Origin of the sequence: Leptospira ainazelensis (assembly GCF_016918785.1) — a bacterium.
Classification (GTDB): domain Bacteria; phylum Spirochaetota; class Leptospiria; order Leptospirales; family Leptospiraceae; genus Leptospira; species Leptospira ainazelensis.
This window is the reverse complement of the sequence record NZ_JAFFPT010000079.1, coordinates 1-57,671: the sequence shown is the minus strand read 5'-3', so window position 1 is coordinate 57,671 and position 57,671 is coordinate 1. Positions and strand designations below refer to the sequence as shown.

44 protein-coding genes, 1 tRNA gene and 2 pseudogenes (1 of these 47 running past the window's edge) are annotated in these 57,671 nt (G+C 44.0%); 28 read left to right on the top strand and 19 right to left on the bottom strand.

The features are described from left to right. The 6 genes from JWG44_RS19175 to JWG44_RS19150 all read left to right on the top strand — a co-directional run. On the top strand, positions 1-1,145 hold the final stretch of the coding sequence (locus JWG44_RS19175) for a PAS domain S-box protein (RefSeq protein WP_205276675.1). Its footprint begins 1,540 nt before the window's first position; the window shows 1,145 of its 2,685 coding nt (coding positions 1,541-2,685); the start codon falls outside the window, past its left edge; its stop codon occupies positions 1,143-1,145. A gap of 5 nt (positions 1,146-1,150) precedes the next feature. Further along, positions 1,151-1,612 carry a response regulator gene (locus JWG44_RS19170; protein ID WP_205276674.1) on the top strand — a complete coding sequence of 154 codons (462 nt, stop codon included), beginning with the start codon at positions 1,151-1,153 and terminating at the stop codon, positions 1,610-1,612. After that, positions 1,602-3,146, top strand: coding sequence for an ATP-binding protein (locus tag JWG44_RS19165; protein ID WP_205276673.1), 1,545 nt, complete (start codon positions 1,602-1,604; stop codon positions 3,144-3,146). Before JWG44_RS19170 ends, JWG44_RS19165 begins: the two co-directional genes overlap by 11 nt. Positions 3,147-3,157: 11 nt before the next feature. Next, the gene (locus JWG44_RS19160) at positions 3,158-4,372 is read left to right on the top strand and encodes an EAL domain-containing response regulator (RefSeq protein WP_205276672.1); all 1,215 of its coding nucleotides are present in this window, start codon (positions 3,158-3,160) and stop codon (positions 4,370-4,372) included. Between the two features lie 49 nt (positions 4,373-4,421). Then, the gene (locus JWG44_RS19155) at positions 4,422-5,198 is read left to right on the top strand and encodes a hypothetical protein (RefSeq protein WP_205276671.1); all 777 of its coding nucleotides are present in this window, start codon (positions 4,422-4,424) and stop codon (positions 5,196-5,198) included. 311 nt (positions 5,199-5,509) lie between these two features. Then, positions 5,510-5,899, top strand: a complete 390-nt coding sequence (locus tag JWG44_RS19150; RefSeq protein ID WP_205276670.1) for a MauE/DoxX family redox-associated membrane protein — start codon at positions 5,510-5,512, stop codon at positions 5,897-5,899. Between the two features lie 840 nt (positions 5,900-6,739). Here JWG44_RS19150 and JWG44_RS19145 read toward each other — a convergent pair. Continuing rightward, a tRNA-Leu gene (locus JWG44_RS19145) sits at positions 6,740-6,823 on the bottom strand. A gap of 21 nt (positions 6,824-6,844) precedes the next feature. After that, positions 6,845-7,249 (bottom strand): PaaI family thioesterase, encoded by a 405-nt coding sequence (locus tag JWG44_RS19140; protein ID WP_000648186.1) that lies wholly within the window; start codon positions 7,247-7,249, stop codon positions 6,845-6,847. Positions 7,250-7,378: 129 nt separating this feature from the next. Between JWG44_RS19140 and JWG44_RS19135 the strand changes: the two genes are divergently transcribed. Beyond that, entirely contained in the window at positions 7,379-9,547 is a 2,169-nt protein-coding gene (locus tag JWG44_RS19135) for a hypothetical protein (RefSeq protein WP_205277065.1), read from the top strand. Between the two features lie 12 nt (positions 9,548-9,559). On the opposite strand, the gene JWG44_RS19130 is transcribed toward JWG44_RS19135, so the two are convergent. The 3 genes from JWG44_RS19130 to JWG44_RS19120 are packed head-to-tail and all read right to left on the bottom strand — an operon-like array spanning position 9,560 to position 11,618. Next, complete coding sequence (locus JWG44_RS19130) at positions 9,560-10,585, bottom strand: DUF5777 family beta-barrel protein (RefSeq protein ID WP_408612027.1); 1,026 nt, start codon at positions 10,583-10,585, stop codon at positions 9,560-9,562. 41 nt (positions 10,586-10,626) lie between these two features. Then, entirely contained in the window at positions 10,627-11,166 is a 540-nt protein-coding gene (locus JWG44_RS19125; RefSeq protein ID WP_332460814.1) for a YceI family protein, read from the bottom strand. A 23-nt stretch (positions 11,167-11,189) separates the two neighbouring features. Further along, entirely contained in the window at positions 11,190-11,618 is a 429-nt protein-coding gene (locus JWG44_RS19120) for an LIC11213 family lipoprotein (RefSeq protein WP_205276667.1), read from the bottom strand. Between the two features lie 440 nt (positions 11,619-12,058). Between JWG44_RS19120 and JWG44_RS19115 the strand changes: the two genes are divergently transcribed. The 3 genes from JWG44_RS19115 (at position 12,059) to JWG44_RS19105 (ending at position 15,789) form a co-directional block, all read left to right on the top strand. Next, entirely contained in the window at positions 12,059-12,718 is a 660-nt protein-coding gene (locus tag JWG44_RS19115; protein ID WP_205276666.1) for a transglutaminase-like domain-containing protein, read from the top strand. A 319-nt stretch (positions 12,719-13,037) separates the two neighbouring features. Then, the gene (locus JWG44_RS19110) at positions 13,038-14,762 is read left to right on the top strand and encodes a methyl-accepting chemotaxis protein (protein ID WP_205276665.1); all 1,725 of its coding nucleotides are present in this window, start codon (positions 13,038-13,040) and stop codon (positions 14,760-14,762) included. A 151-nt stretch (positions 14,763-14,913) separates the two neighbouring features. Next, positions 14,914-15,789, top strand: a complete 876-nt coding sequence (locus tag JWG44_RS19105; protein ID WP_205276664.1) for a heparin lyase I family protein — start codon at positions 14,914-14,916, stop codon at positions 15,787-15,789. Positions 15,790-16,211: 422 nt separating this feature from the next. Here the strand turns inward: JWG44_RS19105 and JWG44_RS19100 are convergent, their stop codons facing one another. Continuing rightward, a complete protein-coding gene (locus tag JWG44_RS19100) occupies positions 16,212-16,637 on the bottom strand; it encodes a DUF1499 domain-containing protein (protein ID WP_205276663.1) in 426 nt (141 codons plus the stop codon). Positions 16,638-17,298: 661 nt separating this feature from the next. Here JWG44_RS19100 and JWG44_RS19095 point away from each other — a divergent pair. The 4 genes from JWG44_RS19095 to JWG44_RS19080 all read left to right on the top strand — a co-directional run bounded on the left by JWG44_RS19095 (position 17,299) and on the right by JWG44_RS19080 (position 25,499). Beyond that, on the top strand, positions 17,299-17,880 hold the full coding sequence (locus JWG44_RS19095; RefSeq protein ID WP_010574111.1) for a peroxiredoxin: 582 nt from the start codon (positions 17,299-17,301) through the stop codon (positions 17,878-17,880). A gap of 601 nt (positions 17,881-18,481) precedes the next feature. After that, positions 18,482-19,897, top strand: a complete 1,416-nt coding sequence (sufB, locus tag JWG44_RS19090) for a Fe-S cluster assembly protein SufB (RefSeq protein ID WP_205276662.1) — start codon at positions 18,482-18,484, stop codon at positions 19,895-19,897. Positions 19,898-20,264: 367 nt separating this feature from the next. Further along, positions 20,265-21,401, top strand: a complete 1,137-nt coding sequence (locus JWG44_RS19085) for an Lcl C-terminal domain-containing protein (RefSeq protein ID WP_205276661.1) — start codon at positions 20,265-20,267, stop codon at positions 21,399-21,401. A 126-nt stretch (positions 21,402-21,527) separates the two neighbouring features. Beyond that, positions 21,528-25,499 carry a PAS domain-containing sensor histidine kinase gene (locus tag JWG44_RS19080; RefSeq protein WP_205276660.1) on the top strand — a complete coding sequence of 1,324 codons (3,972 nt, stop codon included), beginning with the start codon at positions 21,528-21,530 and terminating at the stop codon, positions 25,497-25,499. Here the strand turns inward: JWG44_RS19080 and JWG44_RS19075 are convergent. Further along, a complete protein-coding gene (locus JWG44_RS19075) occupies positions 25,480-25,626 on the bottom strand; it encodes a hypothetical protein (RefSeq protein WP_205276659.1) in 147 nt (48 codons plus the stop codon). The genes JWG44_RS19080 and JWG44_RS19075 overlap by 20 nt on opposite strands. Positions 25,627-25,757: 131 nt before the next feature. On the opposite strand from JWG44_RS19075, the gene JWG44_RS19070 reads away from it, so the two are divergent. After that, positions 25,758-25,895: a hypothetical protein gene (locus JWG44_RS19070; RefSeq protein ID WP_205276658.1), complete on the top strand. Its 138-nt coding sequence runs from the start codon at positions 25,758-25,760 to the stop codon at positions 25,893-25,895. 348 nt (positions 25,896-26,243) lie between these two features. Next, complete coding sequence (locus JWG44_RS19065) at positions 26,244-27,140, top strand: tetratricopeptide repeat protein (protein ID WP_205276657.1); 897 nt, start codon at positions 26,244-26,246, stop codon at positions 27,138-27,140. Positions 27,141-27,143: 3 nt separating this feature from the next. On the opposite strand, the gene JWG44_RS19060 is transcribed toward JWG44_RS19065, so the two are convergent. The 3 genes from JWG44_RS19060 to JWG44_RS19050 form a co-directional block, all read right to left on the bottom strand. Continuing rightward, the gene (locus JWG44_RS19060) at positions 27,144-28,706 is read right to left on the bottom strand and encodes a DUF2079 domain-containing protein (protein ID WP_205276656.1); all 1,563 of its coding nucleotides are present in this window, start codon (positions 28,704-28,706) and stop codon (positions 27,144-27,146) included. A gap of 90 nt (positions 28,707-28,796) precedes the next feature. After that, positions 28,797-30,545: an acyl-CoA dehydrogenase family protein gene (locus JWG44_RS19055; RefSeq protein ID WP_205276655.1), complete on the bottom strand. Its 1,749-nt coding sequence runs from the start codon at positions 30,543-30,545 to the stop codon at positions 28,797-28,799. A gap of 16 nt (positions 30,546-30,561) precedes the next feature. Next, on the bottom strand, positions 30,562-32,586 hold the full coding sequence (locus JWG44_RS19050) for an oxidoreductase (protein WP_205276654.1): 2,025 nt from the start codon (positions 32,584-32,586) through the stop codon (positions 30,562-30,564). A gap of 126 nt (positions 32,587-32,712) precedes the next feature. Here JWG44_RS19050 and JWG44_RS19045 point away from each other — a divergent pair, with 126 nt between their 5' ends. The 4 genes from JWG44_RS19045 to JWG44_RS19030 all read left to right on the top strand — a co-directional run bounded on the left by JWG44_RS19045 (position 32,713) and on the right by JWG44_RS19030 (position 41,682). Further along, positions 32,713-33,372, top strand: coding sequence for a TetR/AcrR family transcriptional regulator (locus tag JWG44_RS19045; protein ID WP_205276653.1), 660 nt, complete (start codon positions 32,713-32,715; stop codon positions 33,370-33,372). 421 nt (positions 33,373-33,793) lie between these two features. Continuing rightward, positions 33,794-34,900 (top strand): TMEM43 family protein, encoded by a 1,107-nt coding sequence (locus tag JWG44_RS19040; protein ID WP_205276652.1) that lies wholly within the window; start codon positions 33,794-33,796, stop codon positions 34,898-34,900. A 278-nt stretch (positions 34,901-35,178) separates the two neighbouring features. After that, positions 35,179-38,679 carry a hypothetical protein gene (locus JWG44_RS19035; RefSeq protein ID WP_232371750.1) on the top strand — a complete coding sequence of 1,167 codons (3,501 nt, stop codon included), beginning with the start codon at positions 35,179-35,181 and terminating at the stop codon, positions 38,677-38,679. A 24-nt stretch (positions 38,680-38,703) separates the two neighbouring features. After that, positions 38,704-41,682, top strand: coding sequence for an Ig-like domain-containing protein (locus tag JWG44_RS19030; RefSeq protein WP_205276651.1), 2,979 nt, complete (start codon positions 38,704-38,706; stop codon positions 41,680-41,682). Between the two features lie 665 nt (positions 41,683-42,347). Here JWG44_RS19030 and JWG44_RS22360 read toward each other — a convergent pair. Then, positions 42,348-42,699 (bottom strand): annotated as a pseudogene (locus tag JWG44_RS22360) (IS110 family transposase); the annotation flags it as partial. A 233-nt stretch (positions 42,700-42,932) separates the two neighbouring features. Here JWG44_RS22360 and JWG44_RS19025 point away from each other — a divergent pair. Next, the gene (locus JWG44_RS19025; RefSeq protein ID WP_205276650.1) at positions 42,933-43,478 is read left to right on the top strand and encodes a DUF1564 domain-containing protein; all 546 of its coding nucleotides are present in this window, start codon (positions 42,933-42,935) and stop codon (positions 43,476-43,478) included. 208 nt (positions 43,479-43,686) lie between these two features. On the opposite strand, the pseudogene JWG44_RS19020 reads toward JWG44_RS19025, so the two are convergent. Continuing rightward, positions 43,687-44,117: pseudogene (locus tag JWG44_RS19020) on the bottom strand (transposase); the annotation flags it as partial. 398 nt (positions 44,118-44,515) lie between these two features. On the opposite strand from JWG44_RS19020, the gene JWG44_RS19015 reads away from it, so the two are divergent. Together JWG44_RS19015 and JWG44_RS19010 are read left to right on the top strand one after the other, a co-directional pair. Beyond that, positions 44,516-45,973, top strand: coding sequence for an NAD(P)/FAD-dependent oxidoreductase (locus tag JWG44_RS19015; RefSeq protein ID WP_205276649.1), 1,458 nt, complete (start codon positions 44,516-44,518; stop codon positions 45,971-45,973). Positions 45,974-45,991: 18 nt separating this feature from the next. Beyond that, positions 45,992-46,186, top strand: coding sequence for a hypothetical protein (locus tag JWG44_RS19010; protein WP_205276648.1), 195 nt, complete (start codon positions 45,992-45,994; stop codon positions 46,184-46,186). 106 nt (positions 46,187-46,292) lie between these two features. Here JWG44_RS19010 and JWG44_RS19005 read toward each other — a convergent pair whose 3' ends face one another. The 3 genes from JWG44_RS19005 to JWG44_RS18995 form a co-directional block, all read right to left on the bottom strand. Further along, positions 46,293-46,736, bottom strand: a complete 444-nt coding sequence (locus JWG44_RS19005; RefSeq protein ID WP_205276647.1) for a DUF1761 domain-containing protein — start codon at positions 46,734-46,736, stop codon at positions 46,293-46,295. A gap of 213 nt (positions 46,737-46,949) precedes the next feature. Continuing rightward, positions 46,950-47,681: a FecR family protein gene (locus tag JWG44_RS19000; protein ID WP_205276646.1), complete on the bottom strand. Its 732-nt coding sequence runs from the start codon at positions 47,679-47,681 to the stop codon at positions 46,950-46,952. 14 nt (positions 47,682-47,695) lie between these two features. Beyond that, complete coding sequence (locus JWG44_RS18995; protein WP_205276645.1) at positions 47,696-49,183, bottom strand: hypothetical protein; 1,488 nt, start codon at positions 49,181-49,183, stop codon at positions 47,696-47,698. A 226-nt stretch (positions 49,184-49,409) separates the two neighbouring features. Between JWG44_RS18995 and JWG44_RS18990 the strand changes: the two genes are divergently transcribed. Both JWG44_RS18990 and JWG44_RS18985 read left to right on the top strand, forming a co-directional pair. Then, complete coding sequence (locus tag JWG44_RS18990) at positions 49,410-50,468, top strand: sensor histidine kinase (RefSeq protein ID WP_205276644.1); 1,059 nt, start codon at positions 49,410-49,412, stop codon at positions 50,466-50,468. Beyond that, positions 50,465-51,199, top strand: a complete 735-nt coding sequence (locus JWG44_RS18985; RefSeq protein WP_205276643.1) for a LytR/AlgR family response regulator transcription factor — start codon at positions 50,465-50,467, stop codon at positions 51,197-51,199. The genes JWG44_RS18990 and JWG44_RS18985 overlap by 4 nt, the downstream gene beginning before the upstream one ends. Positions 51,200-51,744: 545 nt before the next feature. Here JWG44_RS18985 and corA read toward each other — a convergent pair. The 4 genes from corA to JWG44_RS18965 all read right to left on the bottom strand — a co-directional run bounded on the left by corA (position 51,745) and on the right by JWG44_RS18965 (position 55,115). Further along, positions 51,745-52,764: a magnesium/cobalt transporter CorA gene (corA, locus tag JWG44_RS18980; RefSeq protein WP_205276642.1), complete on the bottom strand. Its 1,020-nt coding sequence runs from the start codon at positions 52,762-52,764 to the stop codon at positions 51,745-51,747. Positions 52,765-52,956: 192 nt separating this feature from the next. Then, positions 52,957-53,478 carry a DUF1564 domain-containing protein gene (locus JWG44_RS18975; protein WP_205277063.1) on the bottom strand — a complete coding sequence of 174 codons (522 nt, stop codon included), beginning with the start codon at positions 53,476-53,478 and terminating at the stop codon, positions 52,957-52,959. A gap of 279 nt (positions 53,479-53,757) precedes the next feature. Beyond that, the gene (locus tag JWG44_RS18970; protein ID WP_205276641.1) at positions 53,758-54,309 is read right to left on the bottom strand and encodes a TetR/AcrR family transcriptional regulator; all 552 of its coding nucleotides are present in this window, start codon (positions 54,307-54,309) and stop codon (positions 53,758-53,760) included. A gap of 2 nt (positions 54,310-54,311) precedes the next feature. Further along, the gene (locus JWG44_RS18965; RefSeq protein ID WP_205276640.1) at positions 54,312-55,115 is read right to left on the bottom strand and encodes an aldolase; all 804 of its coding nucleotides are present in this window, start codon (positions 55,113-55,115) and stop codon (positions 54,312-54,314) included. Between the two features lie 86 nt (positions 55,116-55,201). Here JWG44_RS18965 and lepB point away from each other — a divergent pair, with 86 nt between their 5' ends. The 3 genes from lepB to JWG44_RS18950 all read left to right on the top strand — a co-directional run bounded on the left by lepB (position 55,202) and on the right by JWG44_RS18950 (position 57,391). Further along, positions 55,202-56,203 (top strand): signal peptidase I, encoded by a 1,002-nt coding sequence (lepB, locus tag JWG44_RS18960; RefSeq protein WP_205276639.1) that lies wholly within the window; start codon positions 55,202-55,204, stop codon positions 56,201-56,203. 5 nt (positions 56,204-56,208) lie between these two features. Then, a complete protein-coding gene (locus tag JWG44_RS18955) occupies positions 56,209-56,478 on the top strand; it encodes an AtpZ/AtpI family protein (protein WP_205276638.1) in 270 nt (89 codons plus the stop codon). A 199-nt stretch (positions 56,479-56,677) separates the two neighbouring features. Continuing rightward, a complete protein-coding gene (locus JWG44_RS18950) occupies positions 56,678-57,391 on the top strand; it encodes a TPR end-of-group domain-containing protein (protein WP_232371748.1) in 714 nt (237 codons plus the stop codon). The last annotated feature ends 280 nt before the right edge of the window (positions 57,392-57,671 follow it).

Below are 57,671 nucleotides of genomic sequence, written 5' to 3'. Positions count from 1 at the left end.
CTTATATTCAAATGTTTGAATTGATTTCCGATCAGATCGAAGTTTTGTTCCGCAACAAGGAAGCGGAGGAGGATAAGGATCAATTTTTCAAACTTTCCGGCGATATGTTTCAGATTTCAACACTCGACGGAAAAGTGATCGAACGGAATCAGGCTTGGACGGATGTCCTCGGTTATACCTCGGAGGAATTGGCGTCCACGGATCTGTCGGAGCTCGTCTATCCCGACGATAGGAAAAGGATGTTTAAGGTCCGGGAAGAGTTTTATAAAAATAAGGAAAATATTTCCGAATCGATTCGATACGTTACAAAAGAAGGCCAGGTTAAAAGTATTCTCTGGCGCGAGACGTTTTCACCGGAACACGGACTGATCTATACAACCGGAAAAGACATTACGGAAATGCAAAAGACTCAGGTTCAACTCGAAGCTCTCACAAAGGAGTTAAAACGTTCGAACGCGGATCTGGAAGACTTCGCGTTTATAGCCTCGCATGATCTTCAAGAGCCGCTTCGTAAGATCATGGCTTTCGGCGATCGTCTGTTAAAGAAGAATACCAATACGAATCTTGACCCCGAGTCCGTGGATTATCTTCAGAGAATGGTTTCTTCCGCGTTTAGGCTTTCCAATCTGATAGAAGGACTTCTTTCGTATTCCAGAATCAAAACAAGAGCGAAGCCGTTTCAATATTGCGATCTGACGGCGATCTTAAAAGAAACGATCGGCGATCTTGAAATTTTTATCAAAGAGAAAAACGCAAAGGTGGTGGATTCCGATATTGGGTTTGCCTGGTGCGATCCGGCGCAGATCGGAACCGTTTTTCAGAACTTAGTCAAAAACGGGCTGAAGTTTAATAAGAGCAAGATTCCCGAAGTGATCATTCAGTGTGTTCCCCATCCTACGGAGCACAATTGGATTCAAATTACTTTTTTCGACAACGGAATCGGCTTTGACAAAAAACACGGAGAGAAGATCTTTACGCTCTTTCAAAGGCTTCATGCACGCGAAGATTTTGAAGGAAACGGGATCGGACTCGCGGTTTGTAAGAAGATCATCGAACTTCACGGGGGAAGAATTTACGCGCAGAGTAGATTGGGAGAGGGGTCCACCTTTTATGTGGATCTTCCCGGCGCTCTGAGTATGGAATAGATCGTATGAAACCGGAAACAAAAAAACATAGTTCCATTCACATTCTTGTCGCGGAAGACGATCCTGACGATCGACTTCTGATGACTGAAGGATTTCGCGAAAACAACCTAGCCAATCCGCTTCACTTCGTAAAGGACGGCGAGGAACTTTTTGATTTTTTAAAGAATCAAGGAGAATATTCTGATATTCGAAAGTATCCTCGTCCAGGATTTATTCTTCTGGATCTCAATATGCCTAAGATGGACGGAAGGGAAGTCTTAAAATCGATAAAATCGATTCCGGAATTTAAAAAAATTCCGGTGATAGTTCTTACCACTTCCAGGGAAGAAGAGGATATGTTGCAGACATACGATCTCGGAGCAAATTCGTTTATACGAAAACCCGTGGACTTCAACGCTTTCATGGAAACGATTCGAACCCTTGGTGAATATTGGTTGGAGATCGTGGAGCTTCCCATTGTCACTTGATCGGATTCCGGACGAGATCCCGATTTTTCTCGTGGACGACGACGAGGAAGACACGATCCTTTTTAAGGAATATCTGAGCGATATTCCATTCCCGAATTACGTATTAAAACGTTATAAAGACGGTCCGAGCGCGCTCGACGCGATTTGTTCCTCCGGCTCCGTAAAAAATCAAATTTTCGTTTTGGATCATTTTTTAGGCTCTCAAAACGGGATCGATTTGTTAAACGACATCCGTTCGGTTTTAGGCGGTCCGGTCTCCGCGATTTTGGTTTCGGGACTTTCCAAAGAGGAGCTCGAAACCCTGGCAAAAGAATCCGGATTTGAAGGTTATCTTGAAAAACGAAACCTTAGCGCCGGCTCTCTTTCCAAAGAATTTTTACGAATTCTACTCCGGAATCAAACAAAGGATTTCTCTCCTTCCAAAAGAATTTTGGAAGAAAACTCTCGTGTCGCAAGAATGGATACGATCGCCGAGTTCGGCGGAGGAATCGCACACGATTTTAATAATATTCTCAACATCATCATCGCCAATTTGGATCTTTTGGAAATGCAGTGTAAGGAACAACCCGAGATTATCAATCGGATTCGATCCGCACAAAACGCGGTGATGAGAGCCGCGGAAGTAAATAAGAAACTTCTAAATTTCTCAAGAAAACAATCCCTTCGTCAGGAACTTACGGATCCTAACGAATTGATCCGTGAGTTTCTAAAAAATTCTCAGGAATTGTTTCCGACTCAAATACGAGTCACGTTCGATCCGGAAGGACTCGGAGATCGTTGTTTGATCGATCATTCCGAATTTTTAAACAGCCTGACTCAACTTTTTCAGAACGCGATCGAAGCAAACGAGGGTAAGGACGGGGAAATTTTGGTGGAAACGATTCGGATCGTTTCCAATTTTCAAAAGGGAATTCCGGGATTGGAAGACGGAAATTATTTTTTGCTGAAGATTACCGATACCGGAAACGGAATCGAAGCCGAAGATTTGGAGAAAGTTTTTGATCCTTTTTATTCTACCAAACCGAAAGGGAAAAGTTCCGGTCTTGGACTTTCTATGGTTTACGGTTTTGTAAAAAGAAGTAGGGGGCGGATTTTTTTCCAATCCAATCCCGGTATCGGAACCGAATTCTATCTCTACTTCCCGGTCGTGGAGTTGAAGTCCGATCCGTTTGTTCCGGAAAATTCCAAAAAACAATCTCCTGAAATATATTATTTCCACACCGAAGGTCCGTTTGCGGATTGGATTTTTTATTTTCTAAGAAGTTTGGGATACGCGGTTCATAAGGTTTCCGATCTCAAGGACTTAGGCTCCGACCCAAACTTTTCTGAAAAAGAGTCGTGTTTGATTTCCGAGATATGGAAGGTTCGTTTTGCGGAATGGAAGGAGTTTGCCATAAAAACGAAGAAAAACAATTCTAAGATAGAAATTTATTATTTTTCAGCGTTTGGAAGTTCGGAAGACTCTGAAAATTCTTTTCCAATCCCCTGGCCGATCGCCAGAAAATCTCTTGAGAATCATTTCGCTAAATTGTAAATTAGGCATTCATGAATCAGCCCGCACAACCCAATCTACTGATTCTCGACGACGAGGAAGAAATCGCAGGGATTCTCGGAGATTTAGCGAAACAATGCGGCTTTGAGGTGACGATCACACACGAGGCCGGTCATTTTTTCGAGAAGTTGAACGATCACACTCAGTATATCATTTTAGATCTGATGATTCCGGGTGTCGACGGGGTCGACGTTTTGCGGATGCTTTCCGGAAAAAAATTATCTGTTTCAGTGATTTTGATCAGCGGCGCGGATAGGCGCGTTTTGCAGAGCGCGGAAGCTCTTGCGATTCAATACGGACTAAAAATTTCGGGCGTTTTAGAAAAGCCGATTCGTATTCAAGAATATCAAAGAGTTCTAACGGGATTGATTTCGGATAAGAAGAATGAAACGTCTCAACTTTCTTTTTCGGGTAAAAGAATCGCGACCGAACCTTCGTCGGCGATTTCCGCGGAAGAGATCGAAGAAGGAATTCGGGAAGAACAGTTTATTCTTTTTTATCAACCTAAGATCAATTTTAAAACCGGAAAGATCGCGGGTTTTGAATCCTTGGTTCGGTGGTATCATCCGGTAAGAGGTCTGATCTTTCCGGATTCTTTCATTCCAACTTTGGAATCCTTTCCAAGTCTGATGGACGCGATGACAGAGAAGTTGATCGTCCAAGCCTTGGGTCAGTGCGCGATTTGGAATCGGGACTTCCCGGGGATCGCGGTGGCCGTGAACATTTCTCCCGTAAGTTTGAACAAGTTGATTTTACCGGAAACGATTTCGAAGATGATCGAGAGTTTCGGATTAAAAAACAACCAGCTCATTGTGGAAGTCACCGAAACTCAACTTTTGGAAAACATAACATCAACGCTCGACATTCTCACGAGAATAAGAATCCGGGGAATCGGTCTTTCGGTCGATGATTTCGGAATCGGTTATTCTTCTTTGAAACAGATTCACCGTTATCCGTTTACGGAGCTGAAGATCGATCGTTCCTTTGTGAGCGTAGCCCCTTATGATAAGGAGGCTCTTTTTATCTGTCAGGCCGCGATCGATCTCGGACACAAACTCGGAATGACCGTGGTCGCGGAAGGAATCGAAACCGCCGAAGTGGGCGAGTTAATGAAGAAGGAAGGATGTGATAAAGGGCAGGGATATTTTTACAGTAAACCTATGCCTCCCGATGCAGCCCTTCAATATCTCGCCGCGTTCAAAGCTTAAAACGTTTTCTAGTTTACCGTAGAAGATAGAATCGGATTCTTCCGAAAATATGAAAAATCTTCTTCAGGATCCGGACTTCCCGATTTTGATCCGCGCGTATCGCGCCTCTCTTGTAAAAAGATATTCTCCGTCCAACCTAGAACGTTATTCCGATCTCGTAAAAATTCCAAGACCGGTCATAGATACTTTACTTCAATACTTTCTGCAATTGCTCTATCCTGAATATGAAGGAAGGGTATTGCTCGACGGAGCGTTTCATTCTCTTTCGGGATTTGTTCACAGTCCTTCGAAGGTTTTCGGTCTGATCGGTTCTTTAGGGGCCGCCGCCTTTCATTTCGGAAGACATCTTGGAGCCGCCTTTAAGACGGGTTTTGCGGCTTTGAATTCTTATCTGACCGCTAGACATTTTGAAGCTCTGATGTTTGAATTCACAAAAGAAGAATTAAAAAAAGGGAACGATCCGGAAGACCCGGCGGTGTTTGATAGGATCATCGCACAGGTTCCCAAAAAAGAAGCCGATCAATTTCGAGACGATATCGTAAGATTGTTTGAGACCCTTTCCAACAGGGAACTGTTGCAAAAAATCGTAACGATGATGAAGGCGATCGTTTCGAAGATGGAACAAAAAACTAAAACCTATACAAAGGAAGAAGTGGAAGGGATTCGTCTCGGTCTTTCGATCCTGGAAAAGGGAGAGGAACTTTTTTTGAGTCTTTCCGACGACGAGATGAAGATGATTCTAAGGGCGATCGAACGAATTGAAACCGATTTTTTTGAAGACGCGCTTCGGAGAAACGGAAAACTAAGCGGAATGGAAAAGTTATAATCTATTTAAAGAAAGAATTATAAAAATTGAATATACTTTCAGTTTTTGGACTGAGGTTTTTTCAGAATTGTTGTAGAGCCCGACTTCCATTTTTACCGATAGAATTTCCGATTCTTCTTATTCTCTTTTTTTTAACTTGCGTTTTGGAGGCTCCGTAATCCGAATTTTTTTTAGAAAAAGCGAAGTCAGGATTCGATTTTTATCGGTTTGGAGGAGCTTTCGCTCTCTTTGCTTTTTCCTTTTACGAAAATGCCTTGCGGGTTGTTTTCAAAACGGTTAGAATAGGGGATTGATAAAGGGAGCGAAGGTCTATGAAAAAGATATTGGATTGGACGGTAAGAATCATCGCCGTTGCGATTTTGATTCCCGCTTTTTATTTTAAACTTTCGGGTGCGGATCGGTCGATTGCGACGTTCTCTGCATTGGACGCCGAACCTTTCGGACGTTATGTGGTAGGTTTTGCGGAATTAGCGGTAGTATTGTTGCTCCTTGTTCCGCAGACGAGTTGGTTGGGAGCCATGATCGGAGCCGTGATTATGATCGGCGCCATAGGTTCTCATATTTCCGTGTTAGGTTTTCAAGACGGCGCGGGAGTTTCCTTTGTTTTGGCTTTGGTCGTTCTTGTCTGTAGTATCGTTGAAATTTACGCGAGCAAGGATCGAAATCCGATCTTTACCAAAATTTTCGCGAATCAAACTTGAAACTTTCGGATTGGATCGGAGCCTTTTTATTCTTTGTCGTTGCAGAGCACGACTGAGTAAAAAGTGTGAGTTCCTACTTTTGGCATTTTTCTGGCGTTCCTTTTTTTAGAATACAAAGGGCCTTTTTGGGGAGTTCCTACGAAACTTTGTAGGTAAAAAATATTTCTTAGCAAGAATTCGGTTTAGATTACTAACTTCTTGAAAATCGAAAAGGGGGAGTTCCTACTTTTCCAATTTAAAGGTGCGGTTTCTCTTTTCGTTTAGAACGCAAAACTTCTTCTGAGATTTTTCGAGGGAGTTCCAACAAAGTTTTGTCGGTGAAAGTAAACGTCTGAAAGAATTTGTTTTAGAACTTCGAGTTTTTCTTCGTTCGAAAAGTGTGAGTTCCTACTTCTTTCCCCACGAAATAGAAACTCACTTTGACTGTGGTAGGGATCGAATCTAGCTCAAGCGCAATCACTCTCCCACTGGATTGATCGTATGCGGGCGTTAAGAAATAGTCCTTATTCTCAAACTTCGATCTTCGATAAAATTCTCAATTTCTAAACGGGAGCTGAGACCCCGTTCCTGCATAGCAGCGAATCTATTTTATAGTGTCTAACTTGAGGAACCGGTCAAAGTTGATTCCGCTTTTTTAAGATAGGAAATGGAAAAGTAAATATCTGAAATTTGCCTGATGGCGCCCGACTGAAAGCGACACAGAGTAGCCCCCGGTGGATTTTGAAAAATCTAATATAAGAGTCGAACTTTTAAATTTGCCTGATGGGGCGACTGGAACCGACACAGAGTTGCCCCCGGTGGATTTTGAAAAATCTAAGATGAGAGTCGAACTTTTAAATATGCCGATGGTCGGACTCGAACCGACACAGAGTTGCCCCCGGTGGATTTTGAATCCACTGCGTCTACCAGTTTCACCACATCGGCGGTTTGATTGCAAAAGAAAGATCAGTCGTCTACTTCGATGTATTTGCCTTTTCCACGAGCTACGATCTTTCCGATTTCGTTTTCGATTTCAGCTCTATTCTCAATCACCTTTTTGTTCTTCTTTACAAACCATCCGCGAAGATGAAGTGGTTGATTGACAAATGCCGGTTGTAGAAAACGAATCGTGAGTTCGCCAGTGGTTGTTTTGAAATTCATGGCTTCGTTAATTTTCACCATGATTTCGTCTAAGATCGTAGATATAATTCCAGGATGGATTACATCAGGCTGACCTTGAAACTTTTCCGGACAAGTGAAGTCACCATAAGCAGACTGTGTATCTTCATCAAAGGTGATTTTCAATTGAAGTCCGTCCGGATTGTCTGGACTGGATCCAAAACTTAAGTTTGCCCGAACCGAAGCTTTCATAAGTCAGAAATATACTATACATCCATGGCGTCAATTACAAAAAGATGGCCGAATGGGTTCAAGATCGGTACCCAGTTTTGTCGATTTTAAGAACAGTAGCTTCTCCCAATGACAACACTCCTCTTATTCATGTTAGGTCTTTTATCCGCGGGGGCAGGCGCATATACTCTCTTTCGAGAAAAACCTCCTTCGAAAGAGGGGGATTCCAGTTCCGGAAAATCTTCTCCCGGCGCTCCTGGGGCAGGCGGTGGGACTAACGTTCGAGGAGATCGAGGAAAAGAAATTCCCGTTTCTCAACCGGGAGTTCCGACTTCTCCCCCTGCTTCTGGGATGTCCCCTGCCAGTTCGGGTGTGGGAGCTCCTTCTTCTACCGGGGGAGGGCTCGGTTCCGAAGAAGCAAAAAAGCACAAAGAGCAGTTCCCCGGTCTCCGCAAAAAACCTAAATTAGACCTAAAGAATAAAGTCGACGATATCATCCGCAATAATTCTAAATTTGCGAATCACCGCCGCCCCCTTATCAATGCGGAAGCCCTCGTTGATAAGGAGAGTTACAATGGTGCATTAGAAATTTATAAAAGAACAAAGGGTCGTGTTCCGGACGAGGCGATTCAAGGAAAGATCCAGGAGAATATCGATCAGATCGAAAATCACCTGGAAAGCGACGAAGAAGAAGTCTACCGTCCGGACGACTACGGCGGTCCTCCAATTCCTCTCGGAGATCTGGTTCGTGCTATCAAGGACATCAGTGAATCCTTAGGCGACACCATCTCTAAGGGTTTTGGAAATCCGATTTCTCTCCCCCTTTCTCCTTTGGATCCGGGCGCCATTCCCGGTCCTCCGACCCTCCCGGGGAATTTGCCACCGGGTCCGGTCTCGTATCATATTTTCAGTCCCGGACCTTCCCTTCCTCCGGGAAGCATTCCTCCTCCGAGTTCGGGCGGTTCTTCAGAATCCGGAGTTCCGACCGGCTTTCTTCCTTCCTTTCCTGGAGGCGGCGGTGGAGGAGGAGCGTCTGGCGGCGGCGGTGGAACAGGCGGTGCGCCAGGAAGTGGTGGTTTCGGAGAAGGGGGGCCCGGTTTTCCAGGTGGGGGAACCGGGGTCGGAAGTCCAAGCGGTGGAGTTCCCTCCGGTTTGGGCTCTCCCGGCGCAGGAGGTGGTCCGGGAGGTTTTCCCGGAAGTGGAGGAGGAGCCTCCCCCGGGGGAAGTGGAAGTCCGGGGCAAGGAGCTCCCGGTTTCGAAGAGCATCTTGACCCAAATGCGATGGATCTTCCCGAAGATACTTTTTTTTCGGAAGAATGGGAGAAGTTCAAAGACCTCCCTCTTGTCGATAGACGAACGGGAGAAAGTCGGAGGTCCGGGGGAGATCGAAGAGGCCAGGATCCGAATCGTAAAGACCGTCGGGACGGAGACGACCGGAGAAAAGAAGACCTCTTCAAACTGAGAGACGAATATCTCAAACAAAAAGAAGAACAGAAAAAAAGAGAAAGAGAAGAAACTCCGTTACCGCCGCAGAGTCAGCCGGAACCGGAGGATTTTGAATGGCCGGACGCTCCTAGTCGAGACGATCTTCCGCCTTTTTTAGCGCCCGTTATTCCAAAGATAGAGCTGGTACCGATCCGACTTCCGGATCCGACCGATAAAACCGTTCGTCCTGAAGAAGAACCTCCAAAAGCGCCGGCGCCTTCCCCGTTGGGAGAACTCAAATTCGATTCTCTTCCCGCACCTTCCGAAACTCCCGAAAAGGAAGTAAAACCATTAGAACTTCCTAAAATAGGTCTTCCCGATCCGGAATATCAAAAGACCGCGGAATCCACTCCTGAAATTCCTCATCTCGCGCCCGCGTCTCATCAAGGAGAAGAAGAACCTCCTGAGATCGAAGTTTTGGAAGGCGGACTCGAACCTTTTGGTGAAGAAGAGGATGAGAACGAAGAAGGCGGAGAAGAATCCGGAGGTTCTAAAGAAGAAGAGCCTCGTATGATCCACGGTATTCTGGAGCTAAAACCTCCGGAGGTGGACGACGCACCATTCTTAACTTTGACTTACGATTTCGGAAAAATCCCTCACGCTTTTAAACTTTCTAAAAATTACAGTATTATGGAATACTCATACTATAAATACAAACCTATGCTCGTCAAAGCTCAGGAATTCGCCAGAAGGAAAATGTTAAAAAACGCGCTCAACTACTATCGAGTCATCAAATCCCAAAACATTCCACCGGAACTCAGAAAGATGATCAATCGAAACATCAAAGACATCACCGAGTTTATGGAAAAATATCTTATGGCGAAGGGCGGTTAAACCCTTCTCGTTTTAATTGGTTTTTTCGGGAGTCGATTTTTCGGAACTTTCCAAAGAAAAATAACGATGGATGTTAAACCCGATCGTCCATTCTTTCTTATCGTAGTTGTAATCCGCGCCTCGAAGCAGTTGTGTGTGAGCGACCGCTCGGCTGTTCGTGACAAAAAATTGAAAGACGTGCCCGCCGGTTTCGAAGTCCACACCGAAACTCAAAGGAACCGTCGAGTATTCCACCGACTTCGATAGAAGAATGTTGTTCACATACGCGTCGATCGACTTTCCTCTCGCGATCAGATCGTTCACTTCCGTAGCCGAATATTCCACGCCGCCGATTTTGGTTTTTCTATCTTCGCTATTGTAAGAATCCCCGACGTAATCCCTTTTCGGAGTGAGAATTGTGGCAAACGTAAAGTCCACTCTTTTGAAAAGATGAAGACGAAACGAAACATCCAAGCCGGTTCGATCGTTGGAAATATGATCTTTGACGTAGTTTCTATGAACAAACATGGGAGAGATCTGAATCGAAAGAACGTCGTTAAATCTTCTCGAAATCAAAAAAGAGGCGAGGGTGCTCTGACGATCCGTATAACTGAGTTCGTAAGTATTTAACTGTTTTTCCAGATTCGAATCCAAGGTCGGAATTCCGGTCGTAGGACGAAGATGAGGGCCGAAGAATTGTTCCTGTTTCGAAGTTTCCTGACCGAAAACTCCGAAAAAACTCACAGTCACGGGAAAGCCCGAATCCTGAGTCAAAAGACGAATTTTAGATCTCGCCTCGTATGTTTTTTGAAACGAAGTCCTTGCGATCCCGACCGTAATTCGATCCGTAATACCGTAATCCAGAGAAAGCTGTGTATTGGCTCCGTTGTCCAAGCCGAAAAAATCATACGAAGTGGATTTTGCGTCTCCAAAACGGTGATTGAATCGGAAGTCCAGGCCGTTTTTCCCCACGTCTTCCGTGCTCGGCATGTGAATCAAACTACTTCCTAAGAATGCGGACTTTCTCTGTTCTTGAGAGAACGCGGGAAAAACAAACATAAGAAAGACAAGCGGGACTATAAAACGAAAAGCGAGATCGTTCATTCTTTATTCTGCCATAAGATATTGGTTTCGATTCGAATTTTCTCATTGAGTTTCAAAACAACTAATTTAGGAATTTCGATTTTAAAATCCGTAAGAAGAATTTCGAAATTCGATCGAATCAAAAAGTCTTTTTCCTTTTCCTCAATGGTTCCTTGGATCTTAACATTCTTCTTGGTGATTCCGTGTAAGCCGATTTCGCCTTCGATTTCCACCGTTTTGGATTTCAGATCCCATTTTGTGATCACTCCCGCAAAGGACGCGATCGGGTGTTGTTCCGTTTCGAGATAATTCTCGTGCATGTGATTGTTCATCATTCGGTTGGGAACTTTTAGAGCGTTGAGGTCGACACGAATGACCACCTTTTTCGTATCCAAGTTCGCCGAACCTTCGACTTTGGAAACCGTTCCTCGGATGGTTTCCTGAGGAGCTTCGCTCAAAAACTGGACGTTCGCTTCTTTGACGACCAGTTCTTTTGTTTTTTTCTCCGAAAGAAGATCGGTCCCGGAGATCGTAAAAACGATCCCGAGAAAAAACACGACCGTCTTCGTTTGGGAAGAAATCAAGGATTTGCTCCTTTGAGAGTCCAGCAATAGATCGCTTTGTTGATCGAATTCGTATTGTAGAGTCTCATCGATCCCGTATTGATCTTAGTAAAAAGCAGACTTCCTTTTGGATTTCCTACGGTGACTCTGTTTCTTACGCTGTTGTAAGAAGTTATGTCAAAACCCGCGTTTGCGTTTGAGGCGCTGTGACAGGTAGCGCACGTTGCCGTAGTTCCCGCTTGGCCGAGTGTGGAGAACGCAGGGGCCGCATCCGTACAGTCCGCGTCCGTAACTTCGGTAAGAGGAGCGCTCGAACCTAAGAGAAGCGCAAGATTTTTTAAAGGGTCTTCTTTGTCCGAACTCTTCTCACTTTCACAGTTTCCAAATATGGAAAAGGCGCAAAGTAAAACGATGCCCATTAGCACGCGATTTTGAATTTGATTCATAAAACTCTCCTTTGTTGTTTTTGCGAAAGGGATCGCAAAAAGTTTTGATTTTCGTTTCCAAACTTGTGTGGAAGGGATTTCACAAAAAATCAAAAATGAAGAAACGGTTTTTATCGGAACCAACTCCCTATAACCCGGAAGGTAGGGCGCTTTCTTTCAAACTATTCTTCATCGTTTTATCGAACTCAATCTAGGATCAGCCGCCGTTTTTTTACAACTCTTTTTATTTGTCTGAGCAAGTAATTTTCTCATTTCACTTTCGGAGAAAACTACTGCGAAACGAATTCTTATCAAACTCAAATTTCCCGGTCTACATAAAAAAAGACATCTGAACGAAAGCTACTTTGGTTTTTTTGCATTCGAATCCCGGTGGACTCAATGTTTTGTATTACAAAACATGGAGGAGAACCTGGATTGATTTAAGGTTCGGGATAAAAACTATGAAAGCTTCGAATTCTCATTTACTATCCACGTATTATTTCGATCACGATTCTCCTTCCGTTCTCAAGTTTATAGAAGAATCTACAAGTTCGGAGAATTCTCCGCTTGAAAAACTGAAAGAATTTTATTTGGGAGTGAGGGATAAGATTCGATACAATCCCTACGTGGTCACCGATACAAAAGAATCGTATCGTGCGAGTAAGATTGCAGAGAGCAAACAAAACTATTGCATTCCAAAATCTCTTCTTTTTGCCGCGGGTGCGAGGGCGTTAGGTTTTCCTTCCAAGATCGGATTTGCTGACGTCGTCAATCATCTTGCGAGTGAACGTCTGATCCAGGTTTTGGGAACCACAACTTTTGCCTATCATGGATATGCAGAAATTCTAATAGATGGAAATTGGATCAAGGCTACTCCCGTTTTTGATCGGGATCTTTGCAGAAAATTCGGCGTGGAACCGCTCGATTTTGACGAAACCAAGGACAATGTCTTTCATTCCTTTGACGGGAAAGGAAAAAAATTTATGGAATATGTAAGGCAAAGAGGAGTCTTCGAAGACTTTCCCTTTGAATTTGTGATCCAAGGTCTGAAAGATTTTTATCCGGACGTTTTTGGTAAACGTCTGCAAGGAGATCTTAGAAACGAAAAACCCGCCTCTTGATTCGATTCGATTTCAAAATTGTTTAAAATCTCCGATCGTTTGTAAGGGATTGTTTAGTTGTTTTTTCAAAATATGAGTATTCGATCGCCTTTGTCTTGCATCGATTTAGTGATCCTCACATCCTTCTCCGCCTCCGGAGAATTCGATTCTTTCTCGTTTCCGCGCATTTCGGATTAATATTATTACTCTCAATTCGAGTTTATCATCCTATGATAAGCTTTTGCATCACTTTATAATCTCGAACGGCGCAAGCTCGAAGACAAAGTGAAAACACTTGACTCGTCTCTTAAGTTATATTAGTATTATCCCCCTTAAACGTATGAAAACAATTTATGTCCTCATTCAAAGGTTTGGAATTCGAAAAAAATTGATTCTTCTTTTCGGGTCGGTTCTGATTCCGATCGCGGTTTTAGTGGCTCTTGCGTTGATCAACACAAAAGATAGGATCGAAGACATAGAAACGATCTATGAAGATCGTGTCATTCCTCTCAAACAACTCAAAAAAATCTCGGATCTGTATGCGATCTTTATCGTCGACTGTGTTCACAAAGTGAGAAGCGGAGCTTTTACTCCGGAAGAAGGAGTTGCCAACTTGGATAAGGCGAGTTCCGGAATTCAGAAAGAATGGAACTCATACAACGCGACACGTCTTGTCTCGGAAGAACGGGCGATCATCCAAGAATTGAATCCGCTTTTTGAAGCTTCCGATTCCGCAGTTGCGGAAGCCCGTGCCTTGATGCTTGCAAAAGATTTCGCAGGCCTCGGCGCTTTTGCGGATCACCGTTTGTATTCGAAGATCGATCCCGTGACCGAAAAGATCGAGGAGCTGATCCAGGTTCAGTTGAGAATCACCGATAAAATTTATATCAAAGCCGAAAAGGAATTCTCTTTTAGTTGGATCGTCTTTATTTTTCTTTCGGGTTTGACTTTGAGTTATATTCTTCTGATCGCGATCGTGTATTCGATTCGCCTCGTCAAAGGATTGAACTCGGTGAGTCGCGCGATCAACAACGCGGACTTTTCACACCCGGTCGATGTGGTCGAAGATTCCCAAAAAAAGGACGAGCTCTATCTTTTGCTCATCGCTTTTCGTCTTTTTCAGATCAAGGTAAAGGAGATGTTGGATACGATTCTTAACTTTTCGGAAACTATCGTCGCCTCTTCCGAACAACTTTCTCAAGCCGCAGATCATCTTTCTTCAAACGCCCAATCCGAATCCGCTTCCGTGGAGGAAATCTCCGCCTCCGTGGAAGAGATATCCTCCGGAATGGAATACGTAAACGGAAACGCCGAATCCCAGTATGCTTTGATTTCTTCGTTTAATGGAGAAATGCGGGAACTCGAGGGAATGATCAACAAGGTCGGGGAAGCCGTGAAAAATTCTTTGAACAGAATTTCCGAAATGTATCTCAAGACGGATTCCGGTAAAAAAACGATGGGTGATCTTACGGATACCATGGAAAAGATCGAGAGTAGTTCCGTGGAAATGCAGTCCATTACCGCTATCATCAAAGAGATTTCGGAAAAGGTGAATTTACTCGCTTTGAACGCAGCGATCGAAGCGGCAAGGGCGGGTGAACACGGAAGAGGTTTTGCGGTTGTGGCGAGCGAGATTACAAGACTCGCAGAACAGACCGATTCGAGCGCGATGACGATCGAAGAACTCATCAAGACGAGTAACGCGGAAATCGAGACCGGAAGAAGGATCGTGGAAAATTCGGTTACGGTTTACGCCGAAATTTTGAGCGGCCTCGAACACTTAAAGGAATCGTCCAATCAGATCGTGGCGACGATGGAGCTCCAACAGGAGAAAAAGGAAAAGATCCGTTTTGGTGTGGATCAAGTAGACGCGAAGTCCGAAGAAATTCGAATCTCCGTAAAAGAACAAAAGGTGGCGATCGCGGAAACGGCAAACGCGGTTTCCAATATTTCGATCACGGTTCAGAACAGCGCGGCCAATTCGGAGGAGATCGCCGGAAGCGCCGTGAGTCTTTTACAGATCGCAAAAAATTTACAAGAAACTATGAGCTTTTTGAAAGGTTGAGTTTGTTTTTTGAGTCTCTCTTTTCCGGAAAGAATTTTCCAAAAAGTGAAAATCTTAAACAGGCACGATGTTTTTTAAGTCGGACATCCCTTAGGGGATCGGTTTGTTTTTTTGATTTTTCTTTTGGACGTCTTCTTAAAAAAGAAACCCTATGCAAACTTTTTCCTCAACGTTTTTGAATTCAAAAAGTAGAATCCGAATCTTTCTTTTTGTCTGTATCTGCCTTTTGAATTTCTGCGATCAAAACAAAGAAGATACTTCTTTGCAGAATTTACTTCTTTTAGGGGCGGTCAACCAAGCTCAGTGTTCTCCGGAAGCCAATCTTTCGAGAACTCAGGCCAACCGAACTTTTTTTACTTCCTTTGAATCGGTGAATGATTTTTCGAACTTTTATATCGTTCCTCAAAACTATCAGGGAAGCGCTTCTCACGATCTTTCGGCGGAACAGGTTTTGAGCGGGACAAAATCCCATAAAGGTTGGATTCAATCGGCTTACATTCCGACCAATCCTTGGATCAACAACAATCATCGAGGATATCCTACGATTCAACTTCAGAAGACTTCGGGCGGTAGTTTTGTCACTCCGGTTTTGATCACGTTCAACGTTTGGTTGGATATGAATCTTCGTCAGATGTCTCCCGAAAACGAATGGTTTAGTTTTGCGACGATCGCCGACGATGTTTCGGATTCCTGGAACAGTCCCGTTCTTGTAAATTTGAGTTATGACGGTTTTGTTCATCTTATGCACGTTCCTTCCAGCGGTCAAAAGATCACTTCTTTTCAGAATACGTCTCTACAGTTTCCTAAGTCTCAATGGGTCCAGATCAAAGTTTTTTTGGATTTTCAAAATCCGGAAGGTGTGGTTAAGGTCTGGCAGAATGGAACCCTCGTTTCTCAGGCGAAAGTGTTTTGTAGAAAAAAAACGATCGCACAACTTCATTTTGGTCTCTACGCACCTCCGACCGTCCCTTCCGGTTCCGTTTTTAACGATGATCTGAGGATCGAAGAGATCGACGGAAGTCTTTGAACGTTTTGCGCTTGTCTTAACATCTGAAAATGTGGGAACTCCCATTGCAAAGAATTTTGGATCTGTTATAAACTTTAGACTGTTGGAACTCATACTTTTTTGGATGATAAAAGCCCGATTGGGATCCTCACAAAAAGTCGAAGAGACGTAATCTGTGGGAACTCCATCGTTTTTATTACGGATCCATCCAGTTTTGTAGGAGGTTTCTTTTTACGACGGATCTTTCTTGATAGAAAAATTCAACGCGAGAGGGATCGAAGCGGAAATCCTGCGATGCGCTTTTTTTTTTGAGAATCCGAAACGCGCTTCGCAGATTGGAGCGGAGAGCCCGGTCCTGCTCCGATGTCGATTCGTTTTCCTTTTAGAAGAATTGCGAGCAGGACTCGCCCAGAATATTCCTAAAATAGAATATTCTAAAAATTTTATTCCCAGCCGAGTTCTTCTCTGAGATTGTTGAGTCTTCTTCTGTTTGCGAGAAAATCAAAGAGCCCGAGGATGGATTCGGATCGGATCTGCACCGTTTTTGTATTTTCTTCGAAGAGGAATTCCACCGTATCGGGAAAGTGAAAGACCCGCGTATAAAATCGGGTTTTGATATAATTTCCGTTCACTTCCAAGACGCTCACTCGATCCGCCTCTTCCAATTTTTCTTTGAGTTTTTGAAAGGCAGCTTCTTTCTCTTCGGTATAATGAAAAGGGTCGATATGATGGATCGGGTTGTAGGTGGAACTCTGGCTTGAGACGCAGTTCGGACGCGGGGAGCAATAGTTAAGTTCGTCTTCATGAACTCCCGTTCGGGGTCCGACGAGCGATGTACAACAAAGGAGAATCAAGAGCGCTGTTTCCATATATCAATTGGACTCAGATTGGATTCTTCTTTGCGAGGTATTTTTGGTTTAGAGTTTCTTTCCGTGTGAGTTCCTACTTTTTTTAGTTCCTTGAGTAAGGAGTTTCCCTTTTTTTTGTGAGAGTTCCCACAGAACCTTTTTTGCGGACCGTTTCAGGTGTGGATTTGAAGAGGAGTTCCCACGCGAGGCCGCGTTCCCGTTTTGTGTTCTTGCGGATTGAGAATGGGTTTTTTCTTTGGAAGGATTGAGGCGGCTTTTTTTAGAGTTTTTAAAAGTAGGAACTCTCACACTGGAAGTGATTTTTCGAGAAAGGGGAGGTCGTAAGTTCCGACCTTTTCCCCTCTACAAGAAGCAGCCTCACTTGGAAGGTGCGAAAATCCGGGGAGTTCCCGCAATTTTTATGAAAAAGTCGGAACATCTCCTTTTTTCCGGGATTTCTGCCTCGATCTAAGGGATTCTTTCTTGGTCCTTTTCCCTCTTTTCAAAAAGTAGGAACTCTCACATTTCGCCTCTCAGAGGATTCTTTGTCCGGAGTTCCGTCCAAATTTTTTAGAATTAAAAAAAAATTAGAATCATTCTAAAAAATATTTGCTTCGGAGGACTGGAAGGATAGAATGGAAGGGTCTAAAGTTTCAAAACAAATTCACAAAGGAGAAACAAAATGCCTCAGGTTACATCCCTAGCGCCGGATTTTAAAGCAGAAGCTGTTCTTGGAAAAGAAATCAAGGAAATCAAACTTTCCGATTACAAAGGAAAATGGGTAGTTCTATTCTTTTACCCTCTCGACTTCACTTTTGTCTGCCCGACTGAGATCATCGAATACGATAATCAGCTCGCAGAATTCAAAAAACTCGGAGCTGAAGTTCTCGGTGTTTCCGTGGATTCCGCGTTTACTCACCTAGCTTGGAAAAACACGCCGAAAAAAGAAGGTGGGATCGGAGATATCAAATATCCGCTGATCGCCGACCTCACAAAGTCCATCTCCAGAGACTACAATGTTCTTACCGACGGAGGAGTGGCTCTCAGAGGAACCTTTATCATCGATCCAGCCGGGGTGATTCGTCAAGCTACGATCAACGACCTTCCGGTGGGACGGAATATCGACGAGGCGATTCGTCTGATCAAGGCATTCCAATTTGTCGAAAAACACGGCGAAGTTTGTCCGGCGAATTGGGATGAAGGCAAAAAGACAATGGTTGCGGATCCTCAAAAATCCAAAGACTATTTCTCAGCCGTGAACTGATTTTTTCCTGTCCGCAGGCGTTTGCCTGCGGATGATGGTTCTTAAGTGATTGAAAAACGGAATCGCTTAAAGAATATAAAACTGAATTCTTTTATTTCCATTTTGGAAGAATGTTCCGAGAGTTTCGAATCCCGTTTTGAAAGATCGACTTGAAGTAAGAATTCTTTTTTCGAACGTAAGAAGAATCACTCTGAATCCGTTAAAATTTTCGAGTTTCCGATCCGACTTCTTAATAAGTCGGGGTTCTTTTATGGATCGTAATTTTGATCCAGAAAGAAACTCGAAAATCGCTCTTGGGGATAGCCGTTCCAAAAGCTGAGTGGGAACGACAATTGTCCAAAAGCGGAATTTTGTAGGAGTTCCTACGGAAACGAGGGAAACTTTTTCATTGCGAAAATTATGATTTTGTGATAGAGAAAGGTCTCCGGAAACTTCCACCACCCACCCCGCCACCCAAAATCAGGGTGGGGCCTGCGAAGTTTCACGAGTGATCGTCGTAGTTCCGACTGATTCTTGTGGAGACTTCAGTAATTTGTTTAATTTGCTCTCTACGGATCGCAAATTAGGTCGCAATCAAGTCTAACTTTCGGAGGCAATAAAGATGGAACAGGTCTTGGAAAAAGAAAACAATCCGGCGGATCGGTTTTACCGCGCCGATAACTTCCCGAAAGGTTTGACCCGAAAGGTTGTAGAATCCATTTCTCATATTAAGAATGAGCCTTCCTGGCTTACGGAATTTCGCCTCAAAGCATTCGAAATCTACGAACAAAAACCGATGCCGACCTGGGGATTTTTTCCCAACTTCAACGTAGACATCGATTCTTATACTCATTATATCGGATCCAATCAAAAGAAGAAAAAATCCTGGGACGAAGTCGATCCCGAAGTCTTAAAATCTTTCGAACGTCTGGGAATTCCCGAACACGAAAGAAAGTATTTAGCGGGAATCGAAGCGATGAACGATTCCGAAACCGTCTACGCAAACGTGAAGAAAGAATTGACCGAACTCGGAATTCTTTTCTGCGATATCGATACCGCCATCCGTGAATATCCGGATATCGTAAGAAAATATCTCGGAACCGTCGTTAGCGTCGGCGACAATAAATTCTCAGCTCTCAATAGTTGTGTTTTTTCCGGAGGATCCTTTGCCTTCGTTCCTAAGGGCGTAAAAACTCCGATGCCTCTTCAGGCCTACTTCAAAGTCACCGCAGCCTCTTCCGGACAATACGAAAGAACATTACTGATCGCAGATGAAGGCGCCGAGATAGAATATTCGGAAGGATGTTCTTCGGTACAAGATAAGGGAACCAACTTTCATACCGCCGTCGTGGAACTTGTCGCTCACAAAAATTCAAAAATCTTTTATACCACGATCCAGAATTGGAAGAAGAATATGTATAACTGGACCGTCAAACGCGGGTTATGCCATGAAAGAGGGCATATCACCTGGACCGACGTGAACATCGGCGCGAACACCGTAAAATATCCGGGAATCGTTCTTCAAGGAGATCATTCTACAGGTGATATCCTGTCGCTCGCGTTTGCGGGCGGAGGACAGATCCAAGATACGGGCGCGAGAATCATTCACGTCGGCAAAAATACAAGAAGCAATATATTAGCAAAAGGTGTTTCTCTGGACGGAGGAATCAATTCTTACAGAGGACTTGTGAAGTTTACCACGGGTTCGGAGAATTCTTATTCTCACGTAAAATGCGACGGTCTTATGATGGACAATCGTTCTCAGTCTCACGCGTATCCTTACAACGACGTTTCGGGTCAGAATGGAACTCTAAACTATGAGGCGACCGTTTCTAGAATCGACGAAGACCAGCTTTTTTATCTTCAGTCCCGCGGTTTATCCGAAGACGACGCAAAACTTCTCATCATCAACGGATTTTGCGAAGGTGTGACCAAACATCTCAACGTGGAATATTCAGTGGAGATGACAAGACTCATTCGTATGATTCTCGAAGACGGACATGTCATCCAGGAAAACAGCGAATCCGTCGTGACCTAATTCTTTCTTTTTTTTGCGCTTAAGAATATTACAATAAACTAATTTATTGGGCGAGTTTGGGTGTTTTTTTCCACTCCGCCGAATCATAAATGCAAGTCCCCTGACGGAATCTTCTTTTTTAGGCCATCCTTGTTTATCGAAGTTTGATTTCATGTTTCGAGGCTATTTTGCCGAGGAATTTCAAATCTCGATTTTAGCTTATATCCAACGGGTCGTAAAAGACGGACATCGGCTTCCGATTTTTTTTTGGAAACGAGTCGATCCTAAGGCAAAAGAATGAAAGTATTCCGGGACTATTTTTTTATAAAACTCTACTTTGTAAAAAATTTCTTGACTAAAGATAAATCGAGATCGGTACAATTAGGTTATGTATCGGGGCACCTTTTTTATAATTCCATTCTTCTTTTTTATTTTCTGTGATCCCGGAAAGGAGCCTTATAATCCGGCGGTTCCTTATTCTCAAGCGTGGAAGGATACCGAGATTCTGAAATGTCTTCTTTTGCAAACACCCGAGTGTAGAGGGCTTTTGCCAAATACCGCGGCTAACGATGGTGTTTTTTTTCCGGAAAAGATCTCGGACACGGGACAAACCCTCTGCTACGATACTGGCGCCAATATTCCCTGTTCGGATGCCACGTATCCGCGTCAGGATGCCGATTTTGCAAATATTCCTTCGGGTCGCAGTTATACGGGACCGACTTCTCATTCGGTTTATACAAATGATTATACGACATTGGATAACATCCGAGGTTTGATTTGGAAAACCTGTCCGGAAGGATTGAGCGGAAATCTTTGTACCATCGGTGGTGCGACCACTTATACATTCTCCACCGCTCCCGCAGCTTGCTCCTCTCTCAATTCTCTCAATTCCGGCGACGGTTACGCGGGAATCAAAACCTGGAGGCTGCCTTCGATCTTGGAGCTGTCCCGTTTTGCCAATACGGAAAGTCCTACCGGCGTGGATTCTACAAACTTTCCGAGCAATCCGGCTACGACTTTTTATTCTTCCACCCCGTATGCTCCAAGTCCGGCCACGACCGGATGGTATGTTCAGATGAACGTCGGGTTTTTCAATCAGATGAACTTCGGTACCGGGCCTTATGCGGTTCGTTGTGTTTCGGGAACCCAGCTTCAATCACCTTCGCTTACGGATAATGGAAACGCCACGGTGACCGACAACCGAACCGGTCTTATCTGGCAGAGTTCCGGAGCGAGCACCGGAACTTGGCAACAGGCCTTGAGCACTTGTTCCGCGTTGAATCTGGCGGGTTTAAGCTGGAGACTTCCAAACTTGAACGAACTTCACAGTATTGTGGATTATACGATTTCGAATCCTTCCATCAACGGAGCGTTATTCCCCGGAACGGCTTCCCAATACTATTGGACTTCTTCCACGGATCGTTCCAATCTAACCTACGGTTGGGCCGTGTTTTTTAACAACGGTCTCATGGGCGGAAACGGAAAGGCCGCCGCCTGGTATTATCGCTGTGTATCCGGTCCTTAAATCGGGAATTTCAAAATAAAACTCGTTTTTAATCTGAAATTTCTAATTTTCCGAATTTCCCTGTAAAATGGTATTTTCCTTTTCTGATCTTGTTAGGAAATTGCCGTCTTTTACTATTAGCCCGCTATGGAAACTCTCGACTCCCATCTTTTGAACTCGGAATTTTTCCGGCAAATTTTTGAAACGAGTCGAGATGGAATCGCGATCGCGAATCTGGACGGAGTTTTTTTAGAAGCCAACCCTGCCTTTCTTTCCCTAACGGGTGATTCCATCGAAGAACTCCGCAAAATGACGCTTTGGTCCCTGACTCCGGATCATTGGATCGTTAAAGAAAAAAGAATTTTTGAAGAATATCTACTTCCGACCGGCTCTTCCCAGGAATTTGAAACGGATTACAAACGCAAGGACGGAAGTGTAGTTCCGATATGCGTTAAAGTTTATATCATTCAAAACGATTCTAAAGAACCGGTAGCGATTTGGGCCATCCTTAGGGATATCTCCGGACAAAAAAGAAACGAAGACGTTCAACAAAAACTCTACCAAGAAGCCAAAGAGGGTTGGGACGCGCTCAAAAGTATTTTTTTACTCAATCCTCTTCCGATGGCTCTGACTGAAATACAAACCGGAAGAATTTTGGAAGCGAATCAAAAGTTCGCCGAACAAGTGGATTCTACGATTGAGAAGATCATCGGTAAGACCACTTTGGAACTCGGGCTTTGGTTTTCCAGGGAAGTGAGAGAAACGATTCTTTCGATCATGAAACGCGACGGGTTTGTGGACGGAATTGAAATGCCCTTTCGAACCGTTACCGGAATCGAATTTTGGGGTTTGTTTTCAGCCAAAGCGATCGAATACAAGGGCGGAAAAGTTCTTTTGAGTATCACGGTTCCTATGAACGATCGAATTAAGGAAGAAAGGGAAAAACAAAAACTTTTGGACGAGGTCCGTGAAAAGGAAGAAATCCTCAACCAGATATTCCGTCTCAATCCATCCGCAATCACATTATCAAAATTGAATGGAGAATATCTTTTTGTAAACGAGCTATTTTTGGAATATCTCGGCAAAACGAAAGAGGAAGTTATAGGTAAATCTCCGGTCGAACTCGGAGTCTACTACGAACTTTCGGATCGGGAAAAAATTCTGAACGGTCTAAAAACGGACGGAGTCGTTCGAAATCTGGAAGTCAAAATGCGGACTCTGGACGGAAAACTTAGAACGATTCTTTTTTCGGCGAGAATGTTGGATTCTTTCGGAGAGAAAAAAATTCTCGCGATCGGTCACGACATTTCTGAGATCAAAACCAATGCTATCGAATTAGAATCCCTTGCAAATGAATTACAACGTAGCAAGGGAATGTTTCAAAAATTATTCCAACTTATTCCATCCGCTCTTGTTCTTACTGATTGGGAAACCCGCAAGATAGTCGACGTCAACGAACGTTTTTTGGAGATGTTGAAACTCGCACGGGAGGACGTTATCGGAAAAACCACGCCAGAAATCAGAGTATGGGACAACGCGGAAAACTTTAGGGCCGAAGTTTACGAAGCGCTTTCAAAACACGACGAAGTAAAAAATTTGGAATCGGTTTTTACGGCTTCCGACGGGGCTGAAATTCCGATTCTCTATTCCGCACGAATCACCGATTTGGACGGAAGAAAACACGTTATTTCTCTTGCGACCGATATCTCGGATAAAAAGAAAGCGGAAGAGGAAAGAAAGGCTTTGGACGAAGAACTCAGACTGAGTAAGGATCTTTTCGAAAAACTATTTCAGCTCAATCCTGCGGCGGTCTCCCTCTCGGATCTCGAAACCGGAATCTATCGCCAGATCAATCAATCCTACTGTGAACTGATCGGTTATACTCGGGATCAAATCATCGGAAAGTCGTCCATAGAATTGGGAATTTGGAGGACTTCTTTTGATCGATCCGAACTTTTGAAAAAGTTACAGGAGAAGGGCGGAACGGGACCGATCGAAGCGAGCATACAAAGTTCGGACGGCGCCGTAAAACACGTGTTATCCGGAAATAGGGTCTTTCAATGGAACGGCAAGCCGATGTTGCTCGCACTTTTGATAGACGTTACCGATAAAAAAAGAATGGAAGCGGAAAGGGACGAATATTTCGCGAAGATGCAGGAAAGTAAGGATCTTTTCGAGATGGTCTTCGAGATGAATCCGGACACGATCACCCTTAGTAATCTTTACACCGGAGAGTATATCAAGGTAAACGAACACTTTTCCGAAATGTTACAGTATACCAAAGAGGAAACAAAGGAAAAAACCGCGATCGAACTCGGAATCTGGAACGACATAAAAGAAAGGGAAGAGGTCGTCGATAAGCTGAAAGAGGACGGAATTGTCCGAGACCATGAAGTTCGGTTTAGAAGAAAGGACGGCGAACTCGTAGACACTTTGTTTTCGGCCCGCCTCGTCAATTTGGGAAACGTTCCTACTTCGATCGCGATCACTCGCGATATCACGCAGATCAAAAACGCAACCAGGGAAAAGGAAGAACAATCAAAACAGATTGCGTTACACGCGCAGGCATTGATGGAGATGGCGACCGATTCTGAATTTGCGTCCGGAAATCTGGAGTCGGGAGCTAAAAAAATCGCGATCATGGCCGCGGAGGTTTTAAATTGTGACCGTGCTACGATCTGGATTTTCGATAACGATGATTTAAGCGTCTGGTCCGTGGTGGCGGGTTGGGATCGAAGAGATCAAAGGTATATCGAAAAAATACGGATGGATCTAAAGTTATATCCGCGTTATTCGGAATCGATCTTAAGGGATCGATTCGTGGACGCAACCGACGCGATTCATGATCCTCGTACTTCGGAACTTGCGGAAGACTATAGTATTCCTTTGGAAATCGTTTCGCTGCTGGACGTTCCTTTTTTTGTAAGGGGAAAAATCAAAGGGATCGTCTGTTTAGGGCACAGAAAGGATCTGAGAAAATGGAAGGGCTACGAAAAACAGTTCGTCTTGACGATCGCAGAACAAGTAACGCAACTTTTGTTAAACGCGGAGAGAAAGGAAGCAAAAGAAGAATTGGAAAAGGCGGTTCAAGCGAGAACCTCGGAACTAGCCCAAGCCCTTGAAAATTTACAAAAGACTCAGGAACAACTGATACTTTCCGAAAAGATGGCTGCGCTTGGGCAACTCGTGGCGGGGATCGCGCACGAGATCAACAATCCGTTAGGCGCCATCGCTGCGTTGAGCGGAGAATTAAGGGCTTATCTGAATTCGTCGGCGGATCGAATGGAAAAATTAGGACCGCAACTTTCTTCGGTGAGCAGAGATTTTGTTCACAATCTTTCCGAGATGATCAGAAGAGGAATCGAGAGTAAGGAAAGTATTCTTTCGAGAGATCACAGAAAAGGTTTTTTGCAGGAAATACGAGCCCGATTGAAATCCCTCGGGTTTGAAAATCCCCACGATATAGCCGATCGGCTTTTGGACAACGGGGTTGGGAAGGCCTTGGAAGAGTTCCCGATTCTTTTTGAAAATCCGATCCACTACCCGCTCGTAAAATTCGCCTTAGAGGAAATTCAGACTTATAAAAATATTCTATCGATCCGTTTGGCGGTGGATAGGACTTCGAAAATCGTATACGCCCTCAAAAATTACGCGCATATAGACGCGGAAGAAGCGAGAGGAAAAGTGCCGATCGATCTTGCGGAAAACATAGAAACGGTTCTCACGATCTATCACAATAAGATCAAGAGCGGAGTGGAATTGGAACTTGAGTTTCCCACACGTCCTCTGATCCAAGCCTATCCAGATGATTTGGTTCAGGTCTGGACCAATCTTATCTATAACGCACTACAGGCGATGAAGTTCAAAGGAAAAATCAAAATTTCCATTTTGGAATCCGGAGAGGAAGTGGAAGTTTCGATCGAAGACAACGGCCCCGGAATTCCACCCGAGACGTTTGAGAAAATTTTCGATCCATTTTTTACTACAAAAGGGCCCGGAGAAGGAAGCGGTTTGGGCTTGGATATCTCTCGGAGAATCGTAAAAAAACACGAAGGAAGAATCGAACTCAGTTCGGAACCGGGTAAAACGGTCTTTCACGTCATTCTTCCGAAGGAATAAAAACCTGTCCCAAAACGGAGACGGGTTCTTGCAGCTTGATCTTTCTGATAAAGTAATTTGAGTTTTGGGAAGCGCTGTAAGTTTGATCACCGATCGGCTTTGAGATCGGCCCCGTGGTTTTTTTCAATCAGAAGAATAAAAAACGTCCGCAGGTCTTTCTGCGTTTGCGGAGAAGTCGGATTTAAAACGCAATCATATTACAAAATTCTTAAATTCAAAAAATAGAATAAACCTTCCTAGGATGAACAAACCTTTTTGGTGAAAGAAGCTGATGAGATTCTCAAATGGGAAGAAGACACGAGCGTTCTATCGGCGGCGAATCGATTCGCTTATAATTCAGAAGCGACTTTCAATCCAACGTTTTTGGAACTTCATCAAGAGAAGATCCGAGAATAAAAGGGAATGTCTGTTCCGGTTTGGCGGCCCCCCGAAAAAAATTTTTGGAACACCGGCCGGTGGAAACGATTTGTCCTGTGGAGTTCCGACCTCTAAAAATCAAAATTCTCCTTTTAAAACCGAGAAAAAAGTAGGAACTCTCACAGTTTCAATCTCACAAAAATACATCCGATCAACGGCGCAGGAATCAAGGATTCTTATAAGAATTGGGGAAGGATCCAAACGAGCCGAACTAGGATTCGGCGTATTTCGAACCCTTTCTTTAAAATTTGAAAATTGACCGAGATTTAACAAAAATTTTCATCAATAAAAAGTTGAATTCTTGGAGAATTTAGTTTCTATTGCCTGATGGAAAATAAGCTTTTGGATTCGTTTCTTTTTGGTTGGTTTTTTATTATTGGAATTGCGATTCTCCTAGGAAGTTTGTTATTTCCAAAAACCGAAGAGGTTGTGGATCCCGGCGCGACCGCAGCCGGTCCTTCCTTCTTTCAGGAACTCGCTCTTGGAATCGAGTCTTTTCTCCAAGAAGTGAAATCGAGTTCGGATACGAATTCGACTTCAAATTCCTCACCGCCTTCCAACGAACCTCAAGAAGACCCGAGCGATATTTTCAATCGCGCCTACGAAGCCTACGGTAAGGGAGAATACCAAAACGCCGTCGACGAATACTCGAAATATTTGGAAAAGGTTCCGAACGACACGTCCGGTCATTACAACCGAGGACTTGCATTGTATAGTTTGGATAATTATTCGGAAGCGCTTACCGATTTTGAAAAGGCGACCGAATTGGATCCGAAAAAAGCGGTGGCATTTTTATACAAAGGATATTGTCACGAAAGATTGGACAATTGTATGCAATCGATCGAAGACTTTCAAACGGCGATCGACTTGGGTTACAATCGAGACGCCGAACTTTTTAAGTTCAAAGCGCGTTGTGAAAACAGGGAAGAGGATTTTTCGGAAGGATTGAAAGACGCTCTAAAAGCGGTAGCGCTCGACAAAAAAGATTCCTACAATTTTTTCGAAGTGGCTTTTGCTCAATACGGTCTAAAAAAATACTCGGAGTCTGCCGCGACTTATTCTAAGGTTCTTCAGATGAACCCAAAAGACGACGTTGCTTTGCACAATCGCGGACTGGCTTATGTTTTTATGAAAAAAACTTCCTTGGCTTGTAAGGATTTTCAGAAGTCTCTCGATCTCGGATACGAGGATTCAAAAGAAAGACTCAAAGAATATTGTAAATGAGGATCAATTCTTATAAATTCCAAAGTGTTTAGTTTTTGCGGCGATAACGATCTTTCCAATTTGTATCTCTTTTTGAATTCTTTCCTGAATTTTTTCCGAAGACAGATACGGAGAATTGTATTGATGATCAAAGACGATCCATTCCTTGAACTCTCGATTTTCCCGGATCGGATAAACCGAATTGTGAAAGGAAACAAAAGGCGAGATATGAAAACCCGCCGAAACTGAACTTCCTTTCGGAATTTTTTTGAGAAGGACACGCAACTCTTCCGCTTTTTCAGTTTGAGAAAAGAGTCGTATCGGATATTGACCGTCTTTCCCGTTTCTATAAACCGAAAAGAAAAACGTCATCACGATCAAAAGCAGAAGTTTTTCCTCTCGAGAAAAAGGGAAGAATGGGATCTTTTCTTTATTTTCGATCCAGCTCTGAATTCTTTCGGATCCCCTTTTTAAAAATAAAATCAAAAATGGAATCAAAGGGTAGATATAATAGCTGTACATTTCCCTCACCCAGGGATGAACCGACAATCGAAAGACCGAATATAAACCCAAAAACGGTAGAAGAATCCAGCCTGAGATCCAATTCCAAAGACCCAATTCTAAACTCAGATCTCTTAGACCTTTCGCGTATTGACTCATACTTTCAGGATTTTGAATGTAGTTGAGAATCGTCCTGAACGGATTTGTCTCGGCATTCCTCCAATATTCTTTCCAGTTTCTTTCCGCGGAATTTCCCGCAAAAGAATTCATATAAGGATGTAGAATTCCGAAGTAGAAAAGACAAATGACGAATACGAATATCCATTCTTTCCTCCTTTCTTTTTCGGTAAGAATCAAAATGAATGAAAGTCCGCCCAAGTAGATCGCGAGATCCTCTTTGATTCCTAAAAAGAAAAAGAGAGCTCCGATCGACAGCCAGAGTTTTTGTTTTTGTAATCCGATCAGAAACAAAAGAATCGTAAACGGAACCAAAACTTCAAAGTGAAGGGAATGTCCCAGTCGATAAAAACTCGACGACCCCGCCCAGAGTAAGACCGCGCTCAGGGAAAGTTCTTCGGAAATCGAAGATTCTCGAAGATAAAAATAGAGAAGAGGAATTGTGGCCGCGCCGTAAAAAAAAACTCCGATTCCAAATCCTAACTCGGATCCGAAAAGAATCGGAAAAGGGGACAACAGTAGAATGGCCGGCGCCATGTGGTGTGAGAGAAAATTCGCATTCTCCTCCAAACCGTAATACTGAGTTTCAAAGACGTTTCCTTGAATTGCGGTGAACATCATTCTTGCCTGCGCCGTATAATCAAAGTCTCCGAGCAAAAAAGAATCGAGCGCCTTTTGTGTATAAAAAATTCCTTCGATCCATACGATCGACGACCAATAAACAAGCCAGAAGAGAGGGGGGACGGCCTTAACGGATTCCAGTTTTTGTTTTTTTAAATACCGGAATAAAAAAACGCCTAACGTTAGGAATACGAACAAGCAATAGCCGAAAATTCCCTTGCTTCCCATCCAATATTGAACGGGAAGATAGATGAGGAAAAAAGGATAGAGAAACGGAAACGAGGACATACGATTTCTATCCAGAATTCATTTTTCGATTCTAAATTCTCTCGAAAAAAGAAATTCTTTTCGGTTTTCTTAGGGCAAAGGGGGATCTTTTTATTCCGCGTTTTCGATCCGATAGAGACATGATTTTGAAATTGCCGCGCTTTCGATCCCATAAGCTCTACAGTCTTTTGTCCAACGATTCAGAGACTCGTTTTGTTTGAGTTTGTCGAGAGCCCTCTCATACAATAAACTGCAAAAATAACGAGCGGTGAGGATCATTAGATTTTCTGCAACCTTCTCTTTTGTATCGTCTTTATCGATCAGTCGAAAGGTTGCGACTGCGCTCTCAAACGTGTTCCACTGTTCCGTTAAAAATCGGGAAGGTTGTTCGACTTCCTTTTGAATCGACTCCAGATATTTTCTGAAATTTCCATCGGCTCCCATTCCTGCGGCGATCGCGCCTGTCGCGATTCTAACGTGAATTTGGCTGGTTCCTTCATAGATCGTGTTGATCCTGGAATCACGGAACATTCTCGATACGTCGTAGTCTTCGGTATAACCCGCTCCTCCGTGGATTTGAATCGCAAGGTAGGCGCATTTATGAGCTTCTTCGGAACAATAGTATTTCGCGATCGGAGTGAGTATCGAAGCGAGATTTCCCCAGGTTTTTACTCTTTCGTCTTTTCGAATTTCACGATCTTCTCTATTCGATTTTTCTAATCTGATTTGATGATGTTGGTATAGATCCACGACTCGGGCCGTTTCGAACGTGAGAAGTCTCATCGCGTTTACTTCTCTTTGAATCTTGTGGAGCATTTCGGCGACGGCCGGAATTTCAGCGATCGGTTTTCCGAATTGTCGTCTTTCTTCCGCATATTTTTTGGATTCGTAAAATCCGCCGGCTCCTCCTCCGGGCCCGCCCGCTGCGCTTCCCAGTCGCATGAAGTTCGTCATACCTGCCGTGTAACGCGTGAGCCCGAGTCCTTCTTCTCCTAAAAGTTCGGCGGAACTGTTTTCATATACGATCTCGCAAGTGGGGGATGCGTGGATTCCCATTTTGGTTTCGATTCCGGCGACGTTGACATCGGAGCTTTTTACGAGAAATACGGAAAGTCCGCGGGCCCCTCCGTTTTGTTTTCCGGTTCTTGCAAGGGTCAAAAGACTCGATGGATAAGGTCCGAGTCCGCATCCCTGAGAAATAAAACGTTTGGTTCCGTTGATACGATAACTTCCGTCCTCGGTTTTTGTCGCGGTAGTTCTTACGTTATTCAGATCCGATCCGAAGTCGGGTTCCGTAAGAGCCATTGCAAAGAGTGTTTCACCTAATGCGGCTTTGGCGGCGAATTCTTCTATCTGTCTTTCGGTTCCGAATCGAGCGACTATCTGAGCAAGGTTTAAGAGTGTGATCGTCATACAAAAAGAAACGTCTCCTCTCGCCATGATCATCACAAAAAAAGCTCCTAACGTCGCGGGAAAACCGAGTCCTCCCGCCTCCCTCGATATCGAATAAGGCATGAGTCCCGTTTCCCGGAATTTTTCGTAGATGGAAATCGTTTCGTCGGGAAAGATCACGTTTCCGTTCTCGTAACGAAGATGTTTTTTATCCATGGTTTGAGAGAGTTGGGAAACTTCCTTTCCGAAAAATTCTCCCAAGGATTCCAGACTGGATCTGTAGAGATCGATCGCCTCTTGTACGTTAGATGGAGCCATTTCGAATCTTGGATCCGCGGTCTTTTTGTAGCGTTCGTGATCGAAGAAGTCCTCGCCTTCGGTCGATTTCACGATCGAAGGCCAATCGATCAAATGTTCAAAAAATATTTTTAGGTCTTCGTCGTCCGTGAAATAGTTGTTAGCTATCATATTCTTTCAAAACCCTTTAAACGAGTTGCGAGACTTCGTTTTCTTTTCCGATCGCGTAAGCCGCGTTTAGTCCTTCCAAAAACGCCCTTTCAGCGTCGATTCCTTTTGAGTCCTTGGCTCCTCCGATCAGAAAGATTTGTTTTTGAGGAAACCGGGATCGAACCGTTTCATAAAGACTGTTTTCTTTTTCCTGTCCCACACAGAGGATCAAAGAATCGCAAGGATACAAAATTTCCTCCCCGTTCTTTAGGATCACTTTGAGTCCTTCCTTCGTGATCTCTTTGTAGTTCAGACCTTGAAAGAATTCCACACCCGAGGCTTCGAGTTCCTGTTTCAGAGCCCAGAACGTTGTGGGGCCGAGTCCGGCTCCGTGTTTACCGTTTCTTCGAAAAATTCCAACTTCTCTTTTGGCCTTGTGAGGTTGGATCACTGCGTTTGTATAAGAATCGATATTATATTTTTTAGAATACGATTCCAGAGTAGGATCGTTTTCTTCCGTGAGTTTGTGGGCGACGTCCACTCCGATCCCGCCTCCGCCGATCACCGCCACTTTGTTTCCCGGTTTGAATTTTCCCTTTAGGTAGTCCGTATAATTTCCGGTCGGAAGGAGGTCGATTCCCGGGAGATCGAATTCTCTCGGTTTTACTCCGGTGGCAAAGACGATCGTATCAGGATCGATTTCGTTTAACAATTCGAGATCACAGTTCGTATTCAAACGTATCTCGACTCCGAGCGCGGAGAGTTCGTTCTTAAAATAACGGATCGTTTCTTTGAATTCCGATTTACCGGGAATATTGGATGCAAGATTGAACTGCCCTCCCAGTTCATTCGATTTCTCTATTAGAATTACCTTATGTCCTAAGGAAGCGCTTGCCCTCGCGGCTTCGAGTCCTCCCGGTCCCGATCCGATCACAGCTACCTTTTTCGGCTTTACCGGAGAATCGATTTCGTATTCCAGCTCATTGACCGCTTGCGGATTTACCAGACAAGAAACCGATTTATCGATAAAGGCGTGATCCAAACAGGACTGATTGCAGGCGATGCAGGTGTTGATTCGATTGGACATTCCAGTTTGGATTTTTTTTACGATAAACGCGTCCGCAAGAAAAGGTCGCGCCATGGAAATGATATCGGCTTGGTTGTTTTCAAAAATTTTCTGCGCGGTAATAGGATCGTTGACTCTGTTGGATGCGATGATGGGAACACCGGGAGTTTGTTCTTTGATTCTTCCGGCGATGTTGGCCCATGCGCCCCGAGGAACCAATTGACTGATCGTGGGAATCCTGGATTCGTGCCATCCGATTCCGATATTCAAGGCCGAAACATTCTCTTTTTGTAATGTTTGTGCGAGAAGGCAAACATCTTCAAACGTCGGATTTCCGGGGATGAGATCGATTCCGGACATTCTAAAAATCACCGGAAACCCTTCCGGAAGATTTTTGAGAACCGAACGAAGAACTTCCACGGCCATATTCATTCTTCTTTTGGAATCTCCTCCAAAATGATCGTCTCTTTGATTTGTGACCGGGGAGAAGAATTGATTGATGAGATAACCTTCGCTCCCCATAATCTCCACCGCGCCGAACCCCGTTTCCTTCGCGAGTTTTGCGGCGATCCCGAAGTCTTCCACGGTTTTCCAACATTCTTCTTCCGTCAGTGCGCGGGGAATATATCGATTGATCGGAGCCCGGATCGCCGACGGAGCCACACAGTTTCTGTCAAAGGCGTATCGGCCCGCGTGAAAAAGTTGAGCGCAAAGGATTCCTTTTCCTTTCAAAAGCGAATTCATCTTTTGCAGCTCGGACGCGTGTTCTTCGTTCTGAATATTGAAAAAATGTTTGGATCCTCTCGCTTCTTCGTTCACAGCGATTCCACCCGTGACGATAAGGCCGACTCCGCCTTCGAAACGTTTGCCGTAAAAAGCGGCCATTCTTTCCGCTGTTCCGGTTTTACCTTCGAGTCCGAGGTGCATGGACCCCATGATAAATCGATTTGGAATCGTGGAATTCCCGATTTTTATAGACTGAAACGTTTTATCCATGGCCGATCTCCGTAGATCCTAATATTAATTACCACTGGTAATATAATTGAAATGGAAATCAAGAATTAAATTACCAGTGGTAATTATAGTCTTGCGAAAAAAGAATTCCTATGATAAATAGTTTTTATGCCAGCAAAGAAAAAAGGTTCGCGAGGCCGGCATCTCGGAGTCGGGAGGCCGCTAAAAAAAGACGGAATCACCGTAAGAGAAGACTTGATATTAGCCGGAGCTGAACTATTAAAGACAACTCCTCTGGAAGAGATCTCTCTTAGAAAGGTCGCCGCCTATGCCGGAGTGAGCCACGTCGCCTCTTATCATCATTTTGAAAATAAGAATGCTCTGCTTGCGGCCATCGCTGAAAAAGGATTTCAGAAATATTTTTCCTCGTATCAGAAAGAACTCGGAAAAACCGACAATGATTTTATAGGGCGAATGCGCGCGCTCGGATGGACATACATTCAGTTTATTCTAAACAATCAGCAATTTGCAAGAATCATGTTCGGAGGAGTGGATCTTCATCCCGCTCTCTCGGCGGTTTCGCGAAGAACCTATCGACAGTTGCACGAGATCGTTCGGATGGGACAACGTTTAGGAGCCATTCGATCGGGACAAACGAGGGAAAAAACGTTGGCCGCGTGGTCGATGATTCACGGCATTGCAATGCTCTTTCTCGAAGGTAGAATCAAACCGAAAAAGACCGATAAAGAGATGAAAGAATTTATTCAATCCGTTACCGAATATGCATATATCGGAATGACGGTTCCTCCTCCGCCAAACGTCCTCTAAATCCACTTGTAAAAAACATCGGAAAAAGATCGCGTATAAACGAGTTCCGATTCTTTTTCGCTTATCAAAAGGTTAGGGAATGAACTCCTTATTTTTCGGCAACAATTACGGCTCCTTAGAATCTTCATAAGCCCGCGGCTCCTTTCTTTTATAACATGTTTTGAGGTAAATTATCATTCTTTCCAAGTTGAAATTAGATAAAAAATTATTTACAAACATTCGATTTCCCGGAAACTCTCCAGGCCTCTTGGAATCCTTGTCTTTCTATAAGAACCTTTCCGAAAACTGGAACAGGTTCTTGCGGCTTGATCTTTCCGATAAAGTATGATCGAGTTTCGGGACGCGCTGTAAGTCTAAATCGTTCGACTAGTAAGACAGGATAGGATTTGAGCAAGTTGTAATTCAGAAAGGAGAAAGTTCAATGGCGTTTGAAAGCCCGGACGGAATGTCCTCAACAGAAAGTGTAGGTTTCCTCTCACAGATGGGAAATTCTTTTAAGAGTATTCTCACAGGAGTCGTGTTGTTACCGGTTTCGTTTATCATCATCTACAACGTAGAAACCTGTGAACAAGCGAGTGCGGCTCTCAAGAATGCGGCGCCCGTAGGATCCGCAAAGGAAGGACAACCTTCTTACATCACGGGAACCTTAAAGGCAAGTCCTCTGAGCGGGAATTTTGTTAAGAGCGGATCGTATATATCGTATTCCGTGAGTTCCGAAGTTTATGCTTGGGACGAAGAAGTTAAAACGGAAGGATCCGGAAGTAATAAAAAAGAAGTCCGCAATTGTGTTCTCGAATGGACCTCCTCTCCCGAAAACCCGTCCGGCTTTAAACTTTCCGGATGCCGTTCTAAGGCGTTTCATAAAAAATCCGTCAAAGACGAATCCGAGTCCGCGACCGGAGGGAGCGTTCTTGCGGACGGAAAATCGTATTCGGTCAATCTTTCCGACGTAGACTTTACTTCTCAGGTTTCTTCCAGAGACGCTCACGAAGATGAAATCAAAACAAACGGGTTTGTACTGGGAGACGGTTATCTTTTTAGTTCCAAGTCCTGCGCCGACGAAGAGAAAGAAGGTTGTGAAAGAGTGAAAGTCTCGGTAACTCCGATTCCGGACGGTGAAATGACTTTTATCGGAGATATCAAAGGAACCAAGGTCGGAAAGTTCGTCTCCGAAGAAGGAAATAAATTTTTGAATGCAAGCGTCGGCGGTTTTGCGGAAACGATGAAGGATATCCAATCCGACGATAACACCATGAAATGGGTGGGACGTTTTATCGGATTTTTCGCGATGTTCAGCAGTTTCACTTTGATGGCCGGTCCGCTGACTTCTCTTCTTAGTTTTATTCCGTTTGTAGGAGATCTGGGAGGAGGTTTGATCAAGGTGGTTCTCGGCGTGATTGCATTTGTTCTTACCGCGATTACCATTCTTCTCGTAAAATTTTGGTATATCTGGTTGATCCTCCTTCTGGGGGCGATTGGATATGCGATTTACAAGAAAAAATTCGCACCGGCGACTTCCGGACCTTAATCCAATACTTTTCTTGGATTTAAGAATCGGACCGGTCTCTCGAAAAGAGGGCCGGTCCTTTTTTTGTTCGTATCCGAATTCTTCTTTAAATAACGATTGTTATATTAAATATGAGCAATTTATCAACTTCTGTAGCGATTGATATAAAATTTGAACGATTGGTATAAAAAAACATTGCATATATTTATAAAATAATTAGAATCTAGTATATATATAAAGCCCCGTAACGAACGCTACAGGGGAGCGCTTCCAGGGAAACCGACGAAGAGGATTTAGGGATGAATTTGAAAAACGAGAAAAAACGAAAATCGAGCTTTGCTGTGCCTCATTCTAAAATGGGAATTCTATTTTATAGAATTCTAATGATTTTCGGGTTCCTCTTTCTCCTTTCCCTGGGATGCAAACCTCAATCCACAAAATACGATCCTACCGTCTTTTTTGATAATATCGATTCTTATGACGGAATTTCTCTTTTTACGATTCTGAATGGATTTCCGGTTCTCAAAAGTTTTTTCGTGAGTTTGGATCCGGTCGATTTCAATAAGGCCTTAGGCGATAATCTTGCGAAGGCGACGAGGGACGACAATTTAGGAACTCTTCGTGCGACACAATCGGCTCTTCTTGTGAGCAGGCCGAGTATTCAGTCTCTGAGTTCGGATTTTGCGGCTTTGATCGAAAAGTTGGAAACCACGAATCCGGGTTCTTACGATGCGGTTCAGCCCCTTTTTGAAAAAATCCGTCATTATCCGAAACCGGTGGTTCGAAATTTGGTTCCGATTTCGGCTAACGCGATTCGTCAAGAATATCTTTCCAAAACGAAAGACCAAGTAACACAATCGATTCACGACTTCTCAAAAGATCTGAAAAGTCAAAGTACGCGCGATCTTCTCGTGGAAATCGAAGACGTCGCCTATAAGGGTTTAATCGCGAATGCGAACGCAAGGGCCGGTGTGGAAAGCCTCCTCAACGGTTTTTTTGATCCGGTCTTAGTCGCCAATCGTTCTCTCAAGGACGGTTTTATTTCCATCCTATACGACTTAGGCGAGATGATGTTTAAAAGAGCCGGTTTTTCGGATTTCAAAACCCCGAATACCGCGATGAAAGAACTAGTCTTCAATCTGGATAAATATTTTACCGCAGGCGGGACTCAATACAACGCCGACTATAGCGATCCCGTTCATCCTGCGGAGTTCAAAGCCTTTATGATGGAGAGCTTTCAAAACGTTCGGACCCTTTTGGACACCGGAGCGATTACCGCGACTCCCGTTAATCTTCTGCAAAAGACCGCTGAAAATCTTAGTCTTTTGGATTTTTCGGCGCAACCATCCAACGTGGACGGTTCTCTCAAGGAACTCATTCGTATCGACGTGGACGGGAAGGATCGCGCCTACGACGGAAACAGTCGTTCCATGTCCGCGTTAGAAACTCTTTTTGTGGTTCTTACGATCGCCAATAACTACGGATTTACTTGGGATACGGCGGATACTACTAATGATTGGATCAACGGTTCCACCGGCGGCGAATTGACGATCGGAGACGCGATTCATTCTCTCAAGTCGGTGATCGGTTCCACAAGTCCATTCAATTTTAAGAATATTACAAATCTGAGTAAGACAAGCGACAAGGTCTACAAAGACGGCTTCGTTCACAGATTCGATATGAACAGCAGAGTTCTTTCTTTGCTCGAAGACAAGGCGAGGGGAGTGACGGCTCCTATCACCGATCCGGCCGCCGGAAATTTCGATCGTGTCTATAACAAAACGCTTCCCTGGGCTTTGAATTGGATCAAACGAGTGACCTACGGCGGCTACGGCCCTTACTACAACAAAAACCGCAGAGACGGCGCCGGAAATTTTCTTTCTCCGGACGGAACGATCACGCGAAATTCCGATCTTTCGGAAACTCTTTTTCAACCGAGCTGGCAGACCCACAGTTACGAAATTCAATTGAATCTTCCGGCTCCGAATAACACGAAATATGTGGGCCTCAGAGGAAATCGTCAAAACGGCCCTAACGTTCCTAACACGTTTTATACGATCACCGAAATTCCGAAATCCGACGCGCAAAGAGCCGTGGACAGCGACGAGGAGGCGTTTTACAAAAATCTTCAGTGGCTGTTATATGAAAAACGTTTTGTTGCGGTTCTTCCGGTTCGCGCAAAGTTAGCGGCGACCGTCGCCTTTGAAGAGGCGCTTTTTATTACCGCGATCGGGAACGGTCTTGTGGGAATGCTCAATCTCAAACCTAACTGTTTGCCGAGCGCTTGCGCGACCGACAACGGCCGTTGGATGATCGACAACGCGAATTACGTAAAAACTTACAGCGCCGCGGGTTCGGATCTTACTTATCTTTCCAATACGCCGGGAGATTCCGTGATGCTTCTCGAAGGATGGGGTTTCGGAGCCGACGGTCAACAGGCGTTTCAGGTAACGTTTGTCTATCCCGCCCTTTGGTCTCTGATCGTTCCGAATCCGGAATTGATCTACGGGATGTTGCCTCCGGTGATTTCGCTTAACGTTTCCGTTTTGGAAAGGTTGGGTTTTACGACCTCGGGGAAGGTGATTCCGGATCAGGTGAACTCGAACTGGGCTCAGAGGAACACTCTGACTCCGCTCGTTGTCGCATTAACGAAAGCGTTAGACGACCAAGTTTCAGGTCAACAGACTGCGGGTTTTAAAAATCCGTATACGATTCTTACCGATCTTGCGGAGATTTTTTCGCGTCCTCTCGTATTTTTCGGACCCGATACGACCGCAACTTCTCCGACCAATCCGACTCCTCCAAGTTTTACTCAAGTTCGTACGGTGGGAATGGCCGACGGTTTTAGAAATCCGATCGCTTCGACGATGGAATACTTTCCTCTTACTAGTTCCGGCGCGCAAGAATACAGAACGATCATAAGCGTTCTTTCCGAGAATACGCGACGTTTTCAAGACGGAGCATTGAACCTCGTCGGAAAAACTCAACTCCTTACAGGATTGGTTAAATTCTTAAGTCAATTGGGTCAGCCTGCAAACGTAAACGTTAAGATTAAAATTTTTAACGGACTCAAACTTGTGATGGGCGAGATCAAGTTGAACGCTGAAACTCCCACCGCGACTCAGTTTAATATCGAAACCAAGTTTACCGAATGGAGAGACAAGGTGGCGAATTATCCCACGGTGAACGGAACCAATATTTTTGATCCTCTTTGGGTCGGAGTAGACGATGTCGTAAATCTTTTTAAAGATTATCTTTCGAGAAGTTCGGGTTGGTCCGTCGTCGCGAGTTTAGACTTCTTATTGGATCTTCTTTTGGACATCTCTCCGAGTAGCGCCGATATCACTCAGCTTTTAAACTTGGCTTCCTCTCTTTTTTACAATCCCGATAACACGAGATCTTATACGATTACGAACATTCTTACACAGAGTCTGCCTCCGGTTTTGGAGGCTATGGCTCCTTACGGTAGGCCGCTTTACGGTACCGGTTATTATCTCGCGACGAACGGCGGTTTCTTTTCCTATTTGGAAAATCGGATGTTTATGAATTCAGCATTCACACCTAAAGATCTGTTTGGCGATCTTAAGAATTTTCTAAGGTCGGATATCATTCAAAACAAACAGGACACGAACCGTTCGTTTTTGTTTTCGACTGGCACGCTGATTCAGCAGATGGCGGACATCTATCAAGCGGGAAGAAAGTTTAGCCCGGTCGGTTTTTATATGTATGACAATTGGAACAACGATCAGCCCACTTCGACGCTTTGGGACGATATGAACTTTATGTTTTCGGTGCAGTGAAAAGAAAGAGGATCGGGTAAAAAGATGAACAAAAATAAAAATTCAATCTTAGCGGTAATTTCAGCGGTTATGATTTTTTTAGGAGTCGGATGCTCCTCGAATAAGGAAGCCGGTTCCCCCCTCAACAGCGTTCTTTCCTTGTTCGGGCTTTCTACGGATACGACTGTTTCGGCTAACGTAGTAGCCCCTTACACGGAGACGGACACGCCCACAAGTCTTCCCGCAAACTTTGGAGTTGCGGCTCCGGAGGCGACTCTTTTTATCGCGTCCACGACCGACGTGGACCGTTACAAAAGTATCGAGATCCGATTCTCACAACCCATGAATAAGGCCACCGTTCAGGCGGATTTGGTTCTTGCTCCGAACGTTGGAATTCTTCCCGGACCCGGAAAAGGAGGGACTTTTTACTGGGCTTCCAGTTCTCGTCTTGTTTTTGATCCCTATCGAGAATTTAAAACTAACGAAGAATACACTTTGTCCTTAACAGGCAATTCGAAGACTATCGACGGGAAGGATCTTACTAGTTATTCTCAGACATTTATTACCGAGCCTGACTATTTGATGACGAGTAAAATTAATACGATCAATACGTTAGGCGGCACAAACGACATCACTTTCAATAAGGCAACGACTCCGACCTTAACTTTGACTTCCACTTTTACAAACCCTCTTACCGGAACAAACTCGATTCAAACGATCAAACTCAAACACATGGGAGACACTAACGCGAGCGGTATCGATATCTGCGCCGCTCCTCCTTGTCCGATGAACGCAACTTTGACGACGAATTTGACGACGTCCGCAATTCCTCCTTTTATCGGAGGAAACGTCTACTACTACGAGATCACGGTGGCGTCCGGAAAAATTTTCAAACGTTTTGCCACATTCAATTATGGGAATGTGAATACCGCGCCGGATAATATGATCGCAAACGGAGGTTCCATCATTTTGGATCAGGCTCAAGCGATGCCTTTTTTATCCAAGGTCTTGGAAAGATTCACAGCGGGAAATTTTAAGGTAAACGGAAATACGTTTAATCAGTTTGCGGATTCTCCAAAAACGAACGTTAGACGATCTAGTTATTGTATTGATTATAACGGAATCGGAAGTTTTACGATGCCTCAGTATATACGAAACTACGGCGATTCGTCTTCGGGTTACGGCGACGGTTACTGCGGAGGTTCGGGTGAGAATCCGGGAGGATTTACGGAAGAAGGTTGTGCGACTCTGATCTTTACGAGTTGTACCGATTTCGACATAGACGTTTATATCACGGGAATCACGATCTACACGGGGGTAGCGGGTTTTCCATCTCTGAAAAATATCGGAGTCAACATGGTCGCTAACAACACGGGAGAATTGGGTTTTCAATTTAAAGGAAAAACTCTCGCAGTGGATATGGTGATGATCGCAAGAAGCAGAGGTTCCTTGTTTCTTGTCATAGGTTCCGGAAACAGATTCGTATTTTCTACGACTGCCTATTTGAACTACAACGATTCTCCGCCTGCGGATAGAAACACGACGGGTAAAGCGAGCCTGACGATTGATTCAAACGGAGATACTGCGCTGAACATTTTTACTCCGATCACCACACTTTCTAATTTTGATACCACGGATTGGTCCAACAATCTTACGGTTAAAGATAGGGACGGAAGGGTAAACCAAGTCAAACTCGAAGCTACAACGAGCGGACTTGCGGGTTGGCTCGCGGGAACGACGGAAGGCGCAGCAAATGGAATGGTTCCTTCTTTAACTCCTTTGATCACAAGATCTATGTTGCGTAACTTTATCGAAGACGTGGCTCCTTCCGTTTTGAATTCGATCATAGGTTCTTTAAAATCTCCCGGAGTGGATATCGCACTTCCTTCTTATCTGCCCGCGCCGCTTGCAAACTTTCCGCTGAACATCAAGATCAAGCTGGGCACGGATTCTCAAGTGAGAGTGACGGGTTCCAATCGAGGAATCGTGGGTTCGATCGATCTTGGAATTTCGGCGAAGAATCCGATCGGTTCACCAAGAACTCATCAGTTGATGAACGGCTTCGTCGTTACAAAACCGAACGGCGCGATGAGCAACGTATATCAGTTTTCTCAGAGTGCGGCTAACCCCGGTTTGTTGCTTTCTCTTACGGTGGACAGCATCACTCAAGCCGCGTATCATCTCTGGAAAAACAGGGCTTTGGATTTAAACATCGATAAACTTTTTATCGATACGATCAAACAATACGCGGGAACCGATCCTCTGTTTCAGTTGACCGAATCCTTGATCAAGGTGGCGCCGATCGTTAACATTCTCGCTCCGGGAAGAGACAATCTTATTGGAATCGATCCCGTTACGAGCGCGCTTGTTCCGGCTATCAACGGAACCGACGATATTGTGATCTCCGTCAGTCCGATCCACGCGCCGAACGGAATTTTAAAGCCCGTAATAGGAACCGCTAAACCGAAGTTGGAAGTGAATTTTACGGACATTCAACTTTCGATTCGTGGGAAAAGGCCAGATAACTCGACGTATTTGATCAGTACTGCGAGAGCGAGTTTGAAAGGTCTAGCGGATTTTGACTTTGTTACTTTTTCAAATCCTACGAACAATCCAGCATACGCAAATTTGAACGCATTGAAGATCGTCATTTCAAACGGTCCGACTCTTTCTTACACGTTAGACATCTTAGAGGGTTCCTCGGGAGCCGGAGCTCCGAATCCGTTCGGTTTGGATCCTAAGGGAATTTTGGCGGTGATCGATCCGCTGGTTCCAACTTTGATAGTCCCTCTAGTAAACAACGTGTTGAAGGAAATTCCTCTTCCGCCTTCCATTTCTCTTCCGGCCTTGACACATCCTTCGAACGGAACCGAATGTGGAATCATTGCGAAGACGACTCATTCGATTCTTCAAACCCTTCCGATCGCAGATACGGAGCCGTATCCGTATGTGTTCGGAGGTCTCAAACTCAATCCGGGCGGTCCGGCGATATCGGATCCGGGAGTTTTGATCACCTGTCCTTAAGATTCAAAATCGAGAAGAATTTAAGAGGCCGCTTCGAACGCGGCTTTTTTTTTGCATTTCCCTTCTGATAAGAATCCGGCATCATCGGAGGCGGAAATAATAAAGTTCGTTTTAACGAAATGGATACGATTAAGAGTCGCCTAATCGAAGTAAGACTGTAACCAAAACTTGGAAAGAACCTCACAGCTTGATCTTTCTGATAAAGTAAATTTGAGTTTTGAGACGCACTGTAAGTTGAACTGGAAGGCCGATAAAAAAATCAGAATGAGATTCGTAACAAGGATCGACTCCGTTTAGAGGAAACAAACGACCCATTTAAAAAATCTCAAGTTTGAATAAAAATTCTAAATCCCAAAAAAAAGGAAAGCTAACGAACTGTATCTCCTCTTTCATTCGTTTAAGCTTCCTTGCAAATGGACTGAATCGGTAAAGGAATTTGTCGTAACTACGACAATCCTCTGTGAAAAGTCGCGTACCTCAACCCTGAACTTGGGAGCCTGTTGAAAGAGAAAATCAGAGAATCTCTCATAATTCGATCCTAAATCGTATTGGGTTCCTTTTTATTTTTCTGAATTGTAGTAAACGGTCTTTGGGAGAAAATTCAAACGTATTGAAAAACGCAGAGTTTGGCAATATTGTGAACGGAACATTTTCCTATCATTCAGTAGATAATCCCTTACGGCTTTTCTTCTGCACTGGGATATGAATCGATTCTAAATTCCCACTTCGCAATAATCTTGCTAGTTATATCGCATCCGTTTTGATTCTATCCGAATTTTGTATTGGTATCTTTCCAGGGGCGATTATTTTGCAATTGACCCTAAAGACTTTAAATATCTGTAAAGTGGATATCCAGTTCTCCGGCTTTGTAACAACACTCCACTGCATATCCCTCTTCCTGCAATTTGTGAATGAATTTCTTGATCCGAGTCTCTTTCGTTCTTGGTAATCTTTCACTGAATCTTTTGAATTTCCTGTTAAATAGGCTATTCCGATCGTTTCTTTGTGAAGATTCATTCCTACATATATTTCATTTCGTGCCTTCTGTAATTTTCTTGTCTTGTGATAAATGCAAAAGCTTGCATCTAACCCACGTTTTTCAAGTCCAGGAAGGTGTGCTATTTTGTCTAAGATAGTCTTTTGTGGGAAAAGGGCGGAAAGGCCGCAAAAAACTTCGAGAAAAGAGACGGAAAAATTTTTTTTTCGAGGAAATTGGCCCCGATTGTAAGTGATCAGGAACTGAAATGGGTATGGGATACTTAACGTTCAATGCGGATCAAGAAATTTCGTCCAGTCTTCAGGAAAGTCGAATGGATACCGTAACTTTGTTGATTCCGGAGAGCACTTTGGATCGGTTAGGCGTGAGTGTAAAGGACGCAAAATCATTGCCCAAAAGAATTCCCCAATTGCTGAGAACCTATGGAAAATATCTGACCTCGACGAGACGCCTTGGAGAAAACGCGCGTAAGACATTGTATCAGCCGAGTCCTGGAAAAGAGAAAATGAAACGAGTGAACATCCGTTTGAGCACTGGGAGCTGGACTTATTTAGGAATGCTTGCGCAGACACACGGTGTCTCCCGTTGTTATCTTTTTAATTATCTGTTGTGGTTGGAAGAGTTGGGAGTCGGAGATTCTATCGTGGAGACAATGAATGCGGGAGCTCCCGCATTTCACAACTGTTACAGTTATATCCTTCATCTCGATCTACGATACAATCTTGTTTTTCGACGACTTCAAACCGAACCAGGCTCCCTTTTTTACGTTTTAGATTACCGAGATTGGTTTCCGAATTAGTCAAAAGCGTTTTCCCTTCCAAGTCACACGGAGCCATATCTATTAACGAATTTTTCAGCACCCGCTTTGCGCCCGGAGAACGACTATTTTATACAACGAACTCCTGCGTAATTGCTCAGATGATCCCAGCGAATTTCGCCTTTGAAAACATCCAAATTATAGGCCCCATTTTCACCCATCGAGATCGAGGAAGACCAATATCGCTTCTCTTCCTCCCATCTATGGAAATCGTTTCAAAGTCGATAAAGCCGCTTTCATTCCAAGAAATACCGTTCGCGAAATAGATCCTCAATTTCATTTTTATGAACTTTTCAAAATTTGGAAATAAATGTATGATCGAATTCTTCTCCATCCAAAAGATAGATCAACTCGGCCCCGAGTTTTAATAACGTACAAGAGTTCTCTCATCGAAAGATTGCCGATTAAGATGGAATAGAAAAGGGCCGAAATTACTTTCTTCGGAGAAATCGCAGGTCTTCCCGTTTCGTCATTTTGATAATTCTTCTCGAAAGCCTCAAAATCTAAACGTTCCATGACTTTCTTAAATCCGTGGATCGGATGTCCTTCTCCGAACAATTCCTGAAAGTCTAAAATATGCATCCTTAGCTGATTCGGGTCTGTATTCTTGAACTTTGCCATTGTGCTAATCTAGCAGGTTCGTAAATATTGCACCTCTTTTTTCAACAGACTCTTCGGTGGCGGGGCGGGAGGCGGAAAACTCCGGGTGACTTTCCTATATCACAAAATCATAACTTTGCAAGGAATATTCTCTCTCAGAGCTTCTGTAGGAACTCCTGCAAGAAATTTTACTGGGATCCTTCTTCCTAAATAGCTTTTTAACTTTGTGGATATGATTTGCGAAGGGCGCGCGATTTGCGGAATCGATTGAGAAATATCAATGAATTCGAAAAGGATTAGAGCCGGAAATGTCTTCCTTTTCCTTCCAAAAAAGTTATGATTCGATTCAAACAAATTCGATTTTCCGAATGGTCCGTCCGATTTGAGACGGAGTGAAACAACGTTTGAGGGGTATTTCAATGAGAATCATCGTTTTAGGCGCCGGGGTTTCCGGTCACACTGCCGCCACATTGCTCAAGAGATACCTCGGAAAAAAACACGAGATAGTCGTTATATCTCCGAACTCACAGTGGAACTGGATTCCTTCCAACATCTGGGTCGGAGTAGGCGCGATGAAACCGGAAGACGTCACCTTCCCGCTCAAACCCGTCTACGACAAGCTGAAGATACGATTTCTTCAAGCGAAGGCCATCAGCATTCATCCGGAAGGGGATTCCGATCATACTCAACCCTTCGTAACCTACGAACCTACCGAGGGGGAGAATATAGGTAAAAAAGAAACCATCCATTATGATTTTTGCATAAACGCAACGGGTCCGAAACTCAATTTCGGCGCGACTCCCGGACTGGGTCCCGATGAAGGATTTACTCATTCCGTTTGTACATACGGTCACGCCGATCAAGCCGCGCGCGCGTTCAAAGACGCGGTTCGCCGAATGAAAGCCGGAGAGACCTTGAATTTTGTAATCGGAACGGGACATGGAACCTGTACCTGTCAAGGCGCCGCTTTCGAATATTTATTCAATATCGATTATGAATTGAGAAAGGAAGGAGTTAGGGATAAAGCAAAACTTCTCTGGTTGTCCAACGAATACGAGTTAGGCGACTTTGGTATGGGCGGAATCCATCTGGAAAGGGGAGGCTATATCACGAGCAGTAAGATTTTTGCCGAGTCCTTATTCGCGGAAAGAGAAGTTCAGTGGAAAACGAAAGCACACGTAACAAAAATTGAAAAGGATAAGATTCATTTTATCACTTTGGACGGGGAAAAAAGTTTCGTAAAAACTGATTTTACGATGTTGATTCCTCCCTTCGCGGGCGTTGGTTTAAAAACGTTTTCAAGGTTGGGTGAAGATATCACCGAAAAAATGTTCGCCGCAAACGGAATGATGAAGGTGGATGCAAACTACAATCCAAAAGGTTTTGAAGAATGGGATCCGAACGATTGGCCGAAAACTTATCAGAGTCCTTTTTATCCAAACGTTTTTGCGATCGGAATCGCATTTGCACCGCCTCATCCGATCTCCAAAATCATGAAGACTAAAGAAGGCGTCCAGATCTCTCCCACACCGCCAAGAACCGGAATGCCCTCCGCAACTATGGGCAAGGCAGTTGCAAAAAGTATCGCGGATATGATTCGTACCGGAAAAACGACTCCGACTCATACCGCGTCTATGGCGGAGATGGGCGCCGCTTGCGTCGCTTCCGCAGGAAAAGGAATTTTTGACGGAGGAGCCGCTTCGATGACGGTTTATCCGATCGTTCCGGATTACAAAAAATATCCGAAGCTCGGAAGGTCTTTGCGATACACGACGGGCGAGATCGGCTTAGCCGGACATTGGATCAAGATGCTTCTCCATCATATGTTTCTCTATAAAGCGAAGGGACATATCGGCTGGTGGATCATTCCGGAATAAAAATTGGGAGAAAGAAGAATGGATACACAGGAAGAAACGGAACTCATACTCGAAAACAACGAGAAGTTAAGGGACGCCTACACCCAAGGAGATTTTACCTCGGTCCCGAACGGAATCACTAAATATTTTAGAACCTCTCTCCTATGGCAGTTTTGGAGATTTATCGGGATCAATTTTAGAATGACTCTGATGATACTCAAGTCGCACCACTAAAACCTTCTAAGAGAATCAGTGTAAGAATGAAAATCTTACGAAAGAGAATTTCGACGTATCGAATCCGATCCTAGTTCGGATTCGTTCGCAAATCGTAGGAGTTGTTTCAGGTTCTCCAATAGGAAAGAATCATCGCAACCGTTTGTAGAGAGATGAAATAGTATCCCGCTCCAATCGAAAAAAACTTCCAGGATCTACCTTCAAAGGCGACCGAGTTGATACACAGCGGAACATAAAATCCCAACCAAGTATAAAACCCTGAAAAGAATCCGTAGACGTAAGCAGGGCTGTCTTCTCCTGCGTGCCAAGAAGAGGCTCTCCAAACGTTAGTCGTATAAAACAATACATAAGCGGTTAAAAAAGAACCGATCACCATCATTCCCATCGCTCTGTACATTTCCTTTTGATCCGGTTTGAAGTCGGCGGGAATTCCCATCTCTTTCATCCAAAGTTTTCCGAAGATAGGTCCATACCAAAGAGATCCGATGATAAAGTTTGCGACGACCGCCGCCAAAACCGCCAAGTAGTTGATGTTTAATTCCGGGTGCATAATTACTCCTTCTTCTTTTTGAAGGATGTTTTTATAAACCGGAATGGAAGGAAAGTCAAGTGATTCTTAGGAAGCTACTAGCGAGACGCCGCTTTCCGACAAAGCATCGAATAAACTTTGTTAGGCGGGACCGCGTTTTAAAACAAAAAAAGCCCGGGTTGCACCCGGGCCGAAACAAGTGTTGTGGTTCTGGTCTTATAAGAATATAAGAGATTACTGTTTGCCGTAAGTTTCGTCCCTTTGAACGTCGTCGGGAGGAGTCCATCCTTCCGGAGTGTGGCAGGAAAGACAGTTTTTAAGGGAAGCGTTCTTTTTCAATCTTGCTTCAAAGCCGGAAAGGGCTTTTAACTTCTTTATGATTCCTTCATATTCCACTTTTTTCATTTCGGAATCCTTTGCGGAGATCATCGTTCCCCTTCCTTTTTCCTGAAGAATTTCCGTTCCTTCCGAGTCGGAAACCGCAACACTTCCTTCACAAGTACAGAAAGAAGAATCCTTTGTTTTCGGATCAAAGAGGACCGAAAAAGAGGTTCCTCTTACCCCGGCTGTGGAAGTCGCGGTTGCAACGTTGAACTTTCTTCCTTTTAATCCGACTACCTTAAACCAGGCAAAACCTTGGTTCACTTCGATTCTTCCGTCTTTGGATTCTCCGTGAAGACTTGCGAGTTTGATCTTGCTATTTTGCTGAATTTTGAATTCGGAACCTTTATATACGACTGTCAGTCTCGAACCGTTTCCTGTGGAAATTAAGTCGCCTTCATCCACAAAATCGTTGGACTTTAGAGGTTCCCAAGCGGTCTTACCGGCTTTTTGAACATGAGCTTTTCCTAATAAAAAGCCAACCTTTGCGTCTCCTGTTTTTGTTTCCTGACTAAGGAGCACGATAGAGCCCCCGGTCATGGCGAGGGATATCAATATCGAAGCGATCTTTGTCTTGTGATTCATAACAATCTCCTAATTTAAAACTCAATGGTGGCTCTTAAAAGAATCCACCTGTCCAAAGCCGAGTAGGCAAGCACTCCTACGTTCCCGACTCCGCTAAACTGCGCCAAATAATCCTTATGCGTCCTTGCGTTCCCGGCTTGGTCCACGTAAACATTTTGCCCGACTCCATTGGAATCGAAGTTTTTGTTTTCGGAATAACCCAACGCTAATTTGAACTGATGTGAAACCATCCATTCCAAAAAGACGCTCACTCGACGAAACGAACTCTTGCTGGAATACCCGTTCAAATTTGTTTCGGTTAAAGAATTTTGAATCTGCGTCGAGAGAGGTCCGTTCGAGGTCGGAACTCCAAATCCGGGTATAAATTCCTTCTGATTAGTTTCCGTCGTTCCCAAGGTACCGTTGCTTCCCGTTCCTCTTTCGTATCTTCCTAAAATTGTAAAATCACCGATTCCGAAGGAAAGCCAAGCGTAAGCGCTTTTTCCAAAACTATCCTTTCCATAGACCAGAGGACTTGAGTAGAATTGCATACGATCTCTGATCTCTCCTCCGTTTTGCCTTTTTAAAAAGGCTCCCAATCCTAAATTCCATTTGAGATTTCCGGTCCATACAAAATTCACTTCCGATCCGACCGTATCCGATTGGAGAGCGCGTTTATTTTTTACGAGGACGGTGTTTATATTTAGGTCGTTCGGAAGACAGCCGGTTTTTCCCTCATAACATTCGTAAGCTGCGGATCCGGCGGCATTTTCCTTTCTGTAAAAAAGGTGAATACCGGCCTTAGTCTTGTCGTCTAACTGCGGTTCGACGGAAAGTCTTGCGGAAACATCCATTCCGGCGGAATTCACGTTTTGGGCTTCTTTATAACCTTCTCCGTTACTTACCATCAGTTGGGAACTTACGATCGACCATTTACCGGTCGCGCTTAAACCTATATCCGCAGGTTGAGGCGCAAACCCAAGTGACTCAAGCGGGGTGCGATCGATATATCTCCATCTCCAGAAGTTGCTCCACTGAGTATACGTATGAGGAAGTTCCTGCATTCCGAAGTTAAGAGTATAACTTCCTATGGAAGTTTCCCAAGTTTTTTTTACGCTAGCGCGACGAACGCTGATAATATAAGGATTTTGTTTTGTTCCGCCGTCGCTTCGTGTATCCGATGTTAGCTGGGAATTGCGGATCAATTCTCCCCAGAGTTCGGTTTGAATTCCGGTTTCTTGAAACGTTTTCGAGATCATCAAAAGAGTCCAGGGTGTCGAAAAACCCGATCTATCGTTCTGACTCATATAAGGATTTGCGGGCGCGTTTTGTCCCGTTGTGGCCAAAGCGGTCGGTTCGTTCTGTATTTTATAACCGTAAGAAGGCGAGATCACGGCCCTTACGTCTAATCCGTAATAAGCGTCCGGTTCGTCTTTTTTCGTTGTAACGACTTGTTCAGCGTTCATACTTTGGACCAGAAAGACGGATAAAAACGGAATGAGGTAGATTTGAGTTCTTTTCATGATTCCCCTGAACCGTTACTAAGAAAAAAAAACTTTTTTCCGTCAATTTTTTCTGTGTTTTCATCCTAGTTTCTTTCTTCTTAAAAAAAACAAACGAGGGCAATTCTTTTCCTGTTATTATGGCCGTATCGGAAATGAACTCCCTGTTTTGGGGAATTAAAGGATCAAATCCGGAATGACGTGAAATAAAATATCGGTTTAGATGTTCTCTAAAAAGCAGGTGAAAATGATAAACTCCGGCCGTCGCATACGTTGGTTTAAACTATTCTTTTGGTTCTCCATCAACACAGTGATCGGAACGATGAATTCTCTCCTGATCGCGCATAATTCCAATTCTCCGTTTTGGAAGGTTTTTCTTGCGACTCAGATCACTACTCATTTTGTGTGTGGGATCGTTGAGATGACGGTAGAATCTCTGAATTCGTCCGGGCATAAACACGGATTTTTAAAATCCGGAATCACCTTGCTTCTTGCTTCCTGTTTTGCGGCGATCATCGGAGTGGCTGCGGGTGGAATTCTTCATGCGATCGCTCTTTCCGATGAAAGTCCGGGAAGGGAACACGGCGGCTCTTACAACATTCTTCTTAGCTCTTTGATTCTTGCGCTTTTTATTTCAGTATTGGAAAAGTCGATGCAGATTCTTATCGAAAAAAAGAAAGAATCCGAAAGCGCGCTCAAAGATCTTCACTACGCCGCCTTACAATCCAGGATGGATCCTCACTATCTATTCAATACTTTGAATACGATTCACGCTCTATTGGAGATAGATCCGGCGAGGGCCGATCGTGCGATTCTTCTTTTGTCGGATTCGTATCGATTTTTAACGGAAAGACATTCCGCGAGATTGGTTTCGTTTAAGGAGGAATGGGAGTTTACAAAAAATTATCTCGAACTTCAAAAGATCCGATTTGCGGATTTTATGGAACTCAAGATGGAAAGCGACGGAGATTTTTCGGGAATTTCGATTCCTCCTCTTTCGATTCAACCGCTTGTGGAGAACAGTTTTAAACATTCTGAAAGTTCGGCGAACATTCAGAGAAAAATTTACGTAAAAGCGGTAGCTAAGGATGGAAGAATTAGAATTTCCGTTGAAGACAACGGGACCATATCTACATCCAAAAGAGAGTATACGAGTCCCGGCGGAGGTGGATTTGGAATGAGCGCTATAAGAAGTACACTGAGAAACATACAAGCAAGGCTTGACTATAATTTTAGAGACGCTATATTAAAATTGGAAGAAGGGAAAACCGGAGGAACGACGGTTCTCTTAGAGTACTCGATATGATCGAACAAAATTTTAGCGTATTGATCGTGGAAGACGAGATTCCCGCGAGGGAACTGTTGAGAAAATATTTGGAAGAATGGCCTTCTTTTAAAATCGAAGCCGTCGTCGGGAACGGGCGTCAAGCGCTCGAAATTCTCGACAGAAAAACCTTTGATCTCATTTTTTTGGACGTAAATCTTCCTGAAAAGTCGGGGATTCAAGTTTTAGAAGAAAGGGGTAAGGTTGCTCCCGCTCTTGTGTTTACGACCGCGTATCGCGATCACGCGTTACACGCTTTTGAAGCGGGGGCCCTGGATTATCTTTTAAAACCTTATTCAAGGGAAAGATTTCGAGAGACGATGACAAGGGCTGAAGAATTTTTATCCTTTCGAAAAAAGGGAAACAAGGTGGAAGCCTTTTTGTTTTTCCGAGAGTCCGGGGTTTTGCACAGACTTTCCCTTTCCAAACTTCTTTATCTTACCGCAAACGGAAAGAAGTGTATCCTTCACAGTTTGGAAAAGGACCACGAAACGTCCAAACTTTTAGGGGATATGGAATCCGAACTGCCTCCCGATCGTTTTCTAAGAATCCACAAAAAATACATTCTGAATTTAGAATATATTTCCGGTATGAAGTCGAACGCAGGAGGAGGTTACGAGGTCTTCTTGAACGACGAAGACGAGACCGTTCTTCCGGTGGGTCGGGAATACGTTTCCAATCTAAGGGAAAGATTTCGGGAAAACGGGGTTTGATGTCGTCGGGGTCTTGAACGGTACTTGCGAACTCTGATTGCAAACACCTTTTTGTAAGAAACAATTTGTCGGAACAATCGGTTCGTGTGGAAAAAGAAGTAGATCGGATTTACTCCGACGTTTTTCTTCCACATTGTTTTTGGCTGAAGGAATCACTTCTCAGATAAAAACGGGAGGTCCGTCTTTTGTTTTTGATCCTGTCCCAAGATTCTAAAAAGCGACATTTAGAGCGCTCCGAAAGCTCGTAATAAAACGATGGAGTTCCCACAGATTACGTCTCTTTGACCGATCTATGAACTTTCTAACCGATTATTGTTATTCAATTTTTATTGGAGTTCCTACATTTCGTGAAACTCAAACGTTTTGTTTCTATTTGAGTTCGACAAGTTTTGGGCAAGTTTCGAGTGCGATTTCTTTTCGAAACGTTTCGGGAGTTTTCTAAAAAAGGAAACGGGCAGATTCGGGTTTAAAGATCGGGTCGAAAATTCTTCCGTATCAAACCGGTTTCGTTTTTGGAGATCGGATTTGATTCTTCAAAAAAAATCTTATCCTTTGAACCAATGTTTTTTTCGAAACCAATAGATCATCCCCGGAGGAATAAGGCCGGCTCCTAACACCGTAAAGATGAGAAAGAGCGTGCTGTCGTAGGGAATGGCGGTGAAGTTCATCCCGAAAAAACCCGTAAGAAAAGTAAGAGGCATAAAGATCAAACTGATCAAAGTGAGTCTTTTTACTACGTCGTTTGTTCTCTGGGAAATGACTGAAAAATACGCATCCATCGTGTTTCCCAAAAGGTCGCGATCCATATCGATGGTCTCATACAAACGACTGAGGTGATCGTAGACGTCTCGAAAATAGAGCTGAATTTTCGGACTTAAGAACCGATTGTCTCTTCGGATGAGGCTGTTTACGATTTCTCTCTGCGGAGAAAGTACTCTTCGAATTCGAGTAAGATTTCTTTTGAGATAAAGAATTCCGGCGATCGTTTGCTGGCTGTCTTGGTTGACGAGAATCTGAGTTTCAGTTTTTACGATTTCTTCGCTCATCCTATCCAAAATCGGGAAATTGGAGTCCACTGTTTGATCGAAGAGTAGGTAAAGAATCTGATCGGTCCCTCGAGAAAGCGGGTTTCCCTGTGACATACAACGTGCTCTGAGTTGTTCGATCAAAGGTTCTTCTTTTTGATGAACGGTAACTACGAATTTTTCGTTAAAAAAGATATGAATCTCGTTGTTTCTAAGGATTTTTTTCTCGGCGTCGTATTGAAAACGATGAAGGACAATAAAGATGTAAGATCCGTATTCGTCGAGTTTCGGTCTTTGATTTTTATTGATGCAGTCTTCTATGGCGAGAGGGTGGAAGTTGCATTCCCTTGCGAGAAAGTCCAGGTCGCTTCCTTCCGCGGAATCTAAGTCGATCCAAACCAAACCTTTGGAACAAAGCCAATCCAATTCCGAAAGACCCGGCGGTTTTTCTCCGGCTTCGAGAAGGGCTTCACAAGGACCGGCGACGGATTTTTCCAAATTCCCTTCCGGAAAAAACTCTGTAAATAGGATCCGTTTCACTCGGACTGAGGCTAAGGGAGAAAGTTTCTCTGGCAAGGAAATATTCCTTTGATGTTTGGCGGCCTCCTTGGAGAGGGTTAGGGTTTGCCGGTTTGATTTGAATTCTGTTTGGATACGGCTAACGCAGAATTGATTTTATCAATTTTGCGGTGCGCGATGCCTGGATCGGTTTTTTTCGATTCCGGTTTTGTTTTATGAATAATAATCTCTTTCCATGACCCAGATTGGATTCGGTTCGAACTCGATTGTGCGGGTGATGCTGTTTTTGAGTAGATCGAGGTGCCAGATATAACTGTAATTATCGTGGAAGGCAGGAGATCCCACATTCAAAGTTTTATCGATAGAATCTCCGACTCCGGAATCGTCCAGCCACAACAGGTAGTTTACCATAAAACACCGCGAAACACCATGGGCTGCGGAAAGAACGCCTAAAACAGCCCAGACCCCCGTATCGATTCTTACATTGACTCGAACCATTCCCTGGGTTTTCTGATAGAGAGTTTTCCCTGCCTTGGGATTGATTCTTTTTTTAGATAGCATCAGCTTTTGGTATCTTCTAAGAAGAGGAAGGATCCGCTTCGGAAGCGCCTTTCTTTGTTCCGGCGATAAGGCGTTGTAATACCACTCCGGAAATAGAATGGTTTCTACGTTCATTCTCGATTCGACTAAGGCCGATCTGATTTTTCGTTCCGAATGTAAAAAAATCTGTCCCATACCGATAACGGTTCCCGTGGATCGCAAAGCGGAACGGCGAAACGAGAAAAAATACGATTCTTTACGATCGGACATTTGTGAGAATGGAAATCTGCGCTAAGGATGTGGAGCGTGCGAAGCAGTCGTCTCCCTGAGACGACCGAAGCGTTAGCGAAGCGCGGAACAAGCCTGTCCTGCGCGTTTTCGATCTCACATCGCTTTCGCAGTTTTCGCAAGCAGGAGCGCCCAAGCTCGTTTTTAAATTCGATGCGGCCTATGGATCGCGTTCCGGGTCGCGAGTTAAGTATTTTTTAGGGTATAGACAAGGTAGTTTTTGAAATCGTCGAGGGAGAATTCTTTTTTGTTCGTGAGATAGTTGATCATATAACCGATCGTAGTCGACGCAAGATTTTTGATTTCGAATTCGCTGTAGTTCGGTTTGATGACACGGATCGTTTTTTTGGAAGTTTCAAAAAAGATCATATTCACAAGATGAATGTTTCTTCGTTTTAGTCTGTGAATCTTCGGCTGAAGCATCAGATTCCAGTAGAGACGGAGATAGTCCTCGTTTTCTTTTACGAGGGTGATGAGGCTTTCGGAAACGAGCGCGATCACGTCCTCTCTCGAAGAATTGGCGACGAGTTCGTCCGGGATATAACGTTTTAGAATTTTATCATGGGATTCTATGATACCTTCCAAGATCGCTTCTTTGGAATCGAAGTATCGATAGGCGAGTCCTAAAGACATTCCAGCCTTTGCGGCGACCTGTCTCATCGTGGTTCCGTGATAACCCTGTTCCGAAAAAAGTTTCAGGGAGGTTTTTAAGATGAGATCCCGGGTATCCTTCGCCATTCTTATCGAATCGAATAGAGAACTTTTCTGGCTCCGATTCTTTCCCGATTGGTTTCCATTCTATTCTTATAAGAAAAAGCCTTTTCGGGTTTTAAGACGGAAAGCAGATCGTAGAGTTCGATCTCAAAGAACAACATCGCTTCCGCGACTTCCTCCGGATTTTTTTTCAACGATTCCGCGACGTTTACGACGACGTGTCTGGAATTGATCAGATCGGGCGCTATGATTTCCGAGATCTTTCTAAAATTCGACTTGGTGATCGTCCCTCCGACGGAAGTTCTTTTGCCTCTTTCTCTCGAAAGATAGACGATATTTTTTGTGACTCTCATCACTTCTTCGTCGTCCGGAATCAGATCCATAGAAGCTGAAAGATCCGAACGAGCCGCGGTCACTTGGTCCAAATCTTGGAAGGCGCGGGAGTCCGCGATTTCGATCAGATTCTTATAACCGGTTATGGTTTCCAGATTGATCGATTTCGAAACCTTCCCGTAGTTTACGGGAGTGAGCATACTTTTGAGAGTCTGGATAAAATTTTTGAGTGCGTAAGAAGATTCGATCATCGGGGCGCAGATGCCTTCGATCTCTTCCTTGACGAGCATCCGGATATCCGTCCTCGCCTCGGGCCCGCCGATCTTCACTGTAACCGGAATGATATCCTTTGCGGCCAAGTGGAGAATTCGGATTTCATCCGCGTCCATGTCCTCGGTTTCGGTTCCGCCCTTGAGCCCGCAGATCGGGTACTGATCGGTGAGAGAAACGAGGGTCCTTCTGAGTTCGATGAGTTTACGGTCTATCTGCTCTTTCACATAGAAAGTATCGGTGATTTTTGAAAAACCGATAGAATTTTTAAGGCAGGATTGACAACTGAAGTGAGATTCTTTTTGCTTTCCCTATGAACCTGGAACCCGAGGTAAAATCAAAAGATTCCTCTTTTGGAGAAGAATCACCTCTTAGCTCTACTTTATCCTTTATTCTCATCGTGATCCTGGTATTTGCTTTCAAATCCTCGGTTTTAGACGCGAATAATATCCCGTCCGGATCGATGATTCCGACCCTAAAAATCGGGGATTTTCTCTTCGTAAACAAGATGAGATATTCGATCCGAATGCCGTTTACGGAAGCTGAACTCTTTCGGATCGACAACCCCCAACGAGGGGACATCGTTACGTTTGCCCCTCCGCAAAGAGCGCTCAATCTGGGCGATACCAGGGACGGATTTTTCGCAAAACGTTATGTGAAACGAGTGATAGGTTTGCCCGGAGATACGATTCGAATCAGTTCGAAATTTCTTTCCACAAAAAAAGGAAACGTAAACTATTCAGTCATCGAATACAAGGAAAAAGGATCGGATACGTTTCAAGGTTACGATCCGGTCGAAGTGGAAGAAGGGGAATTGCTCGGAGATCTGGACAATCTCTACGCTCCTTCCCGATCCTTATTCTTAGAAAAAAAACCGGGATTTGAACACTTTGTCTTGGAAGGTTACGAAGAGGACAGAAAACGTCTCGATGGATACGAATGTAACTTTTCGATCGGTTGTGAAATCCCAGAAAATCAATATATGGTCGTCGGAGACAATCGGGACGATTCTCACGATTCCCGCGCCTGGGGTTTTGTAAAAAGGGAAGACATTCTCGGAAAAGCGCTCGTCATTTATTTTTCCATCAACTGGAAGGACAACGTCTGCGAATACAAAAGCGGGAAGGAACTCGCCGAAAAAGGTCCGGAATTTGCGGAGCGTTTTCAGGGAGAAGAACTCGTTAAAAATTGTCATCCTACGGAAATCGGTCTTGTGAGAGAAGAAAGCAAGGCCGGGTGGATTGAAAGGACGCTTCGTTATCGGATCTGGAGAATGGAGATTCGTTGGAATCGGATCGGAACGATTCTACGATAAACCCAATGGAAGAGAAGAATTTAGAACCTTCGGACAAAGATAAGGATCCTTCGGGTTTTCAGAAAGATTCCAAAACAACGGAGAAAGAAGTTTCTCCTTGGGAATTTGCGGGTCTGGGAATGGAATTCTGTTTGATCGTCTTAGGTTCGGTTTATCTTGGAAATTTTTTGGACGGAAAGTTTCATTCTTCTCCTTTTGGGCTTTTGGCGGCTTGTCTTCTTGGATTCTCCTACGGAATCTATTATATCATCTATCGAACCACTTTGAAAAAGTAGGACTTCCTATGCGGAAGATCCGCCTATATCAGAAAATTCTTCTTTTCTAAAGTATTTTTTTATAATTCCATCATGGACGGAACACCGGCCACCGGTTTTCCACTGAAGATTTTCTGTTCTCCGAAAGAAAAGTCGATTCTCACCCACAAAAAAAGAGAAAATTTCCCCGGAAGGTTTGTCATAGGAATACGGCCGAGCCATGTATAGAAACCCTTTTCGAATTTTCATCCTTCTTCTTTGTATTCTCTTAGAATGGAATTGTCTCTCTTTGATGCAAAGAGATCGGCAAGAACGTTGGGCCGAAGTTATGAACGGAATCGAAACCGAAAATCCGGAAACTCGAAATCAATGGGAAAAAAAATCGCGCCTTTTTTTGGACTCCATTTCGGAGGATTCCAAAGAACTTCAAGAAAAATTGAGAAATTTTATTCTTATGGAAAGCGCGAGAAGGTTTAACGATTCTCTTTCCAAAAAAGAATATGAGCGTGCTTCTTGGATCGCGAGAATTTTTAGCGAAACGATCCCCTTTCTCGGTGTAGGAGAAGCAACGGTAGAAGGAACCAAATCGAAGATTGTCTATTCTGCGAGAGAATATTTTACCGCCGATTTGATCGCCTATACGGGACAAACCAAGGATCTTAGCTTTTTTTCCTTGATCCAAGAGATGATTCCAAATCCGATCAGCGATCCGAGACTTGCCTTCAATCTGGCCTGTCTTCACGCGCTCAACGGAAACAAAGAAGAGATGCTTCAGTATATGAAGATCGCGCTCTTTCTCGGAAAGGAATCCGTAGAATTTGAGAAGGATTCCGATTTCAATACCTTTCGCTCCGATCCCGATTTTATAAGAATGCTCTGGGACGGGCCCGCTCTCGATCCTTCTTTGATTCCGCCGGACGAGCGTTCCAAATAACGAGGCTTTTTGTCGGGAAGACCGCGAAAAGTAGGAACTCTTACAACTCTCGAAAAGTAGGAACTCTCACAATTCTCGAAAAGTAGGAACTCTCACAATTCTCGAAAAGTAGGAACTCTCACAATTCTCGAAAAGTAGGAACTCTCACAATTCTCAAAAAGTAGGAACTCTCACAATTCTCAAAAAGTAGGAACTCTCACAATTCTCAAAAAGTAGGAACTCTCACAATTCTCACAAAGTAGGAACTCTCACAATTCTCGAAAAGTAGGAACTCTCACAA

What these genes read in the sequence shown, in the direction of transcription:
- sufB (WP_205276662.1), top strand. Translation starts at nt 18,482, where the DNA reads ATGGAACAGGTCTTGGAAAAAGAAAACAATCCGGCGGATCGGTTTTAC.
- JWG44_RS19130 (WP_408612027.1), bottom strand. Translation starts at nt 10,585, where the DNA reads ATGTTTGTTTTTCCCGCGTTCTCTCAAGAACAGAGAAAGTCCGCATTC.
- lepB (WP_205276639.1), top strand. Translation starts at nt 55,202, where the DNA reads ATGAACCTGGAACCCGAGGTAAAATCAAAAGATTCCTCTTTTGGAGAA.
- JWG44_RS19095 (WP_010574111.1), top strand. Translation starts at nt 17,299, where the DNA reads ATGCCTCAGGTTACATCCCTAGCGCCGGATTTTAAAGCAGAAGCTGTT.
- JWG44_RS19120 (WP_205276667.1), bottom strand. Translation starts at nt 11,618, where the DNA reads ATGAATCAAATTCAAAATCGCGTGCTAATGGGCATCGTTTTACTTTGC.
- JWG44_RS19085 (WP_205276661.1), top strand. Translation starts at nt 20,265, where the DNA reads ATGTATCGGGGCACCTTTTTTATAATTCCATTCTTCTTTTTTATTTTC.
- JWG44_RS19160 (WP_205276672.1), top strand. Translation starts at nt 3,158, where the DNA reads ATGAATCAGCCCGCACAACCCAATCTACTGATTCTCGACGACGAGGAA.
- JWG44_RS19135 (WP_205277065.1), top strand. Translation starts at nt 7,379, where the DNA reads ATGTTAGGTCTTTTATCCGCGGGGGCAGGCGCATATACTCTCTTTCGA.
- JWG44_RS19010 (WP_205276648.1), top strand. Translation starts at nt 45,992, where the DNA reads ATGGATACACAGGAAGAAACGGAACTCATACTCGAAAACAACGAGAAG.
- JWG44_RS18985 (WP_205276643.1), top strand. Translation starts at nt 50,465, where the DNA reads ATGATCGAACAAAATTTTAGCGTATTGATCGTGGAAGACGAGATTCCC.
- JWG44_RS18970 (WP_205276641.1), bottom strand. Translation starts at nt 54,309, where the DNA reads ATGGCGAAGGATACCCGGGATCTCATCTTAAAAACCTCCCTGAAACTT.
- JWG44_RS19060 (WP_205276656.1), bottom strand. Translation starts at nt 28,706, where the DNA reads ATGTCCTCGTTTCCGTTTCTCTATCCTTTTTTCCTCATCTATCTTCCC.
- JWG44_RS19115 (WP_205276666.1), top strand. Translation starts at nt 12,059, where the DNA reads ATGAAAGCTTCGAATTCTCATTTACTATCCACGTATTATTTCGATCAC.
- JWG44_RS19080 (WP_205276660.1), top strand. Translation starts at nt 21,528, where the DNA reads ATGGAAACTCTCGACTCCCATCTTTTGAACTCGGAATTTTTCCGGCAA.
- JWG44_RS19170 (WP_205276674.1), top strand. Translation starts at nt 1,151, where the DNA reads ATGAAACCGGAAACAAAAAAACATAGTTCCATTCACATTCTTGTCGCG.
- JWG44_RS19140 (WP_000648186.1), bottom strand. Translation starts at nt 7,249, where the DNA reads ATGAAAGCTTCGGTTCGGGCAAACTTAAGTTTTGGATCCAGTCCAGAC.
- JWG44_RS19045 (WP_205276653.1), top strand. Translation starts at nt 32,713, where the DNA reads ATGCCAGCAAAGAAAAAAGGTTCGCGAGGCCGGCATCTCGGAGTCGGG.
- JWG44_RS19055 (WP_205276655.1), bottom strand. Translation starts at nt 30,545, where the DNA reads ATGATAGCTAACAACTATTTCACGGACGACGAAGACCTAAAAATATTT.
- JWG44_RS19040 (WP_205276652.1), top strand. Translation starts at nt 33,794, where the DNA reads ATGGCGTTTGAAAGCCCGGACGGAATGTCCTCAACAGAAAGTGTAGGT.
- JWG44_RS19105 (WP_205276664.1), top strand. Translation starts at nt 14,914, where the DNA reads ATGCAAACTTTTTCCTCAACGTTTTTGAATTCAAAAAGTAGAATCCGA.
- JWG44_RS18990 (WP_205276644.1), top strand. Translation starts at nt 49,410, where the DNA reads ATGATAAACTCCGGCCGTCGCATACGTTGGTTTAAACTATTCTTTTGG.
- JWG44_RS19065 (WP_205276657.1), top strand. Translation starts at nt 26,244, where the DNA reads ATGGAAAATAAGCTTTTGGATTCGTTTCTTTTTGGTTGGTTTTTTATT.
- JWG44_RS19155 (WP_205276671.1), top strand. Translation starts at nt 4,422, where the DNA reads ATGAAAAATCTTCTTCAGGATCCGGACTTCCCGATTTTGATCCGCGCG.
- JWG44_RS19005 (WP_205276647.1), bottom strand. Translation starts at nt 46,736, where the DNA reads ATGCACCCGGAATTAAACATCAACTACTTGGCGGTTTTGGCGGCGGTC.
- JWG44_RS19000 (WP_205276646.1), bottom strand. Translation starts at nt 47,681, where the DNA reads ATGAATCACAAGACAAAGATCGCTTCGATATTGATATCCCTCGCCATG.
- JWG44_RS19150 (WP_205276670.1), top strand. Translation starts at nt 5,510, where the DNA reads ATGAAAAAGATATTGGATTGGACGGTAAGAATCATCGCCGTTGCGATT.
- JWG44_RS18995 (WP_205276645.1), bottom strand. Translation starts at nt 49,183, where the DNA reads ATGAAAAGAACTCAAATCTACCTCATTCCGTTTTTATCCGTCTTTCTG.
- JWG44_RS19015 (WP_205276649.1), top strand. Translation starts at nt 44,516, where the DNA reads ATGAGAATCATCGTTTTAGGCGCCGGGGTTTCCGGTCACACTGCCGCC.
- JWG44_RS19110 (WP_205276665.1), top strand. Translation starts at nt 13,038, where the DNA reads ATGAAAACAATTTATGTCCTCATTCAAAGGTTTGGAATTCGAAAAAAA.
- JWG44_RS19100 (WP_205276663.1), bottom strand. Translation starts at nt 16,637, where the DNA reads ATGGAAACAGCGCTCTTGATTCTCCTTTGTTGTACATCGCTCGTCGGA.
- JWG44_RS18975 (WP_205277063.1), bottom strand. Translation starts at nt 53,478, where the DNA reads ATGGGACAGATTTTTTTACATTCGGAACGAAAAATCAGATCGGCCTTA.
- JWG44_RS19050 (WP_205276654.1), bottom strand. Translation starts at nt 32,586, where the DNA reads ATGGATAAAACGTTTCAGTCTATAAAAATCGGGAATTCCACGATTCCA.
- JWG44_RS18950 (WP_232371748.1), top strand. Translation starts at nt 56,678, where the DNA reads ATGTATAGAAACCCTTTTCGAATTTTCATCCTTCTTCTTTGTATTCTC.
- JWG44_RS19025 (WP_205276650.1), top strand. Translation starts at nt 42,933, where the DNA reads ATGGGATACTTAACGTTCAATGCGGATCAAGAAATTTCGTCCAGTCTT.
- JWG44_RS18955 (WP_205276638.1), top strand. Translation starts at nt 56,209, where the DNA reads ATGGAAGAGAAGAATTTAGAACCTTCGGACAAAGATAAGGATCCTTCG.
- JWG44_RS19030 (WP_205276651.1), top strand. Translation starts at nt 38,704, where the DNA reads ATGAACAAAAATAAAAATTCAATCTTAGCGGTAATTTCAGCGGTTATG.
- JWG44_RS19035 (WP_232371750.1), top strand. Translation starts at nt 35,179, where the DNA reads ATGAATTTGAAAAACGAGAAAAAACGAAAATCGAGCTTTGCTGTGCCT.